53 protein-coding genes and 1 tRNA gene (1 of these 54 cut by a window edge) are annotated in these 55,693 nt (G+C 71.0%); 25 read left to right on the plus strand and 29 right to left on the minus strand.

All coding sequences use genetic code 11. The features are described 5' to 3' along the window. Both ACIRD7_RS10005 and ACIRD7_RS10010 read right to left on the minus strand, forming a co-directional pair. Positions 1-230, minus strand: partial view of a glycosyltransferase family 39 protein gene (locus ACIRD7_RS10005; RefSeq protein WP_403451942.1) — the 5' end (the start) only. 1,294 nt of this gene lie to the left of the window's left edge; 230 of the gene's 1,524 nt are visible here — the first part of the coding sequence; the start codon lies at positions 228-230; the stop codon falls past the left edge of the window. Beyond that, positions 217-1,539 carry a glycosyltransferase family 39 protein gene (locus ACIRD7_RS10010; protein ID WP_403451944.1) on the minus strand — a complete coding sequence of 441 codons (1,323 nt, stop codon included), beginning with the start codon at positions 1,537-1,539 and terminating at the stop codon, positions 217-219. Before ACIRD7_RS10010 ends, ACIRD7_RS10005 begins: the two co-directional genes overlap by 14 nt. A 327-nt stretch (positions 1,540-1,866) precedes the next feature. Here ACIRD7_RS10010 and ACIRD7_RS10015 point away from each other — a divergent pair, with 327 nt between their 5' ends. The 3 genes from ACIRD7_RS10015 to ACIRD7_RS10025 all read left to right on the plus strand — a co-directional run bounded on the left by ACIRD7_RS10015 (position 1,867) and on the right by ACIRD7_RS10025 (position 5,119). Next, positions 1,867-3,498 (plus strand): helix-turn-helix domain-containing protein, encoded by a 1,632-nt coding sequence (locus ACIRD7_RS10015; RefSeq protein ID WP_403451946.1) that lies wholly within the window; start codon positions 1,867-1,869, stop codon positions 3,496-3,498. 262 nt (positions 3,499-3,760) lie between these two features. Further along, complete coding sequence (locus tag ACIRD7_RS10020; protein ID WP_403451948.1) at positions 3,761-4,141, plus strand: peptidase inhibitor family I36 protein; 381 nt, start codon at positions 3,761-3,763, stop codon at positions 4,139-4,141. Positions 4,142-4,222: 81 nt separating this feature from the next. After that, a complete protein-coding gene (locus ACIRD7_RS10025) occupies positions 4,223-5,119 on the plus strand; it encodes a hypothetical protein (RefSeq protein ID WP_403451949.1) in 897 nt (298 codons plus the stop codon). Here ACIRD7_RS10025 and ACIRD7_RS10030 read toward each other — a convergent pair. Then, complete coding sequence (locus tag ACIRD7_RS10030) at positions 5,103-7,160, minus strand: phosphatase PAP2 family protein (protein ID WP_403453052.1); 2,058 nt, start codon at positions 7,158-7,160, stop codon at positions 5,103-5,105. The two genes, ACIRD7_RS10025 and ACIRD7_RS10030, sit on opposite strands and share 17 nt — an antisense overlap. Before the next feature lie 297 nt (positions 7,161-7,457). Here ACIRD7_RS10030 and ACIRD7_RS10035 point away from each other — a divergent pair, with 297 nt between their 5' ends. Beyond that, positions 7,458-7,967, plus strand: coding sequence for a DUF2330 domain-containing protein (locus ACIRD7_RS10035; RefSeq protein ID WP_403453053.1), 510 nt, complete (start codon positions 7,458-7,460; stop codon positions 7,965-7,967). Positions 7,968-8,012: 45 nt separating this feature from the next. Further along, positions 8,013-8,684, plus strand: a complete 672-nt coding sequence (locus tag ACIRD7_RS10040) for an O-methyltransferase (protein ID WP_403451951.1) — start codon at positions 8,013-8,015, stop codon at positions 8,682-8,684. Between the two features lie 10 nt (positions 8,685-8,694). Here ACIRD7_RS10040 and ACIRD7_RS10045 read toward each other — a convergent pair whose 3' ends face one another. Beyond that, complete coding sequence (locus ACIRD7_RS10045) at positions 8,695-9,087, minus strand: hypothetical protein (RefSeq protein WP_403451953.1); 393 nt, start codon at positions 9,085-9,087, stop codon at positions 8,695-8,697. Positions 9,088-9,186: 99 nt separating this feature from the next. On the opposite strand from ACIRD7_RS10045, the gene ACIRD7_RS10050 reads away from it, so the two are divergent. Next, entirely contained in the window at positions 9,187-9,627 is a 441-nt protein-coding gene (locus tag ACIRD7_RS10050; RefSeq protein ID WP_403451955.1) for a DUF1992 domain-containing protein, read from the plus strand. Here the strand turns inward: ACIRD7_RS10050 and ACIRD7_RS10055 are convergent. Then, the gene (locus ACIRD7_RS10055; protein ID WP_403451957.1) at positions 9,616-9,912 is read right to left on the minus strand and encodes a hypothetical protein; all 297 of its coding nucleotides are present in this window, start codon (positions 9,910-9,912) and stop codon (positions 9,616-9,618) included. The two genes, ACIRD7_RS10050 and ACIRD7_RS10055, sit on opposite strands and share 12 nt — an antisense overlap. A 5-nt stretch (positions 9,913-9,917) precedes the next feature. After that, positions 9,918-10,484, minus strand: a complete 567-nt coding sequence (locus tag ACIRD7_RS10060) for a hypothetical protein (protein WP_403451959.1) — start codon at positions 10,482-10,484, stop codon at positions 9,918-9,920. Positions 10,485-10,581: 97 nt separating this feature from the next. Between ACIRD7_RS10060 and ACIRD7_RS10065 the strand changes: the two genes are divergently transcribed. Beyond that, positions 10,582-11,073, plus strand: a complete 492-nt coding sequence (locus ACIRD7_RS10065; RefSeq protein WP_403451961.1) for a GNAT family N-acetyltransferase — start codon at positions 10,582-10,584, stop codon at positions 11,071-11,073. Between the two features lie 215 nt (positions 11,074-11,288). Here ACIRD7_RS10065 and ACIRD7_RS10070 read toward each other — a convergent pair whose 3' ends face one another. After that, complete coding sequence (locus tag ACIRD7_RS10070; protein ID WP_403451963.1) at positions 11,289-13,343, minus strand: DHA2 family efflux MFS transporter permease subunit; 2,055 nt, start codon at positions 13,341-13,343, stop codon at positions 11,289-11,291. A 155-nt stretch (positions 13,344-13,498) separates the two neighbouring features. Between ACIRD7_RS10070 and ACIRD7_RS10075 the strand changes: the two genes are divergently transcribed. Beyond that, a complete protein-coding gene (locus tag ACIRD7_RS10075; RefSeq protein WP_403451965.1) occupies positions 13,499-14,488 on the plus strand; it encodes a peptidoglycan-binding protein in 990 nt (329 codons plus the stop codon). A gap of 179 nt (positions 14,489-14,667) precedes the next feature. On the opposite strand, the gene ACIRD7_RS10080 is transcribed toward ACIRD7_RS10075, so the two are convergent. After that, positions 14,668-15,342, minus strand: coding sequence for an HAD family hydrolase (locus tag ACIRD7_RS10080; RefSeq protein WP_403451967.1), 675 nt, complete (start codon positions 15,340-15,342; stop codon positions 14,668-14,670). A 186-nt stretch (positions 15,343-15,528) separates the two neighbouring features. After that, positions 15,529-16,110 carry a TMEM165/GDT1 family protein gene (locus ACIRD7_RS10085; protein ID WP_403451969.1) on the minus strand — a complete coding sequence of 194 codons (582 nt, stop codon included), beginning with the start codon at positions 16,108-16,110 and terminating at the stop codon, positions 15,529-15,531. A gap of 378 nt (positions 16,111-16,488) precedes the next feature. On the opposite strand from ACIRD7_RS10085, the gene ACIRD7_RS10090 reads away from it, so the two are divergent. The 5 genes from ACIRD7_RS10090 (at position 16,489) to ACIRD7_RS10110 (ending at position 22,483) form a co-directional block, all read left to right on the plus strand. Next, on the plus strand, positions 16,489-17,133 hold the full coding sequence (locus ACIRD7_RS10090) for an HNH endonuclease family protein (protein ID WP_403451971.1): 645 nt from the start codon (positions 16,489-16,491) through the stop codon (positions 17,131-17,133). A gap of 109 nt (positions 17,134-17,242) precedes the next feature. After that, on the plus strand, positions 17,243-18,883 hold the full coding sequence (locus ACIRD7_RS10095; RefSeq protein WP_403451972.1) for an alkaline phosphatase D family protein: 1,641 nt from the start codon (positions 17,243-17,245) through the stop codon (positions 18,881-18,883). A 261-nt stretch (positions 18,884-19,144) separates the two neighbouring features. After that, positions 19,145-21,073: an FAD/NAD(P)-binding protein gene (locus ACIRD7_RS10100; protein WP_403451974.1), complete on the plus strand. Its 1,929-nt coding sequence runs from the start codon at positions 19,145-19,147 to the stop codon at positions 21,071-21,073. 92 nt (positions 21,074-21,165) lie between these two features. After that, positions 21,166-21,603, plus strand: a complete 438-nt coding sequence (locus tag ACIRD7_RS10105) for a DoxX family protein (protein ID WP_403451976.1) — start codon at positions 21,166-21,168, stop codon at positions 21,601-21,603. 259 nt (positions 21,604-21,862) lie between these two features. After that, positions 21,863-22,483 carry a DedA family protein gene (locus tag ACIRD7_RS10110; RefSeq protein ID WP_403451978.1) on the plus strand — a complete coding sequence of 207 codons (621 nt, stop codon included), beginning with the start codon at positions 21,863-21,865 and terminating at the stop codon, positions 22,481-22,483. A gap of 39 nt (positions 22,484-22,522) precedes the next feature. Here the strand turns inward: ACIRD7_RS10110 and ACIRD7_RS10115 are convergent, their stop codons facing one another. After that, a complete protein-coding gene (locus ACIRD7_RS10115) occupies positions 22,523-22,762 on the minus strand; it encodes a DUF2277 domain-containing protein (protein WP_403451980.1) in 240 nt (79 codons plus the stop codon). A 100-nt stretch (positions 22,763-22,862) separates the two neighbouring features. Here ACIRD7_RS10115 and ACIRD7_RS10120 point away from each other — a divergent pair, with 100 nt between their 5' ends. Further along, entirely contained in the window at positions 22,863-23,768 is a 906-nt protein-coding gene (locus ACIRD7_RS10120) for a ketopantoate reductase family protein (RefSeq protein WP_403451982.1), read from the plus strand. Between the two features lie 86 nt (positions 23,769-23,854). Here the strand turns inward: ACIRD7_RS10120 and ACIRD7_RS10125 are convergent, their stop codons facing one another. Together ACIRD7_RS10125 and ACIRD7_RS10130 are read right to left on the minus strand one after the other, a co-directional pair. Continuing rightward, on the minus strand, positions 23,855-24,091 hold the full coding sequence (locus ACIRD7_RS10125) for a hypothetical protein (protein WP_403451984.1): 237 nt from the start codon (positions 24,089-24,091) through the stop codon (positions 23,855-23,857). Positions 24,092-24,129: 38 nt separating this feature from the next. Continuing rightward, positions 24,130-24,588 (minus strand): hypothetical protein, encoded by a 459-nt coding sequence (locus tag ACIRD7_RS10130; protein ID WP_403451985.1) that lies wholly within the window; start codon positions 24,586-24,588, stop codon positions 24,130-24,132. Positions 24,589-24,881: 293 nt separating this feature from the next. Here ACIRD7_RS10130 and ACIRD7_RS10135 point away from each other — a divergent pair, with 293 nt between their 5' ends. After that, complete coding sequence (locus ACIRD7_RS10135) at positions 24,882-25,841, plus strand: alpha/beta hydrolase (protein ID WP_403451987.1); 960 nt, start codon at positions 24,882-24,884, stop codon at positions 25,839-25,841. 76 nt (positions 25,842-25,917) lie between these two features. Next, positions 25,918-26,256 carry a hypothetical protein gene (locus ACIRD7_RS10140; RefSeq protein ID WP_403451989.1) on the plus strand — a complete coding sequence of 113 codons (339 nt, stop codon included), beginning with the start codon at positions 25,918-25,920 and terminating at the stop codon, positions 26,254-26,256. 45 nt (positions 26,257-26,301) lie between these two features. On the opposite strand, the gene ACIRD7_RS10145 is transcribed toward ACIRD7_RS10140, so the two are convergent. Next, positions 26,302-26,373: transfer RNA gene (locus ACIRD7_RS10145), tRNA-Val, on the minus strand. 222 nt (positions 26,374-26,595) lie between these two features. Between ACIRD7_RS10145 and ACIRD7_RS10150 the strand changes: the two genes are divergently transcribed. Together ACIRD7_RS10150 and ACIRD7_RS10155 are read left to right on the plus strand one after the other, a co-directional pair. Then, positions 26,596-27,387: a DUF4097 family beta strand repeat-containing protein gene (locus tag ACIRD7_RS10150; RefSeq protein ID WP_403451991.1), complete on the plus strand. Its 792-nt coding sequence runs from the start codon at positions 26,596-26,598 to the stop codon at positions 27,385-27,387. Between the two features lie 75 nt (positions 27,388-27,462). Then, complete coding sequence (locus ACIRD7_RS10155; RefSeq protein ID WP_403451993.1) at positions 27,463-28,881, plus strand: hypothetical protein; 1,419 nt, start codon at positions 27,463-27,465, stop codon at positions 28,879-28,881. Between the two features lie 26 nt (positions 28,882-28,907). Here the strand turns inward: ACIRD7_RS10155 and ACIRD7_RS10160 are convergent, their stop codons facing one another. From ACIRD7_RS10160 to ACIRD7_RS10170, 3 genes are all read right to left on the minus strand, one after another. Next, the gene (locus tag ACIRD7_RS10160; protein ID WP_403451995.1) at positions 28,908-30,074 is read right to left on the minus strand and encodes an amidase domain-containing protein; all 1,167 of its coding nucleotides are present in this window, start codon (positions 30,072-30,074) and stop codon (positions 28,908-28,910) included. Positions 30,075-30,169: 95 nt separating this feature from the next. Beyond that, on the minus strand, positions 30,170-31,453 hold the full coding sequence (locus ACIRD7_RS10165) for a hypothetical protein (protein ID WP_403451996.1): 1,284 nt from the start codon (positions 31,451-31,453) through the stop codon (positions 30,170-30,172). Between the two features lie 51 nt (positions 31,454-31,504). Continuing rightward, positions 31,505-33,622 carry a transglycosylase domain-containing protein gene (locus ACIRD7_RS10170; protein ID WP_403453054.1) on the minus strand — a complete coding sequence of 706 codons (2,118 nt, stop codon included), beginning with the start codon at positions 33,620-33,622 and terminating at the stop codon, positions 31,505-31,507. 251 nt (positions 33,623-33,873) lie between these two features. On the opposite strand from ACIRD7_RS10170, the gene ACIRD7_RS10175 reads away from it, so the two are divergent. Further along, positions 33,874-34,095: a zinc ribbon domain-containing protein gene (locus ACIRD7_RS10175; protein WP_403451998.1), complete on the plus strand. Its 222-nt coding sequence runs from the start codon at positions 33,874-33,876 to the stop codon at positions 34,093-34,095. A gap of 61 nt (positions 34,096-34,156) precedes the next feature. Here the strand turns inward: ACIRD7_RS10175 and ACIRD7_RS10180 are convergent, their stop codons facing one another. The 3 genes from ACIRD7_RS10180 to ACIRD7_RS10190 are packed head-to-tail and all read right to left on the minus strand — an operon-like array spanning position 34,157 to position 38,807. Next, positions 34,157-34,975, minus strand: coding sequence for an HAD family hydrolase (locus ACIRD7_RS10180; RefSeq protein ID WP_403452000.1), 819 nt, complete (start codon positions 34,973-34,975; stop codon positions 34,157-34,159). Next, on the minus strand, positions 34,975-37,584 hold the full coding sequence (locus tag ACIRD7_RS10185; protein ID WP_403452001.1) for a phosphoribosyltransferase: 2,610 nt from the start codon (positions 37,582-37,584) through the stop codon (positions 34,975-34,977). The genes ACIRD7_RS10180 and ACIRD7_RS10185 overlap by 1 nt, the downstream gene beginning before the upstream one ends. 56 nt (positions 37,585-37,640) lie before the next feature. Beyond that, positions 37,641-38,807 carry an HpcH/HpaI aldolase/citrate lyase family protein gene (locus ACIRD7_RS10190; RefSeq protein ID WP_403452003.1) on the minus strand — a complete coding sequence of 389 codons (1,167 nt, stop codon included), beginning with the start codon at positions 38,805-38,807 and terminating at the stop codon, positions 37,641-37,643. Positions 38,808-38,993: 186 nt separating this feature from the next. On the opposite strand from ACIRD7_RS10190, the gene ACIRD7_RS10195 reads away from it, so the two are divergent. Next, positions 38,994-39,794, plus strand: a complete 801-nt coding sequence (locus tag ACIRD7_RS10195; protein ID WP_403452005.1) for a TerD family protein — start codon at positions 38,994-38,996, stop codon at positions 39,792-39,794. A 34-nt stretch (positions 39,795-39,828) separates the two neighbouring features. Here ACIRD7_RS10195 and ACIRD7_RS10200 read toward each other — a convergent pair whose 3' ends face one another. The 6 genes from ACIRD7_RS10200 to ACIRD7_RS10225 all read right to left on the minus strand — a co-directional run bounded on the left by ACIRD7_RS10200 (position 39,829) and on the right by ACIRD7_RS10225 (position 44,367). Next, positions 39,829-40,566 (minus strand): Tellurium resistance, encoded by a 738-nt coding sequence (locus ACIRD7_RS10200; RefSeq protein WP_403452007.1) that lies wholly within the window; start codon positions 40,564-40,566, stop codon positions 39,829-39,831. A 102-nt stretch (positions 40,567-40,668) separates the two neighbouring features. Next, on the minus strand, positions 40,669-41,817 hold the full coding sequence (locus tag ACIRD7_RS10205; protein ID WP_403452009.1) for a DUF475 domain-containing protein: 1,149 nt from the start codon (positions 41,815-41,817) through the stop codon (positions 40,669-40,671). 126 nt (positions 41,818-41,943) lie between these two features. Continuing rightward, entirely contained in the window at positions 41,944-42,519 is a 576-nt protein-coding gene (locus ACIRD7_RS10210) for a TerD family protein (protein WP_403452011.1), read from the minus strand. Between the two features lie 120 nt (positions 42,520-42,639). Next, positions 42,640-43,215, minus strand: coding sequence for a TerD family protein (locus tag ACIRD7_RS10215; protein WP_030054588.1), 576 nt, complete (start codon positions 43,213-43,215; stop codon positions 42,640-42,642). 138 nt (positions 43,216-43,353) lie between these two features. Beyond that, positions 43,354-43,812 carry a peroxiredoxin gene (locus tag ACIRD7_RS10220; protein WP_403452012.1) on the minus strand — a complete coding sequence of 153 codons (459 nt, stop codon included), beginning with the start codon at positions 43,810-43,812 and terminating at the stop codon, positions 43,354-43,356. A 117-nt stretch (positions 43,813-43,929) separates the two neighbouring features. Then, positions 43,930-44,367, minus strand: coding sequence for a DUF3052 domain-containing protein (locus ACIRD7_RS10225; protein WP_403452013.1), 438 nt, complete (start codon positions 44,365-44,367; stop codon positions 43,930-43,932). A gap of 353 nt (positions 44,368-44,720) precedes the next feature. On the opposite strand from ACIRD7_RS10225, the gene aceE reads away from it, so the two are divergent. Both aceE and ACIRD7_RS10235 read left to right on the plus strand, forming a co-directional pair. After that, a complete protein-coding gene (gene aceE, locus ACIRD7_RS10230) occupies positions 44,721-47,468 on the plus strand; it encodes a pyruvate dehydrogenase (acetyl-transferring), homodimeric type (protein WP_403452015.1) in 2,748 nt (915 codons plus the stop codon). Between the two features lie 87 nt (positions 47,469-47,555). Beyond that, a complete protein-coding gene (locus ACIRD7_RS10235; RefSeq protein ID WP_403452017.1) occupies positions 47,556-48,323 on the plus strand; it encodes a potassium channel family protein in 768 nt (255 codons plus the stop codon). A gap of 492 nt (positions 48,324-48,815) precedes the next feature. On the opposite strand, the gene ACIRD7_RS10240 is transcribed toward ACIRD7_RS10235, so the two are convergent. Together ACIRD7_RS10240 and ACIRD7_RS10245 are read right to left on the minus strand one after the other, a co-directional pair. Beyond that, entirely contained in the window at positions 48,816-49,121 is a 306-nt protein-coding gene (locus ACIRD7_RS10240; RefSeq protein WP_403452019.1) for a small hydrophobic protein, read from the minus strand. A gap of 303 nt (positions 49,122-49,424) precedes the next feature. Beyond that, complete coding sequence (locus tag ACIRD7_RS10245) at positions 49,425-51,044, minus strand: MFS transporter (protein WP_403452020.1); 1,620 nt, start codon at positions 51,042-51,044, stop codon at positions 49,425-49,427. Positions 51,045-51,110: 66 nt separating this feature from the next. Between ACIRD7_RS10245 and ACIRD7_RS10250 the strand changes: the two genes are divergently transcribed. The 3 genes from ACIRD7_RS10250 (at position 51,111) to ACIRD7_RS10260 (ending at position 53,966) form a co-directional block, all read left to right on the plus strand. Next, on the plus strand, positions 51,111-51,737 hold the full coding sequence (locus ACIRD7_RS10250; RefSeq protein WP_403452022.1) for a TetR family transcriptional regulator: 627 nt from the start codon (positions 51,111-51,113) through the stop codon (positions 51,735-51,737). Between the two features lie 93 nt (positions 51,738-51,830). Next, on the plus strand, positions 51,831-53,048 hold the full coding sequence (locus ACIRD7_RS10255; RefSeq protein WP_403452024.1) for an alpha/beta hydrolase: 1,218 nt from the start codon (positions 51,831-51,833) through the stop codon (positions 53,046-53,048). Between the two features lie 57 nt (positions 53,049-53,105). Then, positions 53,106-53,966, plus strand: coding sequence for a DUF4429 domain-containing protein (locus ACIRD7_RS10260; RefSeq protein ID WP_403453055.1), 861 nt, complete (start codon positions 53,106-53,108; stop codon positions 53,964-53,966). A 161-nt stretch (positions 53,967-54,127) separates the two neighbouring features. Here ACIRD7_RS10260 and ACIRD7_RS10265 read toward each other — a convergent pair whose 3' ends face one another. Together ACIRD7_RS10265 and ACIRD7_RS10270 are read right to left on the minus strand one after the other, a co-directional pair. Further along, positions 54,128-55,141, minus strand: coding sequence for an aldo/keto reductase (locus ACIRD7_RS10265; protein ID WP_403452026.1), 1,014 nt, complete (start codon positions 55,139-55,141; stop codon positions 54,128-54,130). Beyond that, complete coding sequence (locus ACIRD7_RS10270) at positions 55,138-55,611, minus strand: MerR family transcriptional regulator (protein WP_403452027.1); 474 nt, start codon at positions 55,609-55,611, stop codon at positions 55,138-55,140. The genes ACIRD7_RS10265 and ACIRD7_RS10270 overlap by 4 nt, the downstream gene beginning before the upstream one ends. Between the last annotated feature and the right edge of the window lie 82 nt (positions 55,612-55,693).

Genomic DNA, 55,693 nt, shown 5'->3' on the forward strand with positions numbered 1-55,693 from the left:
TCCCACAGGGCGAACACGGCGTGCATGAGGAGGTAGTACAGGCCGTGCACGGCGTCGATGTGGCCCAGCAGGTCCCACAGTTCACCGACGGAGCGATGGGCGACCTGGTAGGTGACCGACTCGTCGCGCCACATGCTGTCGCGCCGGTCGATCCCCCACAGGCCCAGAGCCGACGCGACCGCGGCCGGCACGGCCACCGGCGCCGGGCGTCCTCGGTCAGCAGTGGTCACCGCGCTCGTACACCTCGATCCGGGCGGTCCCGACGTCCGTGCGGGCGCACCGCGTGAAGTGAGCGCGCAGCGCCGCCTCCTTCGCCGCCTCCCGGTCGCTCGCCTCGTGGCGTTCGCGTGCGGGCTCGCGCACCACGACGACCCGGGAGGCGAGCGAGATCCGGCCGGGGAGGTCCGCAGGGGGCAACTCGGTGCCGTAGAGGGTGTGGGAGGTGTGCGGCGAGGCGGCCAGCGCCAGGTCGCGGACGCCGTAGGAGCCCGGCTCCCGCTGAAGCGTCCACACACGACGGCTGCCCGGCACGAAGAGCACGCCGTCGCCGGGCTCGGTCGTGTCCCGGATCGCGCGTGCCACGGCGGTGACGTCGTCGGTGCGGCTCTGCGGACCACGCAGGTGCGTCCCCACGGGTACGAGGGCGATCAGCGCGGCCCCCGCCGCCGTCAGCACGAGGAGGGCACGCGGCCGGGCGGACCGCCACAGGGCGTCGAGCGCGGCGCCCGCGAGGAGCGCGAGACCGGCCTGTGCGTACAGCACGTACCGGTCGACGTAGAGCGGTTTGATCACCGAGGCCAGCAGGAGCACCGCCGGGGGCAGCACGAGCAGCGGCAGCGCCGCCAGGGCGAGTCCCGTCCTCGCGCGGGCGGGCAGCGCACGCCGGTGAACCGCCACGCAGAGCAGCCCGATGGCCGTGGTCACCAGGAATCCCGTCACGTCGGAGCCCGCGGACACCTCGATCCAGGCGACCTGGCCGGACTGACGCAGGCTCAGCAGCACCAGGGGGGCGACCGCCGCCGTCGCGCAGCCGCCAGCGACCGCCCACGCCACCAGGACCGCCCGGCCGGGGCGTGCGGCGAGCAGGGCGACACCGTGCGCGAGGAGCGCCGGCAGCGCGAACTCGTGCAACAGCCCGGCCAGCGCCGCCAGCACGGCGTACCCGACCCACCAGGCGCGACGCCGCCTCCGGTCGGCGCACGCCCGCAGCAACACCCACGTCTGGCCCACGACCAGTGCGGTCACCAGGGCATACGACCGGCCCTCCTGGGCGTAGCGCTGGACGGCCGGCAGCAGGGTGAACACGACGCCCGCGGCCAGTCCGGCCCGGGGCCCGGCGAGCCGACGTCCCAGCGCGGCGACCCCGGCCGCCGCCACGGCCATGGCCAGCACGGAGGGCAGGCGCAGCGCGACCAGGCCGCCTTCCCAGAGGCGGAACACGCCGTGCATCAGCAGGTAGTACAGGCCGTGCACCGCGTCGGCGTGGCCGAGCGTCGCCCACAGCTCGGGCAGGTCGCGGTGGGCCATGTCGTGGGTCACGGCCTCGTCCTGCCACAGGGACCCCTGACGGCGGATGCCCCACAGGCCGGTCGCGAGCGCCAGGAGCGGGGGCAGCAGAACGGAGATGTGGTGTGCTCGCCGGGGCGCGGAAGAGGCCGGGCGGACGGTGGCGGGGCGGCCGCCTCGGTGGGCCAGGGGCGGGCGCAGCTGTGAGGTGGCGATGACGGACTCGGCTTTCGTCGTGTGGTCGGCTCGTCAACCGACCTCATCAGCGCGCGCGTTGATGGGCAGTCCCCCGATGGATCACCTATCAATTCGGCGACCGGCTAGCGTGACGTGCGGGTTCACCGACGAAGGGGAGAGAGCGTGGGACGCCGCGAGAGGGAGTTGGACCCGGAGGCGGGGCCGGTCCAGCGCCTCGCACACGAGTTGCGTCAGTTGCGCGAGAAGGCGGGCAGTCCGTCGTACCGGGAACTCTCCCGGCGCGCCGGCTACTCCGCGCCGACCCTCTCCGAGGCGGCGGCCGGCCGGCGACTGCCCTCGCTGGCGGTGACGCTGGCCTACGCCCGCGCATGCGGCGCGGACCAGGCCGAGTGGGAGGCCCGCTGGCGGGCCGTGTCGGCCGGGGTGGAGGAAGAGGCGGCGGCCGACGACGGGCCCGCGCCCTATCGCGGCCTGACCCGGTACGGCGCCGACGACCGGGACCTGTTCTTCGGCCGGGAGCCGGAAGTCGAGCGGCTGTTGCGGCTGACGGCCGAGCACCGCTTCGCCGCCCTGGTCGGCGCCTCGGGCAGCGGGAAGTCCTCGCTGCTGCGCGCGGGGCTGGTGCCGGCGCTGCGGGACGGCGACGCGGCGGGCTTCCGGCCGAGCGCCGTGCGGATCTGCACGCCGGGGCCCGAACCGGTGCGCGAGCGGCGTGCCCTGCTCGCTCCGGCCGACGGCGCGGAGGCGGAGGGGGACACGGTGCTGCTGGTCGACCAGTTCGAGGAGCTCTTCACGCTGTGTCAGGATCCCTCGCAGCGCCGGGAGTTCATCGACATGCTGCTGACGGCCCGCGCCGCGGACAGCCGGCTGCGCGTCCTCATCGCCGTACGGGCCGACTTCTTCGGGCACTGCGCGGACCACCAGGGTCTCGCGGAGGCCGTCAACGACGCGCATCTATTGATCTCCGGGATGTCCGTCGATCGCCTGCGCGAGGCGATCGTCCGGCCCGCGGGCGCCGCCGGGCTGCTCGTGGAGCGCACGGTGACGGACCGCATCCTCGCCGAGGTGGCGGACGAGCCCGGCGGGCTGCCGCTGATGTCGCACACGCTGCTGGAGCTGTGGCGGCGGCGCAGGGCCAAGCGTCTGACGCTCGCCGCGTACGAAACCATCGGCGGGGTGCGGGGCGCCGTCGCGCACACGGCGGAGGAGGTCTTCGAGCGGCTGGATCCGGCGGAGGCGGCCTCGGCGCGGGCCACGCTGCTGCGGCTGATCTCGCCCGGCGAGGGCGGTCCGGACACGCGACGCCCCGTCCCCCGGTCCGAACTCCAGGCCACGGGCGCGGCCGCCCTGGTGCTGGAGCGGCTGGTCGCGGCCCGGCTGGTGACGGTCGACGGGGACAGCGTGGAGCTCGCGCACGAGGCGCTGATCACCGCCTGGCCGCGGCTTCGCCAGTGGGTGGAGGACGAGCGCGAGAGGCTGCGGCTGCACCGGCGGCTGACCGAGGCGGCGACGGTGTGGGAGGGGCTGGACCAGGACCCGGGGGCTCTGTACCGGGGGATGCTGCTGCGGGCCGCGCGTGAGGAGTTCATGGCGGACGCCGAGGGGCCGGCGCCCGAACTGAACGAACTCGAGGGCGCGTTCCTCTCGGCGAGCGTCGCGGAGGACGAGCGGGTCGCACGCGAGGCGGCACGCTCGGCCCGGCGTGTGGAGGTGCTGATGACGCTGCTGGTCGTGGTGGTCACCAGCGCCCTGACCTCGTGGGTGGTGTGGTTCCTGACCCGCGAGCACCCCTGACGAGCCCCGGCCACGGCCGACCAGGACCGGGACATCGGCCGTGCTTTTCGGCCAACCATGAAACGGAGTAGGCGAATCCGCCGTTCGACACCTCTCCAAACACTCACGTAACGCGTCCCCTTTTCCTTCCGTCTCCACGGCTGCCGCAACCGCCCGCGATTCCATATCCGGCCAACGCGCGAATCATTCATTGACGAGATCATGCGGACCACGTTGGATTAACCGCGTCAGGAAGCAGCCCCGCCGAAACGGAGAGAAATAAATGCGCCGCAGAATTGCCGCCGCCATAGGATCCGCCGTGCTCATCGGTGCCACCTCGATCGGCTTCGCCCAGTCCGCCACCGCCGCCGAGGTCGGAACTCAGGTCTCCTACTTCTGGCTGTTCCAGCACGACGACTACGCCGGCAGCAGCAAGAACTTCACGGGCGACGACCGCGACCTGAGCAACACGTTCTGGAACGGCACGTCGAGCAAGGTCGACAACGGCGCCAGCTCGATGAAGAACCACACCAGCCGCGATGTGGCCCTGTTCCAGAACGTCGGCTGCTCGGGCGACAACTACATCGCCCTGGCCAACTCCGTCGACGCCGACTTCAGCAACAACGAGTTCGACAACAAGGCCAGCTGCGTCGACTTCCGCTAGTCACCTCCAAGGCGGTGCCGGTGCCTTCCGGCACCGCCTTTCCCCTGTTCAAGGACGTTTCCCCCAGCACGGAGGCCCCGCGTGACACCGCATCGCGCCGCATCCACGAGACTGGCGACGGCGGCCCTCTCGGCCCTGCTCGTGACCACGGGGTGCGTGGCCGACAGGCCGGCCGGCAGCGGGCCCACCGCCCCGAAACCGACCGCCGAGGTCCTGTCCCTCGTGCTGCCCTTCGACGCGTACGAGCTCTCCCACGAAGAGTCCTTCACGGTGGCGAAAGCACGTGATCTGCTGATCCGGTCCTGTATGCGCCGACGCGGCCACGACTGGAAAACCCTCGATTATCCCGCACACGTCGACGACCTGAAGAACCGCCGCCGATACGGGGTCATAGAATCAGAAGTCGCCCGGATCTTCGGTTATCACGCGACACCGGAAATCCTTTCCGCGGCCAACGACGTCACAGAGCGCCGAAAAGAGCGCGACGAACAACTGGGACCCGACGCCGTAAAAGCGGCGTACAACGAGAAGAACGGCTGCGGATACCAGGCGAACGACTTTCTCCAGCGTGACGGGGCGAACGCCGATTACGACGACTTCAACAAACTGAGCTCCGGTCTACTGGACCGCGCCAAGAAGCAACCGGAGGTCGTCGCAGCACTGCGCGGCTGGGAGTCCTGCATGCGGAAGAAGGGGTACACCTACCGAACCCCCGACGAGGCCATCGCCGACCCCCGCTGGTGGACCGAGAAGTCCGCCGCGGAGACCGCGGACCAGGCGTCCAGGAAGGAGGAAATCGCCACCGCCGTGGCGGATGTCCGGTGCAAGCAGCGGACCCGCCTCGTGAAGGTGCTCTACGCCACCGAGTCCCGCCTTCAGCGCCAGGCCGTGGCACACCGGCACACCTACTTCGAGCAGCTCGCCTCCGCGAAGGCCAAGAACCTCAGGCACGCGCGGGACGTCATCGACGGCCGCTGACGGCGGAGGCACCCTCGGACCGCGCGGTCGCCTCCGGAGCGGCGGACGCCGCCCTGCCCCCGGCCGCCCGCGGCCCCCGCAGCAGATAGGCCATCCCGAAGCCCGCGCCCACGATCAGCGCGCCGCCCACCGCGTCCAGCACCCAGTGGTTGCCGGTGACGACGATCGCCGTGACCGTGAGCAGCGGGTGCAGCAGGCCGAGGGCCTTCATCCACCACCTGGGCGCCAGGACGAGGACGACGAGGCCGCACCACAGGGACCAGCCGAAGTGCAGGGACGGCATCGCCGCGTACTGGTTGGTGAGCTCGGTGAGGGTGCCGTAGTCGGGCTCGGAGAAGTCCTGCGGGCCGTGGACCGTGTCGATGAAGCCGAGGCCGGGCATCAGGCGGGGCGGGGCGAGCGGGTAGAGCCAGAAGCCGAGCAGGGCGAGGACGGTGGCGAAGCCGATCGCGGTGCGGGCCCAGCGGTAGTCGGCGGGGCGGCGCCAGTACAGCACGGCGAGGATCGCGAGCGGGACGCCGAAGTGGAACGACTCGTAGTAGAAGTCGAAGAAGCCGCGCAGCCAGTCGAGCCGCACGACGGCGTGGTTGGCCCACCGCTCGATGTCGATGTTCAGGACGCGCTCGACGGAGTGGATCTCCTCGCCGTGCTCCTCGGCGGTGCCCCGGCCGGCCGAGTTGGAGCCGCCGGCCGCGGCGAGGCGGATCCGGGCGTAGGCGTAGTAGGTGATCCGGATCAGCAGCAGTTCGAAGACCAGGTTGGGGCGGCTGATGACCCGGCGCAGGAGCGGCACGAACGGCAGGTGCCGGAACCGGGGCGGGACCTTCTCGGCGTACTCGCTCGGGATCGGCGTCTGCCAGTAGGGCGAGGTACGGGACAGGAACGGCACGACGGTGGCCGTGGCGACGGCGGCCAGCAGCACCAGGTCGGCCCGCAGCGGCTGCAGGAGCACCTTGTCCGGCACCATCGTGCTCGCGGGCAGCGTCATCACCAGCACGATCGCGACCGGCCACACATACCGGTCGCAGGACCGCCGGCCGACCTGCCCGACGGCCGCGAGCAGCACCCACAGCAGCTGGTGCTGCCAGGCCGTGGGGGACACGACGATCGCCGCGCAGCCGGTGATCGCGACGGCGAGCAGGAGCTGCCCGTCGTGGGCGAGGCGCACGGCCCGGCGCAGCGCGAGGACGGCGACGGCGGCGCCGAGCAGCAGGAAGACGGCGATCTCCAGCGGACCGGTCAGCCCGAGCCGCAGCAGGGCGCCGTGCAGCGACTGGTTGGCGAGGCCGTCGGCGCGTCCGCCGAGCCCGACGCCGGCCAGGTGGTGCACCCAGTAGGTGTACGAGTCGCTCGGCATCGCCACCCAGGCGACCGCCGCGCACGCGCCGAACGCGGCCCCGGCGGACAGGGCCGCCCGCCTGCGGCCGGTGAACCACAGCAGCGGGGCGAACAGCAGCAGGGTCGGCTGGAAGGCCGCCGCGAGGCCGATGAGCACCCCGCCGGTGCGCTCGCCGCGCACGGCGAAGCAGCCGAGCAGCACGAGCAGGACCGGGATGATGCTGGTCTGGCCGAGGTGGAGGGCGTTGCGTACCGGCAGCGACAGCATGAGCAGGCTGATCGCGACGGGCGCGGCGAGCAGCGAGGTGCGCCGGCCGAGGGGTTGCGGCAGGGCGCGGGCGGCGACCAGGCCGAGGGCGACGACGAGCAGCAGGGTGCCGAAGGTCCAGCCCCAGCCGAGGGCCTGTTCGGCGGCCCGGGTCAGCGGCTTGAGGACGAGTCCGCCGAACGGCGTACCGGTGAACTGCGTGGAGTCGTACAGCGAGCCGTTCACATGCAGGACGCCGTCCGGCCCGACCCAGGTCTCCAGATCCGTCAGCCGCTCCCCGCGCGGGGTACCGAGGACGACGGCCACCTGCCGGACGGCGAGGATCGCGACGATCAGCCACAGGCCGAGCCGAGCCACGCGTACGCGTGCCTGGACCGCTCCGAGGGCCGTAGCTCCGAGCACTCCAACCGGTCGTCCACCGCGTTCGGCATTCATCACGCCTCGCCGGCCTCCCGCACCGCTCGTCCCACAGGTTGCACGTGTCAGGAATCTCCTCGACCCCTATGCGGCGCGCACCCCTTGGGGAGAGAGGTGAGCAACCCCCGCATCACCTGACATCCGCTCTCCTGTCGCCCGGTTGACGATAGTCGGGCGGCGGTCAGCCTGCCTCCGCTGGAGCGCGGCATCAACCACATCGCGGCGTCCCGGCCCCCGGAGCCGGACCATTGGCCGTACCTTCTGAGGCCCCGGAGACGATGGGGTGACTCACGATGGCCGGCTTACCTGGACCCGCTGCACCTGACCTTCCGCGCGGACGAGCCGGTCTACCCGATGCGCCTGTCACGCCTGGCCGGCACGCCCCAGTCCGTGGGCCTGTACGTCCGCGCGGCACACCGCATGGAACCGGTGTCCCGGATCGGCGGCGAACGCCCCCGTGTCACCTACGCCGGACGGGTGACGGCGAGGACCGGCCCGCCGGCCGAACTGGCGGACGGCACACCGTTCCTCACCGCTGTCGGCCAGGAGCTCCCGTACCCCGGCCGCAGCTCCGCCGACCACGTCCTGCGTCGCACTCGGGCCGACGACACCTTCCGGCGGGTGATCGACGAGGACCGGCTGCGCACGGTGGCGTCGGCGAAGTCGATCAGCGCCGCCCCGGTGCGGGCCGAGGTGCTTCGCGACGGCGGCGGCGCGCACCGCACGCCGCGCCCTCCGACACGCCCTCGCCATCGCCAGGGAACGGCTGAATCCACCATGCTGGAAATCCGGGCAGGGATCGGACAGCGCGACTACGCTCCTTAGAGCATCTAGTTAGCGCTTCTAACTAACCCTCTGGAGGGCAAGGCGATGAGCGAGTCTCAGCTCTGGGACGACGTCGACGAGTACTTCTCCGCCCACCTCTCACCCGACGACGAGACCCTGCGGGCGGCCCTGCGGGACGGCGAGGCGGCCGGTCTGCCGGACATCGGCGTCACCGCGCCCCAGGGCAAGCTCCTGCAGCTTCTCGCCGAGATCCAGGGCGCCCGCAACATCCTGGAGATCGGCACCCTCGCCGGCTACAGCACCATCTGGCTGGCCCGCGCGCTGCCCGCCGACGGCCGGCTGATCTCGCTGGAGTACAGCGCCAAGAACGCCGAGGTCGCCACCCGCAACATCGCGCGGGCGGGCCTGGACCGGATCGTCGAGGTACGGATCGGCCCGGCCCTGGAGTCGCTGCCCAAGCTGGCCGACGAGAACCCGGCCCCCTTCGACCTGGTCTTCATCGACGCCGACAAGGCCAACAACCCGCACTACGTCGAGTGGGCCCTGAGGCTCACGCGGACGGGCAGCCTGATCGTCGTCGACAACGTGGTGCGCGGCGGCCGGGTCGTCGACGCGGAGAGCGACGCACCGGACGTACGGGGCACCCGCGCCGCGATCGAACTGATCGGCAACCACCCGAGGTTGACCGGCACGGCCGTCCAGACGGTGGGCAGCAAGGGGTACGACGGTTTCGCGCTGGCCCGCGTGGTGGCGTAGCCGGGGCGGCTCACGCCTCGTGGTAGAAGCCGACGTTGACACTGCGGGGGGCGGTGCGGTCGTGGATCACGATCTCGCCGCTGCCGCCCCTCGGCAGCGGCACGGTGCCGCCGTATCCGATCGGCTGGGCGTACTCCCCCACGGTGAGCCGCACCTCGGAGGACGGGTCGGCCTGCGACCCGCGCAGCCAGGTCACCTGCCACCCACCATCCGGACCACACAGGAACTCCAGGTGGACCCGCGAGACGAACAGCCAGTCGTCCGGCGTCGACAGCCGGCACACGGCCTTGTCACGGCCCACCCGCAGCACGGCGCCCGGCTCGCTCGGTGCGTCGGCCATGAGCATGCCGGCCGTGGCACCCTCGTCCGCCGCGGACACGGCGGCCATGGTGAGTTCGAGCACGAGCGCCCCTCCAGAAAACGTCCTTGTACAGCAGCCGTTTTGGCCACCGACGCCGCATGATAAATCGCCCGGCACCGCCGCGTCCGGCACAATGAACTCATGACCGAGCGAAAGCCCCCCGGCGTCCCGTTCGAGTCCTGGGTCGACAAGCAGATTCACGACGCGCAGAAGCGCGGCGACTTCGACAGACTGCCCGGCGCGGGCGAACCGCTGCCGAACGACCTGGAAGCCCCGTACGACGAACTGTGGTGGGTCAAACGCAAAATGGCCCGCGAGGGCCTGTCGGTCCTGCCCGCGGGCCTGGCCCTGCGCAAAGAAGCGGAGGACGCGCTGACGGCGGCCTACGCGGCCCCCTCCGAACGGGCCGCCCGGAAGATCATCACGGACGTCAACGCCAAGATCCGCGACATGCTCCTGAAGCCGCCGCCCGGCCCTCCCCTGGGCCGCAAGCCCTACGACGTGGAAGAGGTCGTCAGGGAGTGGCGCAGGCGCCGGGAGGGACGCCGGGCGGCGAACGAGTCGGGTGTGTCAGATGCGTAGGAGCCGTTCCGCGAGCTCGCGGTAGTCCCGCAGGGCGAGCCGGAGTTGCTCGGTGTCGGTGTCGGCGCTCGCGTCGGAGTCCTGCCAGGACATGCGCAGGGTGCGACGCCGCTGGGCCATGGCGTCGGTGAACCGCCCCACGATGTCCTCGACCGCGTGATCGGCCTCCTCGACGGCGGCCCGCGGCTGGTCCACGAAACGGGACACAGCCTGCTGCAACTGCAGCTCCAGCCTGTCGCGCTCGTCGTGCGCGAACAGCGGGGTCTCCTTGGTGACATCCGTCATCGGTGTCAACTCCTCACCGTAGGCCGCCTGCCGGACACCGCGACCAGTTCCTCGAACAGGGCGCGGCCCTCGATCATCGCCTCGCGCATCTCCTCGGTGTCGGCGCCGTGCCCGGGTGCGTGGGCGACGCGATGGATGTGCCGGTAGCCCTGCACATGACCGGCGTGGTGCACGGACAGCGCCGCCAGCTGCTCCTCGTACTCCGCCCCGTCCGGGAACCCGCGGGCCCGCGCCAGGTCGGCGAGCAGCCGGTCGGCCTCCCCGACGGCCTCGCGGGGCGCGTCGACGAAGTGCTCCTGGGCCGCCGCCCACCGGGCCTCGAACCGCTCGGCCTCGGTCGGCTCCAGGGCCCGCTCACGCAGTCCGCCGTGCCGCTCCACCCGCTGGGCGAGCTCACGCTCGGCGGCCTTGGCGTCCCCGTCGTGCCGGGCCACGGCCCGCTCGTACTCGGGCCCGAAGCGCCGCTTCAGCCCCCGGCTGCCCCGCGCACCCCGAGCGCGCAGAGCCATAGCGGCCACGCCAAGCACGACGACCGCCGCAACCACAATCAAAACGATCACACCTATGGACATAAGCGACGGGTAGCCCGCGGAACCCACCTCAAACGGCCGCCGCCCCGCCCCAAATCCACTTGCGCCCCCGCCGCAGGCCGGGCCAAGAATGACGCCCATGACCTGGACCGTCGCCCCGGAACCCCCCGACTCCCCCGCAGCCACAGCACTCTGGCGGTCGTACTACACGGAGGTAAGCGACCGTTACTACCTCCTCCACGAGGGACGTCGCACCGATCCGGGCGAACTGGAACGCGAGATAGCCACCCCCACCTGGGACGAACTCCGCCCCCCGAACGGCACGTTGCTGATCGCCCGGTACGCGAACAAGCCGGCCGGCACGGCGGGCATCCACCTCCTGGACGCCCAGACAGCGGAACTGAAGCGGGTCTTCATCCAAGAGAAGCTGCGCGGCAAGGGAGGCGGCCAACTCCTGGTGAGAACCGCCGAGAACACAGCACGCGCCCTGGGCGCCACCCGCATCCTCCTGGACACCCGCCACGACCTGATGGAGGCCCGAGCCCTGTACACACACCTCGGCTACGAGGAAACGCCACCCCACAACGACGACGTGTACGCGGAGCACTGGTTCAGCAAGGTTCTGCGCTGACCCGGGTGGCGTAGGACGACGCGGCACCCGCGTACGGCGGGAAGGGGACGTGCCGGGGGGTGTCCGCCCGCAGTGGCCGGCGTCAAGAAAGCGCACCCCCTGCCCAACCCCAACCGCCGGTCCGAGGACGGACACCCCCCGGCACGGCCCCGACCCACAACGCACCCGCAAGCGCTACAGGCACCCCCACCAAACGCGCAGATGCGCCGCAGGCATCAAGGCGCCCGCCCCGGCTGCTCCCGCTCGGACCCACACAGCTCCTCGTTCAGCTCCTTCACCAACTGCACCAGATCAGTAGGCCGATCCGGCCCCCACCAGTCCCCCAGCAACTCCGCCAACGACTCCTCCCGCACCCGCGCCAACCGCTCCGCGGCCTCCCGCCCCTTCTCGGTCAGCATCAGATCCAGCCCCTCCCGCACAGCGAACCGCCGCCCCTCCACCTCCCGAGCGGCGTCGAGGATCACCGGCAGCGGCACCGAACTCCGCTCGGCGAGCACCCCCGGCTCCACCCACCCGTACCTCTTGATCCGCAACAGCAGCCAACTCGCCGCCGGCGCCAGGTCGTACCCCGCCCGCTCGGTGATCGTCCGGTACACCTCCCGCCGCCCCTCCCGCGTCCCGAGCACCGACAGCGCCCGGCACACCTCGTCGTACGACGACCGCTGCACCGGATTGCTGGCCAGCGTCTCGGTGACATCGGGCGCCGTGACGGACCCCCGCAGCTTGTCCTCCCGCAGGAACCAGGCCAGCACGAACCCCACCAGGGCGACGGGCGCGGCATACAGGAACACGTCCGTGATCGAGGACGCGTACGCCTCCAGCGCCTCCGGCCGCAGCCCCGCCGGCAGTTCCGCGATGTCCCGCGGGTCCGCCTCCAGCCCCTCCAACGAGACCCCGTCCGGCAACCGGACCCCCCGAAACGCGTCCACCAGCTTGTCGTCCAGCCGAGCCGCGAAGACCGTGCCGAAGATCGCGACCCCGAACGAGGCCCCGATCGACCGGAAGAAGGTCGCACCGGACGTCGCGACGCCCAGATCCTCGTACGACACGGCGTTCTGCACGATCAGCACCAGCACCTGCATGACAAGACCGAGCCCCAGCCCGAACACGAAGAAGAACAGGCTCATCTCCCAGGTGGAGCTGTCCACGTCGAGCCGGTGCAGCAACAGCAGCCCCAGCGTGGTCACCGCGGTCCCGGCGACGGGAAACACCTTCCACCGCCCGGTTCTGCTCACGATCTGCCCGGACCCGGTCGACGACAGCAGCATGCCCACCACCATCGGCAGCATGTGCACCCCGGACAGGGTCGGACTGACCCCCTGCACGACCTGGAGAAACGTCGGCAGATACGTCATCGCCCCGAACATGGCGAACCCGACGATGAAACTGATGACCGCGGACAGGCTGAAGGTCCGCACCCGGAACAGCTTCAACGGCAGAACGGGCTCGGCGGCGGTCCGTTCCACGACCACGAAGACGACGGTGAGCACCGCCCCGAGCAGCACCAGCCCGACGACCTCCACCGACCCCCAGCCCCACGTCGTACCCCCGAGGGACGCCACCAGCACCAGGCAGGTGGCCACCGACGCGATGAGGAACGTGCCGGGATAGTCGATGACATGCCGCGTCGACCGGCGCGGGATCCGCAGCACGGTGGCGATGACGGCCAGCGCGACCACCCCGACCGGCAGGTTGATGTAGAACACCCACCGCCAGCTCAGATGCTCCGTGAACACCCCGCCCAGCAGCGGCCCCAGCACGCTGCTCGCCCCGAAAACCGCCCCGAACAGCCCTTGGTACCGTCCCCGCTCCCGGGGCGGCACGATGTCCCCCACGATCGCCATGGACAGCACGATCAGCCCGCCGCCCCCGACGCCCTGAACGGCCCGGAAGGCGATGAGCTGAGCCATGTCCTGCGCCATGCCGCACAGCGCGGACCCGACGAGGAAGATCACGATCGCGATCTGGAAGAGCCGCTTTCGCCCGTACTGGTCACCGAGCTTGCCCCACAGCGGAGTAGCGGCCGTGGACGCCAGCAGATACGCGGTCACGACCCAGGACAGATGCTCCAGCCCGCCGAGGTCGCTGACGATCGTGGGCAGCGCGGTGGACACGATCGTCTGATCGAGAGCGGCGAGCAGCATCCCGAGGAGCAGCGCGCCGATGGAGACGAGGACGTCGCCGGACACGTTCTCGTGTGCCCCGGCTCGCCGCTGCGGAGGCTGCGCGTCACGCACATTTCCCGTCATACCGTGCGCGTCCCCGGCCATGAAGACCTCCCGAAGGTCTCGTTACCCCCTCCATCGTGATCGCTATGTCGGGTTATGGCCTGTCGAGTCCCTTTGGAAGGGGCCCTTCCGGGGGTTGGGGAGAGGACGTGACGAACGTCTGCATAATCTGGGGAGTTCGCAAGGGAGGGACGAACGTGACAGAGCCGAGGGGACGCCTCTGCCCGGAGTGCAAGGCACCGAGGGCTGCCGACAACACCCCGTCGTGCGGCTGCGGCCCCCGGGTGTCCGAGGCCCTGAGAGACGCCCGTACGGCGGAGGCGGCCGCGGCGGAGGACTTCGATCCGCTGCGCATACGGCCATACGTGGAGCTGGAGAGCGACAACCCGGCCGCAACGATGCAGCTACGCCCGATCCCGCCGCAGCTCCCGACACCGGCACCGGCATCGACGCCGGCACCGAACGCACAGGACCTGAGCCTGTTCGAGGCGAGCCCGGCACCGGACGACGAGGACCATCTGCGCGAGCCGCGCCACGGCGCCGAGGACCTGGACGGCGGCGACAGACCCGCCCGCCACCGCCGCACCCTCCTGCTCGGCGTGGGCGGAGCCGTCGTCGCGGTGATCGCGGCGGCGGGCCTGGCGAGCGGACTGTTCACCTACGAGGCGCCGACCCGCGAGAAGGCGCTGCCGGACGACGTACGGGCGAGCGTCCCGGCCCCGCAGACGACGGAAGGGTCGGAGCCGGCCGCTCCGACCGGGACCACGACCCGGTCGACGCCGCCCTCGGCCTCCGCGTCCCCCACCCAGAGCCCGACCTCCTCCCCGTCGCCGTCCCCGTCCCGGTCGACGACGTCCCCGTCCCCGTCCGCGACCGGGTCGACGGAGCCGACGAGCACCGCCTCGGCGTCGGAGCCGGCCGGCTCCCAGGCGGAGGACTCCGCCGCGGCAAGGGAGACGACGCCGCCGACCCTGAGCCGGGGCGACCGGGGTCCCGAGGTCACGGAGCTGGAACTCCGGCTGACCCAACTCGGCCTGTACACGAGGCAGGCGAAGGGGGTCTACAACGAGGCTGTCGAGGACGCGGTGTCCCGGTATCAGTGGGCACGGGGGGTGCGGCCTGAGGAGTACGGCGTGTACGACCTGGAGACCAGGGAGAGGCTGGAGTCGGAGACGACGGAGCCGTGAGGTTCGCCTGAGGGGGTGGGGGGCCGGGTTCGATGGCGCGTGCGGGTAGTCCTGGGTTGCTCGCGCAGTTCCCCGCGCCCCTTGGTTGGCCGCACCGCAGCCCACTCAGGGGCGCGGGGAACTGCGCGACCGGCCACGACACCACCCGCGGCCGCCGACGAACCGAACCCCCACCCCCCTCAGGCGACAACCACCCGAATCCCGCCCCCCACAACCTCCACCCGCACCTGCCGCAAATCCGCCACCGTCACATCCGCCCCATGGAACCCGGCCCGAGGCCCAACCCCCACCACCCGCATCCCCGCGGAGCGCCCCGCCTCGATCCCGGCCGCCGAGTCCTCGAAGACCACGCAGTCCGCCGGCGCGACCCCCAGCTCGGCGGCCCCCTTCAGGAAGCCCTCCGGGTCGGGCTTGCTCGCGCCCACCGACTCAGCCGTCACCCGCACCTCCGGCAGCGCCAGCCCGGCGGCACGCATCCGCGCCGTGGACAGCGCGACGTCGGCCGACGTCACCAGCGCGTGCGGCAGCCCCCGCAGCGAGGCCAGGAACTCCGGCGCCCCGGGAATGGGGACGACGCCCTCCACATCCGCGGTCTCCTCGGCGAGCATGCGCGCGTTGTCCGCATGGTTCTGCTCCATCGGCCGGTCGGGCAGCAGCAGCGCCATCGAGGCGTATCCCTGCCGTCCGTGCACGACCTGCATGACCTCGTCCCCGTCCAGCCCGTGCCGTTCGGCCCAGCGGCGCCAGATCCGCTCCACCACGGCGTCGGAGTTCACGAGCGTGCCGTCCATGTCGAGCAGGAGGGCGCGGGCGGTGAGCACGGTGGGGACGGAGGGCACGGTCGCGGCCGTCATCGGCAACTCCAAGGCGCGGTGAGAAAGACACGGCGAGAAAGGCACGGCGAAAAGGGCTGACCCCCGAGACAAAGCGGGCCCGCCCGCCGGTCAGGGAAAACGGGCGGAGCCACTTTGTTCCTCCACGGTACAAAAGAGGTCGGGTTCGCGCCAGCCGCTTCGGAAAGGGTTCACCGACCGTTCAGCTCACCCGGCCACGGCCTCCCAGAGGCTCCACAGTCCGAGCCCCAGCATCAGCATCGCCGCGACCTTGGTGATCAGCGCCAGCGGAATCCGCTTCATCAGGGCCTTCCCGCCGACGATGCCGAGCCCGGCGACCGCCCACAGCGCGAGGACCGCGCCGAGTCCGACGGAGAGCGGGTCGTCGTAACGCGCCGCGAGGTTCGCCGTCATGATCTGCGTCAGGTCCCCGAACTCGGCGACCAGGATGAGCATGAACCCGGCCCCGGCCACCTTCCAGAAGGACTGGTTCTCCGGCTTGCGGATCTCCTCCTCGTCCTCGCCCTTCTTCATGAGCAGCACGGCGGCGCCCCCGAGGAAGAGCACACCGGTGAGCGCGTGGAGGATCTGCTGCGGCAGCAGCGTCAGCACACTGCCGGCCGCGACGGCCAGCGCGACATGCAGCGCGAAGGCGGCGGCGACGCCGGCGAAGACGTAGGACGCGCGATAGCGGGTGCCGAGGACGAGGCCGGCGAGGGCGGTCTTGTCCGGCAGTTCGGCGAGGAAGACGACGCCGAACACGACGGCCGTCACGGTGAAGCTGATCAAGGTTCCTCAATCGGTCGGGGCTGCCCCACCGAGAGTGCTGTACATCACACGAAGACACCTCGGCAGGGCAGCACACAGTCAGTGCACTGCTTGCCGAAGGTCTCGCTGGCCGACCCCGTGACCGAGGTCCGCCTCCGGGCGCCGGCTCAGACGAGCTGAGCAGTATGTCGACGGTCCGGCGAAGAGCTACTCCCCTTCTGCGCGCCCCATCCTACGCGAGCCCGCCCACCGGCTCACGGAAAGAAAGTCCCGTCCTCAACCTTGTCGTGTCATGCACGCGTCACTAACTTCTCACCGAACACACATCTCCCGGCAATACGGCGCCGCGAGCATGTCGTCGCTCGCACGCCAACACCCCCACCCCTCAAGGGAGTTCGCATGTCGAAGTTCTACGCGCGTCGACGGGTCAGCATACTCGCGGCCCTCAGCGGCCTCATAGCCTCCGTCGCCCTCTTCAACGCTCCGACCGCCTCCGCCGCGCTCCCGACCCCCGTCAGCGCCGCCACCGCCCGCACCTACCTCGCCTCGCTCACCGTGGCCTCCGAGGACCGCACCGGCTACGACCGCGACCTCTTCCCCCACTGGATCACCCAGTCCGGCGCCTGCAACACCCGCGAGGTCGTCCTCAAGCGCGACGGCACGAACGTCGTCCAGGACTCCTCCTGCGCCGCCGTCAGCGGCAGCTGGTACTCCGTCTACGACGGCGCCACCTGGACCGTCGCCTCCGACCTCGACATCGACCACCTCGTCCCGCTGGCCGAGGCCTGGGACTCCGGCGCCGACAGCTGGACCACCTCGCGCCGCCAGTCCTTCGCCAACGACCTGACCCGCCCGCAGCTGATCGCCGTCACGGACAACGTGAACCAGGCCAAGGGCGACCAGGACCCGGCCACCTGGATGCCGTCGCGCACGACGTACCGCTGCACCTACGTACGCGCCTGGGTCCAGGTGAAGTACTACTACGGCCTCTCGGTCGACTCGGCGGAGAAGTCCGCCCTGACGAACTACCTCGCGAGCTGCTGACGACCGCCTGAGGCGGCACCGCCGGAGTTCGGCAAACCGTGATCTGCGGAACCTCCCCGTTCTCCTCCGTCGTTCCGTACCGTACGGGGCGACGGAGGAGGGCGATGACGTGGCGGAACTGCGCCTGGGTCCACTGCTGAGGTACGTCGACGACTCGTCCGCGACCGTGTGGGTCGAGGCGAGCCGGCCGTGCGCCGCCGAGGTGCGCGGCGCGGACGGTTCCGGCGGCGAGGCCCGTACCTTCCAGGTCGCCGGGCACCACTACGCCCTGGTGCCGGTGACCGGTCTCACCCCGGGCACGACCACGCCGTACGAGGTCCTCCTCGACGGCACGCGGGTGTGGCCGCTCCCCGACGACCGCTTCCCTCCCTCGGTGATCCGCACCCGCGCCGAGAACGACCCCGTCCGCCTCGCCTTCGGCTCCTGCCGCTGGGCCGCGCCGCCCGCCGACGAGGCGGACCCGGTGGGGCCGGACGCCCTGGACACGCTGGCCGCCCGGATCGCGGGTGACCCCGGCGCCGAGCGCCCCGACGTGCTGGTGCTGCTGGGCGACCAGGTGTACGCCGACGAGACCTCCAAGGCGACCCGGCGCTGGCTGGCCGCCCGGCGCGATCTGAGCGAGCCGCCGGGCAACGAGGTCGCGGACTACGAGGAGTACACCCGCCTCTACTACGAGTCCTGGCTCGACCCCGAGGTGCGCTGGCTGCTGTCCACCGTCCCCAGCTGCATGATCTTCGACGACCACGACGTCATCGACGACTGGAACACCTCCGCCGCCTGGCTCGCCGACATGCGGGCCACGCCCTGGTGGCGCGAACGGCTGCTGAGCGGGCTGATGTCGTACTGGGTCCATCAGCACCTGGGAAACCTCTCCCCCGCCGAGCTGGCCGCCGACCCGCTCTACGCCGCCGTGCGCGACACCCCCGACGGCACCGACGAACTGCGCTCCTTCGCGTGCCGGGCGGACGCCGACCCGGCCTCGGTCCGCTGGAGCTACCGGCGCGACTTCGGCCGCGTACGGCTGCTGATGGTGGACACGAGAGCGGCCCGCGTCCTCGACGAGGAGGCGCGCGCCATGCTCCACCCGGGCGAGGCGCGATGGCTGCGCGAGCAGGCGCTGGAGGGGCGCGGCTCCTACGACCACCTCCTGATCGGCACCTCCCTGCCCTGGCTGCTGCCGCACCTGGTGCACGACGCCGAGGCGTGGAACGCCGCGCTGTGCCGGGGCGAGCGCGGGGAGCGCTGGGCGCGGTTCGGGGAGGATCTGCGGCGCCGGGCCGATCTGGAGCACTGGGCGGCGTTCCCGCCGTCCTTCGACGCGCTCGCGGCCCTGATCGCCGAGGCCGGATCGGGGGAGGGGGCGCCGGCGACGGTGTGCGTGCTGTCGGGGGACGTGCATCACGCCTACGTGGCCGAGCCGACCTGGCCGGACGGCACGGGGCCCGACGCCCGGGTCCTCCAGCTGACCTGTTCGCCCGTCCACAACGCCATCCACATGGCGATCCGGCTCGGCTTCCGGTTCGGCTGGAGCGGAGCGGGCCGCTGGCTGGGCCGCCGGTTCGCCGGGCACGGGGCCTGTCCGCAGCCGCCGGTCGACTGGCGCCGGACGGGCGGCCCGTGGTTCGGCAACCAGCTCATGACCCTGACCCTGCGCGGCCGCTCGGCACGACTGCGGCTGGAGCAGGCGCGGGAGCAGAGCGGGGGCGCCGCGCGGCTGCGGACGGTGGCGGAGTCGCAACTCACGCGGTGAGGGCCGGGTGTGCGGTTCGTCGGTGGCTGCGGGTCGTGCAGGGCTGGTCGCGCAGTTCCCCGCGCCCCTTCAGGTGGGCTGAGCCGCAGCCAGCCCAGGGGCGCGGGTAACGGCGCGAACGGCCCCCACCGGCCCGCGGCCGGCAACGAACCCGACCCCGCTGCTCCGCCCACCCCACTCCCGACGGCATGATGAGCCGGACCGTCCGCTTCCGCCGGACGGTTTACTCCAATGCGCCCCACACGCCCGGGAGTCACCCCTTTGAGGACCGCATCGCCCTCCGCACCGACCCAGGACTCCCGCGCGGTCTCCGTCGCCCTGGTCGGCGCGGGCCCCCGTGGCACCAGCGTCCTGGAACGCCTCTGTGCCTCCGCGCCCGAACTGCTCCCGCCCGGGACACGCCTCACCGTTCATGTGGTCGATCCGGCGCCGCCCGGCCCCGGGCGCGTATGGCGCACCTCGCAGGCGGCCGAGCTGTTGATGAACACGGTGTCCTCGCAGGTCACCCTGTTCACCGACGACAGCGTGGACTGCTCGGGCCCGATCCGGCCCGGCCCCAGCCTCTACGACTGGGCGGCGGGCGCGCTGGGCCCGGACGAGTACCCCACCCGCGCCCACTACGGCCGGTATCTGGAGTGGGTGTTCGCGCAGGTCGTGCGCGAGGCGCCGGCGGCGGTACACGTCAAGACGCATGCCGCCCGCGCCGTACGGCTGGACGACGCGCCCGACGGCCGCCAGGTCCTCACCCTCGACGACGGCCGCGTCCTGCCCGCCCTGGACGCCGTGGTGCTGGCACAGGGCCATCTGCCGACGGCCGCCGACACGGCACAGCGCCACACCGCCGCGTACGCCGAGCGGCACGGCCTGCGGTACATCGCCCCCGCCAATCCGGCCGACGTCGACCTGTCCTCCATATCCCCCGGTGAACCGGTTCTGCTGCGCGGCCTGGGGCTCAACTTCTTCGACCACATGGCCCTGTTCACGACCGGCCGCGGCGGAGCCTTCGCACGGGACACCGACGGGCGGCTCGGCTACCTGCCCTCGGGCAACGAGCCACGCCTGTACGCCGGTTCGCGGCGCGGCATCCCGTACCAGGCGCGCGGCGACAACGCGAAGGGCCCGTACGGCCGCCATCTCCCGCTCGTGCTGACGCCGGAGGTGATCGCCGGTTTCCGCAAGCGCGCGGACTCCGGTGAGGCGCCGGACTTCCTCGCGGAGATATGGCCGCTGGTGGCGAAGGAGGTGGAGACGGTGTACTGCGCGGCGCTGCTGCCGGCCGAGCGGCGGCCGGAGTTCACCGAGCGCTTCCTGGCCGTCCCGCACCGCGCCCCTCAAGAGGCCCGCCTGCTCGACGAGTTCGGGATTCCGGAGAGCGAGCGCTGGAGCTGGGACCGGACCTCCCGGCCGTACACGGGGCGCACCTTCGCCGATCCGGGGCAGTGGCGCGCGTGGCTGCTGGCGTATCTGCGCGAGGACGCCGCGCAGGCCGCCCGGGGCAATGTGCACGGCCCGCTGAAGTCGGCCCTCGACGTGCTGCGCGACCTGCGCAACGAACTGCGCCTGATCGTCGACCACGGCGGCCTCACCGGCACCTCCCGCCGGGACCACCTGGACCGCTGGTACACCCCGCTCAACGCCTTCCTGTCCATCGGCCCGCCCCGGCGCCGTGTCGAGGAGCTGGTGGCGCTGATGGAGGCGGGTGTGGTGGAGGTGCTCGGGCCGCGACTGGAGGTACGGGAGGAGGCGGGGGCGTGGGTCGCGCGCTCCCCCGAGGTGCCGGGCTCGGCGGTCCGGGCGACGACGCTCGTCGAAGCCCGCCTGCCCGAGGCCGAGTTGCGTCGCACGGGGGACGAACTGCTCGCCCGGCTGCTGAAGACGGGGCAGTGCAGGCCGCACACCGTCGACGGGTACGAGACCGGAGGGCTGGACGTGACCCAGCGGCCCTACCGGCTGATCGACCGTCAGGGGCGGCCGCACGACCGGCGGTTCGCGTTCGGGGTGCCCACGGAGGGCGTGCACTGGGTGACGGCGGCGGGGGCTCGGCCTGGTGTGGATTCGGTCACTCTTTCGGACGCGGACGCGGTGGCCAGAGCGGCACTGAGTGCCGCCTTTTCCGGGGCGGAAGGGGATGCGCAAGGGGTTGCCGAGGCGGAAGTGTGGCCAAATGTTGAACTTGCAAGCATCGATTAGGCCTGCCTAACGTGGGGCCTCCTCCGTTCACTTACCGTCCCCAGGCCGGTGCTCACCGGCACCGGCCGCCCCAGACCGAGGGAGTCCCCCACATGACCGGTCGCCTCAACAGCGCCCAGCCGTATGCCATCGGCCTGTTCCGCATCGTCGTCGGCCTGCTCTTCGCCTGCCACGGCGCCAACTCGCTCTTCGGCACGTTCGGCGGCGAGACCCCGGACGTCGGCACCTGGCCGGGCTGGTACGCCGCGGTGATCGAACTCGCCGGCGGCAGCCTGGTCCTGCTCGGCCTCGGCACCCGCGGCGCCGCGTTCATATCCTCCGGCGCCATGGCGTACGCGTACTTCAAGGTCCACCAGCCCCAGGCGCTGTTCCCCATCGAGAACAGCGGCGAGGGTGCCGCCATGTACTGCTGGGCCATGTTCCTGCTGATCTTCACCGGCTCCGGCGCGTTCGGCGTGGACCGCCTGTTCGCCAAGCGCTCCGGTGCGCAGGGCAGGGCGGCGACCGACCAGACGCCGGTCGCGGCCTGAGGGCCGAGACCCCCGGCCCGGTACGACGGCGCCCGTGACCGCGCGGCTCACGCGGTGCGGGCGCCGTTCCGGCTTCTCCCGCTCCCTCCCCGACCCGGCGGCGTCAGCCGGGTGAAACATGTGTGCCGAACACACGAGCCCCCCGTGAACCTCCTGTCACACCCCCCGCGTACGCTGTATGGCTGTCATAGGCCGCCCCTGCCGCTCCCCCACGACATCGCGGCACGGTCTGGCCACGGGGGTAAAACGGGGAGTTGTCGTGCTCGAGGGAATCGAGGACGTGGGTTCGCTGACAGCGGGTCCATGGATCTACGTGGTGATCGCGCTGTCGGTCCTGCTGGATGTGTTCCTGCCGGTGCTGCCCAGCGGCGTCCTGGTGATCACGGCCGCCACGGCGGCGGCCGCGGGTTCGGGTGCCGCGACCGGAGAGGTGCCCGGCGAGGTCCCGGACATCCTGGCGCTGACGCTGTGCGCCGCGACGGCCTCCGTCCTCGGTGACCTGGTCGCCTATCGCCTCGCCTGGCGCGGCGGCGCCCGGCTGGACCGCGCGATCGCCCGCTCCCGCCGCCTGACCTCGGCGCAGGAACGTCTCGGCGCGGCCCTCGCCCGGGGCGGCGGCGCCCTGGTGGTTCTGGCCCGCTTCGCCCCCGCCGGCCGCTCGGTGGTCTCGCTGGGCGCCGGCGCCACCCACCGCAGCGCCCGCGACTTCCTCCCCTGGTCCGCCCTGGCCGGCCTCGCCTGGGCCGTCTACAGCGTGGCCCTCGGCTATTTCGGCGCCCAGTGGCTCGGGGCGACCTGGCTGGCGACGGGGGTCTCGGTGGCCGCGCTCTTCGCGGCGGGCGCCGTGGCGACGTACGTGGTGCGGCGGCAGCCGGCGTAGCGGCCTGCCCCTGCGCCTGCGCCCGCCCGCAGGCTCCCGCTACCCGGCCCTGCGTGCCGCCGCGGCGGCGGCCCCTCGCACCTCCAGCCCGTCGAGCAGCTCGGCGGTGGCCTCGGCGATCGCGTCCACGGCGCGGTCGAAGACCTCCCTGTTGTGCGCGGCCGGGGCCCGGAAGCCGGAGACCTTGCGCACGTACTGGAGGGCGGCGGCCCTGATGTCGTCCTCCGTCGCCTCCTCGGGGAGTACGGGCGGACGGAGTGTCTTGATACTGCGGCACATGCCCACCAGTGTCCCTCGGGCACGCCCTGTTCTGCCATGATCACGTCGAGGCGGCCACCGCCGCGAGGGCGGGGCCGACCGACAGGGAGGGACGAACCGTATGACGGCGAACGACGAACTGACAGTGGCGGTCCTCGGTCCGGGCGGCATCGGCGGCCTGCTCGCGGCCCTGCTGTCCCGGTCCGGCCACCGGGTCATCTGCCTGGCCGGCGACGACACGGCGAAGACCCTGCGGACGACCGGGATCCGGGTCCGCAGCGGCCTGTTCGGGGACTTCACGGCCCCCGTCGAGGCGGACACCGAGCTCCGCGAGCCGGTCGACGCCTGCCTCGTCGCGGTGAAGGCCACCGCCCTGGAGGCGGCCCTGACCCGCGTCCCGCCCACCGCGCTGGGCGACGCCTTGGTCGTACCGTTCCTGAACGGTGTGGAGCACCCGGCGGCGCTGCGCGCCCGGTACCGCGAGGACCGGGTCGCCCCGGCCGTCATCCGTGTCGAGTCGACCCGGGTCGCCCCGGGGGAGATCGAGCACACCAGCCCGTTCGCCGAGATCGACCTCACCGGCGACCCGGTCCCCCGAGCCCGGCTGGACGCCCTCGCGCGGGCCCTCGACAGCGCGGGCCCGGCCACCCAGGTCCGCACCGACGAGACGGCGACCCTGTGGGCGAAGATGTCGTTCCTGGCCCCCTTCGCCCTGCTCACCACCCGCTACGCCCTGCCCCTCGGCGACGTACGCACCCACCACCGCGAGGAGTTGACGACCCTCGTCGAGGAGACGGCGGCCGTCAGCCGCGCCTGCGGCGGCCCCGCCGACCCGGCCCAGGCCCTCGCCCGCTACGACGCCTTTCCGCCGGGCACGAAGTCCTCGATGCAGCGCGACGCGGAGGCGGACCGCCCGCTCGAACTGGACGCCATCGGCGGCGCGTTGCTGCGGGCGGCGGAGCGGCACGGGGTGGCGGTGCCGGTGGCGAGCCGCCTGGTGGCCGAGTTGAGGGACGCGGGCCACTAGGGCCAGGCCTGCCTGAAGCACTCCTGGGGCCAATCGGACGATCGGCCCCAGGAGTTGAGGAGCGGAGCGGTCGGGCGGACCGGCGGTCAGCGCGGCGTCGTCAGGCCGTCCACCAGCATGATCAGGGCCGATTTCGGGACCGTCCCGTTCGACCCGGTGTCCGGCTGCCTCCAGGTCGGGCCGATGTCGGTGGAGTTCGAGCCCTTGGTGTCGTTGACTCCCTGGAAGATGCCGAAGTCGATGGGGCCGTCGTCCGCCGAGGCGGGGACGGTGGCCATGAGGAGCGCGGCGCCGGCGAGTGCGGCAGCGGTGATGATCTTCATGCCTGACTCAACGAGCAGTGCGCACCCAGGATGCTCCGCTATGCCGCCTTATGCCCCTTTGGTCCACGGCAGCCGGTCAACCCCTCGGCGATGAGGGCGACGCCGGCACCCAGCAGCCAGACGTCCTTGGCCAGCGTGATTCCCTGCTCAGTGGGGCGCAGACTGCCTTCCCGGCGCATGCCCGGCGTGCGCAGGTAGAGCCCGAGGGTGCCGCAGGAGAACGCGGTGAGCGCGGTCCCGGCGACGGCGGCGGGGACGACCGGCACGAGCAGCGCGGCGGCTACGGCGAGTTCCGCGACGGAGAGCCGCCGGGTGAACTCCCGTGCGTCGAGCCTGCCCACGACGGGATACGTGGCGGCGGTGAGCTGATGAAGCCCCTCGGCGGTGGCCTGGTCGGCGTCGCGTTTCGACAGTCCGGAGTCGAGGAAGAACGCGCCGACGGTGAGCCTGAGCGGCAGTTGCCGCGCCGCGGAACGCCATGCCGATACGGACACCATGCCGGACCTCCTGCCCCTCACCCCCACCTCCCACCATCCCACCGGCCAGAACCCTGTCAAACCGGACAGGGATGCTGCCGGTGGTCCGGTCAACCCGAAGTGGAAGCACACCATTTGCGGGTGTTAGATAGAAATCGTCACGAACGTGGGGACGTGCCGCGACGACGGGGAGCCACGGGGCCGCGATGACCAGGTCAACCGGAAGGTCCTGTGCGTGACGAGCCGGCGCCGGCGATACACCGTGCGCTCATGGCCAAGTCCATGCCCGAACCCTTCGCGTGAGGAGCGCTGCCATGCCTGCCACCAGCCCGGTCGTCCTCGAGCCCGCGGCACAGGGCGTCGCCGACGGATTCTCGCAACCGCCGTTCCTGTACGAGATGGCGCCGGCCGACGCCCGCAAGGTCCTCGCGGACGCACAGGCCGCCCCGATCGACAAGCTCCCGGTCGACGAGGAGTGGATCACAGTTCCCGCCCAGGTGGGGGACGTGCGGGTACGCATCGTCAAGCCGCGGGGCGCCACCGGCATGCTGCCGGTCATCGTGTACATGCACGGCGGCGGCTGGATCCTCGGCAACGCCGAGACCCACGACCGGCTGGTGCGCGAACTCGCCGTCGGCGCCCACGCGGCGCTCGCGTTCGTCGAGTACACGAACTCACCGGAGGCCCACTACCCGACCGCGATCGAGCAGGGCTACGCCACCGCCCAGTGGATCACCCGGAACGGGGCCTCCAAGGGCCTCGACGCAGGCCGTATGGCGGTGGCCGGTGAATCGGTGGGCGGCAACATGACGGCCGCGCTGACGCTGATGGCCAAGGAACGCGGCGACGTCACCTTCGTGCAGCAGTCGATGTACTACCCGGTCACGGACGCGGCGATGGACACCGAGTCCTACGAGAGGTTCGCCGACGGGTACTACCTCTCCCGCACGGAGATGGAGTGGTTCTGGGACGCCTACACCACCGACCCGGCACAGCGCGCGGAGATCACGGCGTCGCCGAACCGGGCGAGCACCGAGCAGGTCGCCGGACTGCCCCCCGCCTACCTGTGCGTCGACGAGGCCGACGTGCTGCGCGACGAGGGCGAGGCCTACGCCGCCAAGCTCCGCTCGGCCGGGGTCCCGGTGACCACCGTGCGCTACGACGGCACCATTCACGACTTCATGCTGCTCAACGCGCTCAGCGAGACCCGCGCCACGCGCGCCGCCATCGGCCAGGCCACCTCTTTCCTGCGCGCCGGGCTGGGAACCGACTGAGGCGCTCGGCCACCCGTTCGCATGAACCCCCCAAAGACGCTCGCAACCCAAAATCGAACAGGCGTAGCATTGCCGTGTGGCTACGCCCTATGACTTTCCGAGTGACCTGCTCGCCGGTCAGGAGGAGCTGCATCAGGTCCGGGCCGAGCTGTCGGCCCTGCTGAAGCGGCTTCCCTGGTCGGTCGTGCCCCTTGAGGGCTTCAGCGATGACAACGGCTGGCGCAAGGTCGAGCGCCCGGCCTCGCCCGGCTGGACCGAGGACGAGCAGGCCGAGGTGGAGAAGCTCCGGCAGCGCGAGCACGAGCTCGCGGTGTTCGTCAGCGGCCACCGCTTCTGGTCGGAGATCGCCGCGGCGGAACGCATGGACGCCCGCATGAAGCTGAAGCACGCCCACGGGACGCAAGAGCACAACTGAGACGCCGAAGGGCCCCGCCGTGTACGGCGGGGCCCTCTGCTGCGGTGGGCGCGGACGGTTTCGAACCGCCGACATCCTGCTTGTAAGGCAGGCGCTCTACCCCTGAGCTACGCACCCCAGAACGAGTCGACAGCCTACCTTGCCAGGGGCCATGTCCCGCAAACCCGTTTGGCCGGGACGGGGGAAGGCCCTGGGGTTATCCCCACCACGGATCCGGGAGCGGCCCGGATCCCGCGGTGCGCCCGGGGTCCGTACGGTCGAAGCACCGTCGCACCCCGGGCCGAAGAGGCCGGCCCGGGGAAGTCCCGGAAGTCCCGGAAGTCCCAGGGGGAGATCGTCATGGCCCGTGCCCGCGCCCGTGCTCGTACCGTGCCCGTCCGCGCCGCCGCCGTCGCCGGAGCCGTCGTGGTGCTCGTCGGAGGGCTCGCCGCCTGCGGGGCCTCCGCCGGGGACGACAAGGAGCCCGAGCACCGGTCGTTCGCCCTTCAGGGGCGGACCCTGACCGTCGACTCCGACGACTCCGCGCTGGAGATCGTCGCCGCCGACGCGCACGAGGCGGGCGCGGTGGAGGTCACCCGGTGGTTCCAGGGGACCGTCGCGATCGGGTCGGATCCGAAGGTGACCTGGTCGATGAAGGACGACCGGTTGGTGCTGCGGCAGAAGTGCTCGGGCATGATCGCCGACTGCTCGTCCAAGCACCGCATCGAGGTCCCGCGCGGAGTCACCGTGAACGTCGAGGACGGGGACGGCAGCGTGCGGGCGCGCGGGTTCGAGGACCCCTTGAGCATTCACACCGGGGACGGCTCCGTGCGGGTCACCGACTCCAGCGGGCCCCTGGACCTGCGGACGGGGGACGGCTCCGTGCGGGTCTCCGGGGTCTCCTCGCGCCAGGTGAAGGCGCAGACGGGCGACGGCTCGATCCGGCTCGAACTGGGCACCGTGCCGGACCGCGTGGACACCCGCACCGGCGACGGCTCGGTGACGGTCGAGCTGCCGCGCGCGAGCTACCGCGTGACGACCGAGACCGGCGACGGCTCGGTGGACGTGTCCGTGCCCCGGGACGAGCGCAGCTCCCATGTCGTCACCGCCCGCACCGGCGACGGAAAAGTCACGGTCCGAACCGCGAACTAACCGGCCCGTGTGTTCGTCCTAAACCGGTGGGAGAATGACAACCGGGCAGGGTGAATGACAGCACGGGAGAGGGATGTGACGGCGACACCTCCACAGCCGCACTCGCCGTCAGCGCCGCGGGCGCGGACCCATCCCGCGCGGGAGGCCGCGCAGCCCGGGTCCGGGAGCGCGCGCCAGGCACTGAGTGACGCCCTCGCCCTCGCCGCCCTCCCCCTGGTCGTCGCCCTCGCGCTGCCGGCCGCCTTCGCCGGCGGCGGCACCCGGCGCTGGTTCGGCGGGCGGGCCGAGAGCCAGCGGGCCGAGGCGCAGGCCGCGAAGGACGCCGCGGCGGCCGCGTTCTACGAGCTGGACACGGCCCAGCGGGATCTGCGGATCTCGATAGAGACGATCGCGGCGGTGGACGACTCCCCCGCCGCGCGCCGGGCGATCAGCGACTTCGCGGCCCTCGGGCGGCGGATCGACGAGGTCTCCCACCAGTACATCCAGGCCGTCGACGCCCATGACCTCGACCGTGACGACCTGGAGGCCTCGGTCGCCGCCCGCGCCCGTACGGAGCTGGGCAGGGCCAAGGACGACCTCGACAACGTCAGGCGCGAGCTGGACCGTTTCACGGACGGACTCGGGCCGCTGCTCGGCAAGGCCGAGACCCAGCTGGCCCGGCTCGCCCCGGCCGTGGAGCGCGCCCGGCAGGGCCTGCTCGCCGCGTCCAACGCGCTGGACGCCGTACGGGAGTCGGGGCTGCGGGCGGACGACCTCGCGGCGCGGCTCGCGGCGCTCGGGCCGGAGCTGACCAAGCTGAACCAGGGCGCGGGGCAGCATGGCGTGCCGCAGACCCTGGAGCGGGCGGAGCGGGTCGCGCGGGAGGCCGAGTCGGTCCGGGTGGAGGCCGAGCGGCTGCCGGAGAAGGCAGCGGAGATCGACCACCGGCTGGTCTCGCTGCGGACCCGCGCCCAGGCGCTCACCACCCGCGCCGGGCAGGTCGAGCCGGTGCTGAGCGAGCTGCGGCGGCGGTTCACGGCGGCCTGCTGGCAGGACCTCCAGGGCGTCCCGGACGGCGCCGCGGAGAACGTACGGCAGGCCGAGCTGAAGCTGACGGAGGCCCGGGCCGCGCGCGACGAGCAGCGCTGGCCGGACGCCACCGCCCTGCTGTCGACGGTCCGGGCGCTGCTGAACAGCACGGACGAGTCGGTGTCCGCGGCCGGCGACCGGCTGCGCCGGCTGAACGCCGTGCAGAAGGACCCGCAGCAGGAGATCGACCGGACGCGCTTCGCGATCCGGGACGCCCAGCGGCTGGCCATGGCGGGGCGGAACACCCCCGACCCGCGCCACGCGCGCCCGCTGGACGACTCCGTCGCCCGGCTGGAGCGGGCGATCGGCACGCTGGAGGGCCGGCACCCGGACTACTGGCACTTCCTGACCGAGACGGAGGCGGTACGGCAGACGGTGGCCGGGGTCGTCGCCCGGATCCGCGAGGAGCGCGGGGCCGGTCACTGAGCCGCACCGCCTCGGTCCCGGGGTGATCAGGTGCGGTAGGCGTAGTACGCGGCGTTCGGGTCCGACGCGATGATGCTCGCCAGCGAACGCCGGTAGGTGTTCGAGGAGTGGTACGTCAGATACGGCACGCCCTGCGGGCTGCGGTACGTGACGATCATCGTGTGGTCCTTGGACCCGTCCTTGTCGAAGTCCATCTGGAGCACGTCACCGACGTCCATCTGGTAGACGTTGGCGAGGCTGGTGGTCCGCTTGGAGTTCTGGGCGAACCACGACCACTCGTTGACGCCGACGAACGAGTGCGACTGGATCTCGGCGTTGCCGAACCACCTGGTGTAGTCGTACACATAGCCGGGCACGTGCTTCCAGCCGCCGGCCTTCAGGGACTGGCTGACGAAGTTGGTGCAGTCGCCGCCGGCGCCGTGCCCGTTGAAGTCCGGGTAGTCCTTGTTGTAGTTCCTCCAGTACTTCTCCGCGTAGGCGGCCATGGCCTTGTAGTCCAGGGCGGTGCCGGTGAGGGTCTTGGGTTTGGCCGGGGCGGGGTAGGTGGTCGCGGCGCGCGGGGCGGACGGCATGGTGTCGTTCACGGCGGGCGCCCTCACCGACGGCTTGGCGAGCGTGTTCACCGCGATGCCCTGGTCGGTGTCGCGGATCCCGGTCAGCTGCCAGTCGCCGTGGCGGTCGGCGGTGAAGGTGAGCTCGTGGCGGGCCTGGAACCCGGTGGTTCGCGGCTCGTCGCCGCGGACCTTGTCGTAGGTCAGGGTCGTGGTCTCGGTGACCTCGGCCTTGGCCGTACGGCCCGTCACGCGCGTGGCGTCCAGGGTAACGGCGGTGTTCGCCGCGCGGTACTTCTCGCCGAGCCGCGCGAGAAGGTCCCCCCGCCGGTTGAGGGCGCTCAGGGCGGTGTCCTCGCCGCGGGCGAGCCGGGCGGACAGCCGGACGTCGCCGGAGAAGCCCGCGGTCTGCGGCTTGCGGCTCTGCCCGCCGTCGACGAGGGCCTGGGTGCGGTCGGTGAAGACCGCGTCCGCCAGCCGCTGGAAGGTGGCCCTGGTGCGGGCGTCCACCGCCGGGTCGTCGGTGACGGCCGCGCCGGCGCTCCACTGGGGCAGCAGCGCCGCTCCGGCGGCGATCGAGACGGCGGCCGCCCCGACTATGGTGACGCGTGCGCGCGAACGGGGCAGTTTTGTTGATCTCACGGGGATTCTCCTCGCCCGGGGTGGTCGAACCCGGGCAAGGAATCTTTACACCATCTCCTCAATTGCGAGGCACCCGGGGGTAATTGAGCGGCCGACTACTTCACCACCGTCGACCAGTCCGGCGACTGCGCCGGGTCCAGGCCGCGCAGATTCCGCAGGGTCTCCGGCTTCTGTACGTCCATCCAGTCGGCGAGCTCCCGGAAGGACACGCACTTGACGTCCTTCTTCGTGCACACGCCCTTGATGACCTCGTCGACGGCCTTCATGTAGATGCCGCCGTTCCACTCCTCGAAGTGGTTGCCGATGAAGAGCGGGGCCCGGCTGCCGTAGTAGACCCGGTTGAAGCCCGCCATGTAGGTGGCGAGCGTCTCCCGCTGCCACTCGGCGTGCCGGGCCGGGTCGCCGTCGGTCTCGCCGTCCGACTGGTTGTAGAGGAAGTTGAAGTCCATGGACAGGCCCTGGAAGTCGCCCCCCTCGTACGGGAGCATCTGGAGCGGGAAGTCCCAGATGCCGTTCTTCTTCGTGGGCCATATCTGGAAGTCGCCGGTGGAGCTGGCGTCGTAGCGCCAGCCGTAGCTCTTGGCGGCCTTCAGCAGGTTCGCCTGGCCCTCCAGACAGGGCGCGCGACCGCCGGTGACCTCCTTGCGGAAGTCGAACGGCAGCGGCTTGAGGTCGGTGTAGCCGGTGTTGGTCCTCCAGCGCTCCACGAAGTCGTAGAACTGGTCGATCTCGCTCTTCCACTCCGCCACGCTCCAGTCGTCGCCGCCCTTGGCGCCGCAGAAGTGTCCGTTGAAGTGGGTGCCGATCTCGTTGCCGTCCTTCCACGCCTCGCCGAGCTGCTCCACCGTGCCGCGGATGTGTTCGTCGGTGGGGAAGCTGATCGCCGCGGAGCCCTTGGCGTGCTGGGGCGGGGTGTAGAGGTCCTTCTTGTCCTTGGGCAGCAGGTAGATGCCGGTGAGGAAGAAGGTCATGTGGGCGCCGTACTTCTTCGCCATCTCCCGGTAGTGCGAGAAGAGTTCGTCGTCGCCCTGGAGCGCGCCGTCCCAGGAGAAGACCACGAACTGGGGCGGCTTCTCACCGGGCTTGAGGGGCACGGGCTTCAACTGCCCCGGCTGCGGGCCGGTGTAGGAGGTGGAGCCGTCACCGAGGACCTTCGTCCTGCCGTCCCAGGTGGGTTCGCCGCGCGGCTCGGCGGAGGGCCGCCTGCCGCTGTCTCCGGTGGCGGAGGACGCGGTGGGGGTGCTGTGCGTGCGGTTCAGGACGAGATAGCCGCCGACGAGGGAGGCGACGACGAGGAGGGCCGCGAGGGTCAGCATTCCCGGGGGCGGGTTGCGGCGGGGTTCGCGGGGGCGGCGGCGACGGCCGGACGGTGACATCATGCGCGGCTCATTCTGCGAGGGGGTGGGGGGTGGGGGTGTCCGGTCGCCGGGTCAGCCGAGACCCAGGGCACCGGACCAGATGTCGTAGGGAACGCTGTCGGCGGGGGTGCCGGCGAGGCCCTTCAGCGGCAGTGGTTCGAGGCTCTTGGTGAGGTCGATGCGGTAGGCCACGACGGCCGTCGACACGGCGGAGGCGGTGCCGACGTACCAGGCCGCGGTGTCGTCCTGGGTGGTGCCCGCCTTGCCCGTGGCGCGCGGGGCCGAGGCCGCGGTGGCCGGCCGGGCGAAGGCGAAGGCGTCCCGCAGCGCGGACTGGACCTGCTCGGCCACCTTCGCCGCCACCGCCCGGCGGGAGGCGGGCTTCGCCAGCTTCACCCGGGAGCCGTTGCGGGTGATCCGGGACACCGAGTACGGCTCCACGTGCGTGCCCGCGGCGGCGAACGTGGCGTACCCGCTCGCCATGCGGATCGCGCTCGGCGTGGCGCTGCCCAGGGACAGCGCCGGCACCTGCGGACCGAAGCTGGAGGCGAGCAGCCCGGCCGCCTCGGCGGTCCGGCGCACCTTGTCCAGGCCGGTGTCCATGCCGAGCTGCATGAACGGCGTGTTCACCGACAGGGCGAGCGCCTTGTGCAGGCTGATCCGCCCGTAGTCCTGACCGCCGTCGTTGCGGGCGACCACCTGCTTGCCGCCGCGGTCCCAGTACGGCCCCTCCGGCGTCATCACCGGCACGCCGTCGTCGCCGTCGTACAGCGTCTGCGGGGTGACCTCGGTGGCGGCGCCGTCCCGGGTCTTGCGGACGCCGTTCTGCAGCGCCGAGGCGTAGACGAAGGGCAGGAAGGCCGAACCGGCGCGCACGGTGGTCGCGTTGGACTCGTTGTAGCCCTGCTCACGGTGGTCGGGGCCGCCGTAGACGGCGAGTATCCGTCCGTCCGCGGCCACCGAGGCGGCGCCGTAGTGCGCGGTCCGCGCCGCGCCCGGATGCTCCTTGCCCGCCTGCTTGCGGGCCTTGGTCACGGCGTCGGTGAGCGCGGTCTCCCGCTTCCGGTCGAAGGTCGTGTAGATCTGGTAGCCGCCGAGGTCGAACTGCTTGTCCGTCAGGTGCGCGGCCTTCTTGGCGTACTGCGCGGCCAGTTCGACCAGGTAGTCGCTCTGCTTGCCGGTGTCGTAGCCCCGGGCCTGCTTCAACGGCTCGGGGAACTGCCGGTACTTGGCACGCTCGGACGCCGGCAGCCGGCCGATGTCGACCATGCGGTCGAGGATCCAGGACCAGCGCTCCACCGCCCGCGCGTGGTTGGCCTTGCTCAGCGCGGGGTCGTAGAGGGCGGCACCCTTGAGGAGGGAGGCGAGGACGGCGGCCTCGCTGACGTTCAGCTCGCCGACGTCCTTGCCGTAGTAGGCCTGGGCGGCCCGCTGCATGCCGTAGGTGCCGCGGCCGAACCAGCTGGTGTTGAGGTAGCCCTCCAGGATGTCGTTCTTGCTCATCCGGTTGTCGAGCTTCAGGGCGAGCATGGCCTCGGTGAACTTGCGGCCCACCGAGCGGTCCTGGTTCAGGTAGACGTTCTTGACGTACTGCTGGGTGATCGTGGAGCCGCCCTGGGTGTCGCCCTCGCCGAAGGTGCGCCAGACGGCCCGCGTGATACCGCTGAGCGAGATGCCCGGGTCGCTGTAGAAGCTGGCGTTCTCCGCGGCGAGCACCGCCCAGCGGACGTCCTCGGGTATGTCCTTCAGCGGCATGTCCTGCCGCCGCACCCAGCCGGTACGGGCCATGGGCGTGCCGTCGGACCAGAAGTAGACGTTGTCCTGCTGGGTCGCGTACGAGTTGAGGTTCTTCGGGATGTCGGTGGCGGCGTAGGCCACGGTCAGGGCCGCGGTGGTCACGCCGAGGAAGGTCAGCGCGGCACCGAGCCACTGCCGCCACGAGGGCATCCAGCGGCGCCAGCCGGTGCGGCCCGGCCGTGGGTAGCGGGGCCGCAGGCGGCGCAGGTGCGGTGCCCAGAGGGCGACGGCCGCCCTGAGGCGGGACAGGGCGGAGGGCCGGGTGGCCTTCCGGCGATGTCCCGGGGTGCGGGACTGCCTGGTGTCGCGTTCGCCTGTGCGGGATAACTCCGCACCGACCGTCCGCAGTTGCACGGTCTCGTCCGGCGGGAGCACGGGGACCTTGAGTTGCATGGTCTCGTCCGGCTCCTGCCCAGCCCTGGTCACGGCTGCGCCCCTCCCCGCATTCGGTCGTGCCCGCGCGGAAGGGCATGGCCGCCGCGGTCAACGGCAGCGCGCCCCCTGTTCCCCCGGCCTTACGGCTCCGAGCGGCGATCGAAAAATAGCAGTGACCTTTTCAAATTCTCCACACCGGTACCGGACAGCGTCGATCACAAACGGCGGCAGAGGGGTGCGTATCCGGTCACGCCGATTAGTCTGTGACCATGCCTCGCTACGAATACCGGTGCCGCAGCTGCGGCGACACGTTCGAACTGAGTCGGCCCATGGCGGAGTCGTCCGCGCCGGCCGCGTGCCCTGTGGGGCATGACGACACGGTGAAGCTGCTGTCGACGGTTGCTGTGGGCGGCACGGCCAGCGCCCCCGCGGCGGCGCCCAAGGCAAGCGGCGGGGGCGGTGGGTGTTGTGGTGGGGGCTGTTGCGGCTAGGTAGCTCGGTGCGTTGTTCGCTGCGGGTGTGTGCAGGCTGATCGCGCAGTTCCCCGCGCCTTTATAGGGGCGCTTCCGTGCGGGTTGCCTTCAAGAACTCCCTAAGGATCCGCTCCCCTGCCAGCACCCCCCGCTCCGGCAGCGCGCTGATCGCCGGGGCGGTGAATTCGGTGTCCGCCAGCTCGCCGTGCCCCGGACGCCAGCCCCGGTCGGCGGCCAGCAGCAGGTCGGCGTCGAGGAGGGAGTCGCCGGCGGCCAGCGTCAGATCCGCCCCCGTGCGGCGGGCGACCTCGTGCACGGCGGCGCTCTTGGTCAGCGGCTTCGGGACGGCGTAGAGCTTGCGGCCCTGCAGCGACACCGTCCAGCCGCGGTTCTCCGCCCACACCGCGAGCTCCTTCACCCACTCCTCGGGCAGCAGCTCGCGCTCGACGACCAGATAGGCGAAGAGGTCCTCGGCGATCCGGTGCTTGCGCACCCACGCCGGGGACGCCGTCGCCATCAGGTGATCCTGCACCTCCGCGAGCGGCGCGCACTGCTCGGCCAGCCGGGCGGCGACCCGCGCGCTCCAGTCCGGGTCGGAGACGCCGTCGACGAGGATGTGGCCGCCGTTGGCGCAGATCGCGTACTCCGGGGTGGGGCCCGGCAGGTTGATGCGCTGGTACTGCTTGCGGGTCCGGGTCGTGGTCGGCACGAAGACGGCCGCGTCGCCGAGGTCGGTCAGCAGCTGGGCCGCCGTCTCGGTCATGTACGACAGCGGTCTGCTCTCGTGCACCTCCACGCACAGCAGCCTCGGCGCCCGCGCGTCCGGCATGGTCAGCGCGAGGGCCGCCGCGGAGTAGATCAGCGTGCGGTCGAGGTCGCTCGCCACCAGCACCGGCATCAGAGGTTCACCGCCCGGCCGTCGGCACCCGTCGCGCCCCGCGTGTACTTGGGGTGGATCAACCCCACGCAGGTGTACGGCAGTTCGGCCACTTCCTCCACCGGTACTCCCCTTTGTTCGGCCAGCAATCGTACGTGGTCCAGGTCGGCGCCGGCTCCGGCCCGCGCCAGGATCTTCCAGGGCACCCGGCGCAGCAGCACCCGGGTGGTCTCGCCGACGCCCGGCTTGACGAGGTTCACGTCGTGGATGCCGTACTCCTCGCTGATGCGCTCGACGGCCGCCCAGCCCTCCCAGGTCGGCTCGCGGTCACCGGACAGCAGCTCCTTGGCGGTCGCGTCGACGGCGTCCACGACCTCCGGGAAGCGGGCGGAGACGGCGTCGAGGAAGGCCACGGAGACATCGGCGCCGGCGAGCTCGCGGTAGAACTTCGCCCCGTGGTAGTCGTGCGGGCCGACCAGGTCGGAGCGCAGGACGGTGCGGGAGATCAGGCCGGAGACCGTGGAGTTCAGGCACGCGGACGGGATCAGGTAGTCCTCGCGGGTGCCGTACGTCCGCACGCAGGAGCCCGGGTCGGCCAGTACGGCGATCTCCGGGTCGAAGCCGGTGACGCCGTCGGAGACCTCGAACTCACGTATCGCCGCGGTCAGTTCGCGGGTGATGGCGCCCTTGCCGGTCCAGCCGTCGACGAAGACGACGTCCCTCGGGTCGTGGTGCCGGGCCAGCCAGCGCAGGGCGTTGGCGTCGATGCCGCGGCCGCGCACGATGGAGACGGCGTAGTGGGGCAGTTCGAGCCCGTGCCGGAACTGGGCCCAGCGGCGCATCAGGACGCCCACGGGCGTGCCCGCGCGGGCCAGGGAGACGAGCACCGGGCGGGGCGAGCGCTCGGCGAGGACGAGCTCGGTGACCGCGCCGACCGCCTGCGCGAGCCGGGACGCCGACTCCTCCAGCGCGGTGTGGAACAGCTCCTGGTACTGCTCGCTCGGCTGGTACTCCACCGGCAGCGACTCCGCGTAGTGCGCGCCACCGCTCTGGATGGCCTCCTCGCGCTCCTCGGTCGGCGCCTCCAGCGTCACGTCCGAGAGGTCCTGCAGCAGCCAGCCGACCTCTTCGGGGGCGTACGAGGAGAAGGCGGGGCCGCGGAGGGGCTCGGGCAGCATCGGGGGCCTTTCGGGAAGGGCCAGGGGCCCGGGGACGTACGACGGCACGACCGCGAGCAGAACATGCGGGGTGTGGGCGGCGAGCCGCGCCAGCAGTCCGTCGGGGGCGTGCAGTTCGGGGGTGTCGGCGGCCGAGTCGACGACGGCTACGACGGCGTCGAAGCCGGCGCCGGCGACGTTGTACGCGTAGCGCTCGCCGGGGCCGTCGGCCGGGTCGTCGTGGGCCGGGAAGGCGAGGCGGGTGCGTATGGCGTAGCCGGGGTCGTCGACGGCGAGGACGGGCGAGCGGGTGGTGGTCGAGTAGCGGACCTCGACGCCTTCGGCGACCTGCTCCAGCTCGCGGGCGAGGCGGAGGGGGGCGTACATCAGCTCTTCGAAGCCGAGTACGAGGACGCTTCGCGTGTGGGTGGGGAGCGCCTCTGCGAGGCGGGCCGTCATGGCGGGTAGGGCGTTTTCGAGACGGGTCCGGTGGGCGGGGGTGAAGCCATGGCGACCACCGTCGGGCAGACCGTGGGGCCAGTGCAGGTCCAGGCGGGTGATGTGGGGATGGGTGCGGTCGTCCGGGTGCGGGCCGGTGGGGGCTGGGCGCCCAGTTCCCCGCGCCCCTGGGTGGGTGGGTCGACCGTCGGTCTCGAAGCTCACGGCACCGCCATCGCCCTCAAGGGGCGCGGGGAACTGCGCGACCGGCCCCGGCGGCGCCGCAGACGACGAAGAACCCTCCGCGGCACTCTCCGCCTCGTGCCGCGCCACCAGCTCCTGCCCCTTCTCCAGCACCCCCTCCGGCAGCTGTACCGACCCGGAAGCCGCCGCCACCAGGTCCACCCGGGCGCCTATCTCCCGCGCGAACTCCTCCAGCCGTCCGGCGTCCTTCGCCGAGCGCATGTCGACCAGCGCCACCACGACATACCGCCGTCGCGGGTAGCGCTCATGAAGATCCCGGACGGTGTTCAGCACCGTGTTCCCCGTCGAGAACTCGTCGTCGACCAGGACCAGCGGACCGTCGCCGACCAGCAGCGAGGGGTCCTCCGGAAGCAGCAGATGGGAGGTGGCGTGGGAGTGGGACTCCTCGAAGCCGCCCGCGGGGGCGACGCCGGGGACCGGGCGGCGGGTCGAGTGCAGATACGGGGCGAGCCCGACGCCGTCGGCGACCGAGTGGCCGAGCCCGGTCGCCGTCTCCGCGTAGCCGAGGACGACGGCCCTGGCGGCCTCGGCGGCGCCCAGCAGGTCCCGCACCCGGCGGCCGAGGGCGAATCCGGCGCCGTAGACCACGGACGGTGACTGGGGTACGTGCTTGCCGAGCACGTTGGAGACCAGCAGATGCGCCCGCTTCGGGTTGCGCCGCAAGGCGAGCCCCAGCATCGTCATGAGCTCGTCGTCGCCCGCGAGCCGGACCCCGAGCCGCTCGGCGACCCAGCTGCCGGACCAGACCCCGTCGTTCACTGCCTTGTTCATGCGTCCCTTGTATTCAGCAGCCGGTCGGCTGGATGCGGAAGGCCGGTCGGGCCGGTTCAGGCCGGGATCCCGGCGGCGAGCAGCTCCACGAAGCCGATGTCCTCGTTGGCCACCCCGAACACCTCGGCCCGCAGCATGACCCGCTCGGCCCAGGCTCGGTGCGGCTTCACCTCATTCATCTTGTTCGTGTACTGCGACCTGAGTACACCCCCACCGCAGCGCTCCGGCTTCAGGATGTCCTGGGCGTCACTGAACTCCTCGTGGCTGACCACGGAGAGTGCGTGCACCGGCAGAACGTGGGAGGGGTGAATGCAGGTCTTGCCGAGCAGGCCGTTGGCGTGGTCCAGCGTGATCTCGCGCAGGAGGCCGTCCATGGAGTGCTCGATCAGGGCCTCGCGCAGCGCCTCGGCCTGGCCCTCGAGGAAGGGGCTGCGCCGCAGCTGGGGCTTGAACATACGTTCCTGCACCCGGAAGTACTCCCACACCGGCCCGGTCACCGTGAACCCGGTGCCGTCGGCCCGGCCCAGCATGTTCACCACGTCGGCGATCACGGAGGCGACGATCTGGACGTCGTACGCCGTCATGTCGGGGGCCCGGCGCAGCCCGTACGACGAGCAGAAGTCGGTGACGCCGAGCCGCAGCGCGAGCACCCGCTCGCGGTACTTGTCGACGGCGCGGGAGATGCCCTCCAGGGTCTCCACGCGGGACTCCCGGTAGAGCAGCTCGGGCGATTCCAGCACGGGCATGGCGAAGAGCCGGCGCTCGCTGTGCGTCTCGGCGGTCGCGAGGGCCTCCAGGAAGGGCATGCCGCGTTCCTCGGTGAACTTCGGCAGCACGAATCCGGACAGCAGCCGGACCGCGGGGCCGAGCCGCCCCACCAGGTCGGGGATCTGCTCGGGCGTGCGGACCCGGATGAAGAGCAGCGGCAGATCCGCCACGGGTCGTGCGGCGAGGTCGGTGAACTGCCGGACGAGGTTCTCCTCGCCCTCCAGGACGTCCTCGTCGCCGATCGAGTCCTCCAGGCACAGCACCATCGAGACCACGCCGCGTCCGGCCTGCTTGACGATGTCGTCGGCGAGCTGCGGCCGGGTGGCCGGGCTGTACAGCGTGGCGCCCAGGGCGGCCGAGAGCAGCCGGGCCGGGGAGTCGGCGGTGAACGCGCAGGGCTCCTGGTGGAAGAGGCGCTGCCGCACCTGCGGGGCGATGTGCCCGAAATGACGCATAGAGCTCCCCCGTGGTGACTCTGTGGCCCCTGTGACCGGTTCACAGGTGGCCGGTAATAGTACGTAGATACCCATGTCAGGGGTTCCCGCAGGGCATGAATTTCTGGTAACGCGGACAAACACGACCGCGCACGACATACATACCCCGCGTTGTCGTGACCAGGACGGAGAGGGCAGGATTGCCGCATGACGCACGCGATGTTGAAGGGGTCGAACGTCCCGCTCGAAGCCACGACGGTGCGCGCCGTGCTGCGCTGGACGCCCGGACAGGGGGTCCCGGACGTCGATGCCTCGGCTCTGCTCCTCGGCCCCGACGGTCGTGTGCGCTCCGACGAGGACTTCGTCTTCTACAACCAGCCCCGGCACCCCTCCGGGAAGGTCTGGCGACTCGGCAAGAAGCGGCTCACCGAGGGCCTTACCGACACGATCCAGACAGATCTGGCCGGTGTCGAGTCCGGCGTCGGTCAGATTCTCGTAGTCGCTTCGGCGGACGGCGTCGCCTTCGACCGCGTACGGGACCTGCGCATCCTGCTGTACGACGCCGCGGCCGCCGACGGTGATCCGCTGGCGTACTTCGACATCAAGCCGGAGACGGGCGAGGAGACGGCCCTGATCTGCGGCGAGCTGTACCGCCGCGGCGAGGGCTGGAAGTTCCGCGCCCTGGGCGAGGGCTACTCGGACGGCCTGCGCGGCCTGGCCACGGACTTCGGCATCTCGGTGGACGAGTCGGAGGCGGCCCAGGAGCCGGCGCCGGAGGTCTCCCAGCCGCTGCCGCCGGAGCAGCCGACGACGACGGTCCCGCCCCAGCCGGCCTACGGCTATCCCCAGCAGCCCCCGGCGACGCAGCCGGCGTACGGCTACCCCCAGCCGACCGGCCAGCCGGCCATGGCCCAGTCGGGCTACGGCTACCCGCCCCCGGTGACGGCCCCGGGCCCGGGCCCGGAGTTCCGCCTGCCGCCGCAGGGCCCGCAGTTCATCGGACGGTGAGGACGCCACCCTCCGGGGGCGCGGCCGGCCCGCCTCAGCGGTCGGCCTTCGACTTGTATCCGCGCCCCCACTGCAGTCCCCACCCGAACAACCGGTCCAGCTCGGCCTGGAACCCGTAGACGAACTTCACCTCACGCCGCACCCAGAGTTCGCCCTTGATGTTCTCGATCATCACCACCGCGCAGGACCGGGCCTGCGGATGCCGTTCGTCGAGGCCTATCTCGATCCGCGGCCCATTGCTCGGATACAGCGTGACGATCGCATGGGTACGGTCGAACGCCGGCGTCTGGTCGTAGATGTACACGAAGACCAGCAGCCGCTTGATGTTCTCCCGATGATCAAGGTTGACGTACATCGTCTCGCCGGACGCCGACCCGAACCGGTCGTCTCCGCTGAGCTTGACGTACGGCGGTGCGTTGACGTCCCCGAGGAACCCGCCCAGCGGCTGGACGACGCCCTTCGTGCCGTCGGTCAGCTCGTACAGCGCCCCGAGGTCGAGGTCGACGTTGACCATGCTCTGGCTGTGCCCGAGCACCTCCGGCGGCTTGAGCGCCTTGAACGGATGCCGCAGCAGGCTTTCCCGCTGCGGGCCCCCGATGTCGGACGTCCGCATCCGCCAGGTCAGGTTGATCCGGAGATGCCCGGTCGCCGCCCCCTGTTTGGTGAGCGAGACCCGATCGTGCCGCTTCGTCAGCTCGATCGAGTTCGATGACGCGCTGCCCGAGTCGAAATCGACCGCCCGGCCACGCCAGAGCCCGTCCAAGAAGCCCATTCCGCCCCCACGTCCCACTAAGCCCCGCGTCCACTGGAAATACCGACGGGGCGGCCGGACGTCCGGCCGCCCCGTCGAGAGCGTTCCTCAACCGCGGGGGTGTCACACCCCGGACGAGACCTCAGTCTTCTCGTCCGAGCCCTCCGCGTTTCCCTCCGCCGCCGCCAGCGCGCGGTTGCGGCGCACCGAGGACCAGAAGGACCAGGCGATCAGGATCACGCCGACCGAGCCGGTGATGAACTCGTTGATCTCGTACTGGATGGTGACCAGCAGGATCGCGGCGAGGGCGCCGATCGCGTAGTGCGCGCCGTGCTCCAGGTAGACGTAGTCGTCGAGGGTGCCCTGGCGGACCAGGTACACGGTCAGCGACCGGACGTACATCGCTCCGATACCGAGGCCCAGCGCCATCAGGACGATGTCGTTGGTGATGGCGAAGGCGCCGATCACACCGTCGAAGGAGAAGGACGCGTCCAGGACCTCCAGGTAGAGGAACATGAAGAACGCGGCCTTGCCGGCCAGGGCGACCGCCGAGCGGGGCTTGCCGGTGCGCTCGGCTTCCTCCTCCGCCTCGTGCTCGCGCTCCTCCTCCTCTTCGAGCTTGTCCTCGAAGTAGCCGGAGAGGCCGCCCACGATCAGGTACGTGATCAGACCGCCGATACCGGAGAGCAGGACCGTCTCGGCCTTGTCGACGTGCGTGCCGCCGTGCTGGTGGGCGTTGGCCGCGAAGGTCAGGGAGGAGATCAGCAGGACGATCAGCGCGATGCAGACCGACAGCATGTCGACCTTGCCCAGCTTGGCCAGCGGGCGCTCCAGCCAGCCCAGCCACTTGATGTCCCGGTCCTCGAAGATGAAGTCCAGGAAGATCATCAGCAGGAACATGCCACCGAACGCGGCGATCGCCGGGTGGGCGTCCGTCACCAGCTGCTGATACTGGTCCTTGTCGCTGAGCGCGAGGTCTACCGCCTCGATCGGGTTCAGCGAGGCGGTGACCGCGACGATGACGACGGGGAAGACCAGTCGCATACCGAAGACGGCGATCAAGATGCCGATGGTGAGGAAGATCTTCTGCCAGAAGGCATTCATCTTCTTCAGGATCCCGGCGTTGACCACCGCGTTGTCGAACGACAGCGAGATCTCGAGGACGGAGAGGATCGCCACGATGCCGAGCGCGGTCCACCCCCCGAAGAGGACCGCTGCAACCAGGCCGAGCGCGGTGACCGCGAACGACCAGCCGAAGGTTTTCAGAACCACTGGCTACCCAATCCTGTGTGTACGGGGCTCCCGAGCGCCGCACTCGGCTTTACGAAGACTTTGAAACCGAAGTCTAGTCGGCCGCCCTTCGGTCCCCACCGGGGCCCGGGTTTTGCTCATATCGCGTTATGAGACGTCGACCCCGAAGTCGAGTGCGATGCCCCGGAGTCCGGACGCGTACCCCTGTCCGACCGCCCGGAACTTCCACTCCCCCTGGTAGCGATAGACCTCGCCGAAGATCATGGCCGTCTCGGTGGAGGCGTCCTCGCTCAGGTCGTAGCGGGCGAGCTCCTGGCCGTCGGCCTGGTTGACCACCCGGATGAAGGCGTTGCTGACCTGGCCGAAGGTCTGGCCGCGTTCGTCGGCCATGTGGATGGAGACCGGGAAGACGATCTTGTCGCACTGGGCCGGCACCTTGGAGAGGTCGATCAGGAGCGACTCGTCGTCGCCGTCGCCCTCGCCGGTGAGGTTGTCGCCGGTGTGCTCCACCGAGCCGTCCGGGCTCTTGAGCTGGTTGTAGAAGACGAACCACTCATCGCCCAGTACCCGACCCCCGCTGCACACCAGGGCGCTGGCGTCGAGGTCGAAGGGGGCTCCGGTGGTGGAGCGCGCGTCCCAGCCGAGCCCGACCATCACCTGGGTGAGGTTGGGTGCGGCCTTGGACAGGGAGACGTTTCCTCCCTTGGCGAGCGTGACGCCCATGATGCTGGTCCTCCCCGCGTGATGCTTCTTTGGTTGTCCTGCGCATCCGGCGCCGCACCCAAACGGTACGGCGCCGGACTCAGCCGGTGGTGTCCTGAACGGTCACCTCCGCTGTCGAACTCAGACGTTCACACCGAAGTCCTGCGCGATGCCGCGCAGGCCCGACGCGTAGCCCTGGCCGATGGCACGGAACTTCCACTCCGCGCCGTGCCGGTACAGCTCGCCGAAGACCATGGCGGTCTCGGTGGACGCGTCCTCCGAGAGGTCGTAACGCGCGATCTCGGCGCCGCCGGCCTGGTTCACGACGCGGATGAACGCGTTGCGCACCTGGCCGAAGGACTGCTGGCGGTTCTCGGCGTCGTAGATCGAGACCGGGAAGACGATCTTCTCGACGTCGGCCGGGACGCCCGCGAGGTTGACCTTGATCTGCTCGTCGTCGCCCTCGCCCTCACCGGTGAGGTTGTCACCGGTGTGCTCGACGGAGCCGTCGGAGCTCTTGAGGTTGTTGAAGAAGACGAAGTTCGCGTCGCTGCCGACCTTGCCCTCCGGGTTCAGCAGCAGCGCGCTGGCGTCCAGGTCGAAGTCGGTGCCGGTCGTGGTGCGGACGTCCCACCCCAGACCGACGATGACCGCAGTGAGGCCCGGGGCCTCCTTGCTCAGTGATACGTTGCCGCCCTTGCTGAGGCTGACTCCCACGAGTCCTCCATTGGTTTCCAGGGGCGGGGAGCCCCGCCGTACGTTTGATATCGGATCAACGAGTCGATCCTAGTGACGGGTTCCCGTGGCTTGCAGGCCTTGGTGCCGAAGAATGACAGGTGTCGGTCACCGGCGGGATCAGAGGGTGTCGAGCGCCTTCACGTACTCGCTGAGGTCGCGCGCGTCGGGAAGGGCGTTGACGACCGTCCAGCGGACGACGCCCTCCTTGTCGATGACGAAGGTGCCGCGCACCGCGCAGCCCTTGTCCTCGGCGAAGACCCCGTAGGCCCGGCTGACCTCGCCGTGCGGCCAGAAGTCGCTGAGCAGCGGGTACTCCAGGCCCTCCTGCTCGGCGAAGACGCGCAGGGTGTGGATGGAGTCGTTGGAGACGGCGAGCACCTGGGTGTCACGGTCGGAGAACTGCGGCAGGTTGTCGCGCACCTCGCACAGCTCGCCGGTGCACACGCCGGTGAAGGCGAAGGGGTAGAAGAGCAGGACGACGTTCTGGGAGCCGCGGAATTCGGACAGCCGCACGGTCCTGCCGTGGTTGTCCTTGAGCTCGAAGTCGGGGGCCTTGTCGCCGACCTGGATCGTCATCGCGGTTGGTGTCCCTTCATGGGGCTGTTCGGGTGGGACCCACCCTATGCAGCGGCCGCCGGGACCCGCGCGGGAGCCGGGCTGGGCGCGAAGGCCCAGCCCGGCATCGTCAAGCTGTCACTTCTTGGCCTTGGCGGCCTTCGGCGTCACCAGCCGGCTGCCGCTCCAGTCCTTGCCGACGCTGACGCTCTTGGACGCCGACAGACCCGCCGTGGTCGCGGCTTCAGAGATGTCGCTGGGCTCCACATAGCCGTCCCGGCCGGTCTTCGGCGTGAGGAGCAGGATCGAGCCGCCTTCTTCGATGTACGTGGTGGCGTCCACCAGCACATCTGTCAGGTCGCCGTCCTCGTCGCGGAACCACAGCACCACGGCATCGGCGACGTCGTCGTAGTCCTCGTCCACGAGTTCGCTGCCGACGACTTCCTCAATGGCCTCGCGGAGCTCCTGGTCTACGTCCTCGTCGTAGCCGATCTCCTGGACCACCTGCCCGGGCTGGAACCCCAGCCTTGCGGCAGGGTTCGTCCGCTCCTCCGCGTGGTCCGCGGTCGCGCTCACGGGTTGCCTCCTGATCATGTCTTGGGAATAACTCAGCCACGCGCGTGCGCGAAGCATTGGCCGTAGTCCACACGGGCGGGACGGATCGCGCAAGTACCCGGCCGTTCAGACCGCCGAAACGGTGACGTTCCTGAACGTGTCACCGCAACTCCAGGCACACACCCATGGTCTCAAGGTGACGCGCACCACACCAATCTGCCCCCTTTGCGTGTTTGGGAACCATCTGCGGGCACTCCACCGTTGACCAGACGCCTGTTACCTCGCAGTAGAGATGACGTTTGGCCCCCTGAGGTACACGATGGGGAGCGGTGCAGACACTCAGAAACACGGCCCTCTGACAGGTAAGGAACAGCGTGGCTTCCGGATCCGATCGCAACCCGATCATCATTGGCGGCCTTCCGAGTCAGGTTCCTGACTTCGATCCCGAGGAAACCCAGGAGTGGCTCGACTCCCTCGACGCCGCCGTGGACGAGCGCGGCCGGGAGCGGGCCCGCTATCTGATGCTGCGGCTGATCGAGCGGGCGCGCGAGAAGCGCGTCGCCGTGCCCGAGATGCGCAGCACGGACTACGTCAACACGATCGCGACCAAGGACGAGCCGTTCTTCCCGGGCAACGAGGAGATCGAGCGCAAGATCCTCAACGCCACCCGGTGGAACGCCGCGGTGATGGTGTCCCGGGCCCAGCGCCCCGGCATCGGCGTCGGCGGTCACATCGCCACGTTCGCCTCCTCCGCCTCGCTCTACGACGTGGGCTTCAACCACTTCTTCCGGGGCAAGGACGAGGGCGACGGCGGCGACCAGGTCTTCTTCCAGGGTCACGCCTCCCCCGGCATCTACGCGCGCGCGTTCCTGCTGGACCGCCTGAGCGAGCAGAACCTGGACGCGTTCCGCCAGGAGAGGTCGAAGGCGCCGTACGGCCTGTCGAGCTACCCGCACCCGCGGCTGATGCCGGACTTCTGGGAGTTCCCGACCGTGTCGATGGGCCTCGGCCCGATCGGCGCGATCTTCCAGGCGCGGATGAACCGCTACATGGAGGCGCGCGGCATCGCCGACACCTCCAAGTCGCAGGTCTGGGCGTTCCTGGGCGACGGCGAGATGGACGAGCCGGAGTCGCTCGGCCAGCTGTCCATCGCCGCCCGTGAGGGCCTGGACAACCTCACCTTCGTGGTCAACTGCAACCTCCAGCGCCTCGACGGCCCGGTGCGGGGCAACGGCAAGGTCATCCAGGAGCTGGAGTCGATCTTCCGCGGCGCCGGCTGGAACGTGATCAAGCTGATCTGGGACCGCAGCTGGGACCCGCTGCTCGCGCAGGACCGCGACGGCATCCTGGTCAACCGGATGAACACCACGCCGGACGGCCAGTTCCAGACGTACGCCACCGAGACCGGCGCCTACATCCGCGACCACTTCTTCGGTGACGACCAGCGGCTGCGCGCGATGGTCGAGGGCATGACCGACGACCAGATCCTGCACCTGGGCCGCGGTGGTCACGACCACAAGAAGATCTTCGCGGCGTTCTCGGCGGCCAAGGCGCACAAGGGCCAGCCGACGGTGATCCTCGCCAAGACGATCAAGGGCTGGACGCTCGGTCCGAACTTCGAGGGCCGCAACGCCACGCACCAGATGAAGAAGCTGACGGTCGACGACCTCAAGCGCTTCCGCGACCGGCTGCACCTGCCGATCGCCGACAAGGACCTGGAGAGCGGGGTCCCGCCGTACTACCACCCGGGGCGCGACTCCGAGGAGATCCAGTACATGCACGACCGCCGCCGGGGGCTCGGCGGTTACGTCCCGACGCGTGTCGTGCGCTCCAAGCCGCTGGCGCTGCCGGACGACAAGACGTACGCGACCGTGAAGAAGGGCTCGGGTCAGCAGTCCATCGCGACGACCATGGCCTTTGTCCGGCTCCTCAAGGACCTCATGCGGGACAAGGAGATCGGCCGCCGGTTCGTGCTGATCGCGCCGGACGAGTACCGCACGTTCGGTATGGACTCCTTCTTCCCGAGCGCGAAGATCTACAACCCGCTCGGCCAGCAGTACGAGGCGGTGGACCGCGATCTGCTGCTCGCCTACAAGGAGTCCCCGCAGGGCCAGATGCTGCACGACGGCATCTCGGAGGCGGGCTGCACGGCCTCGCTGATCGCGGCGGGTTCTGCCTACGCCACGCACGGCGAACCGCTGATCCCGGTGTACGTCTTCTACTCGATGTTCGGTTTCCAGCGCACCGGTGACCAGTTCTGGCAGATGTCGGACCAGCTGGCGCGCGGTTTCGTGCTGGGCGCGACCGCCGGCCGTACGACGCTGACCGGTGAGGGCCTCCAGCACGCCGACGGCCACTCGCAGCTGCTCGCCTCGACGAACCCGGGCTGTGTCGCCTACGACCCGGCCTACTCGTACGAGATCGCGCACATCGTGCAGGACGGTCTGCGCCGGATGTACGGCGGCGACGCGGAGCACCCGCACGGCGAGGACGTCTTCTACTACCTCACCGTCTACAACGAGCCGATCCAGCACCCGGCCGAGCCCGAGAACGTCGACGTCGAGGGCATCCTGAAGGGTGTCTACCGGCTGAGCGAGGGCGCCTCGGGGTCGATCCCGGCGCAGATCGTGGCCTCGGGTGTCGCCGTCCCGTGGGCGGTCGAGGCGCAGAAGATCCTCGCCGAGGAGTGGAACGTCAAGGCGGACGTCTGGTCGGCGACCTCCTGGAACGAACTGCGGCGCGACGCCGTGGAGTGCGAGGAGCACAACCTGCTGCACCCCGAGGAGGAGCAGCGGGTGCCGTACGTGACGCGCAAGCTCAGCGGGGCCGAGGGGCCGTTCGTGGCCGTCTCCGACTGGATGCGGTCGGTGCCGGACCAGATCGCGCGCTGGGTGCCGGGGACGTACCAGTCGCTGGGCGCGGACGGCTTCGGCTTCGCGGACACCCGTGGCGCGGCCCGCCGGCACTTCCACATCGACGCGCAGTCGATCGTGGTGGCCGTGCTGACCGAGCTGGCCAAGGAGGGGAAGGTGGACCGGTCGGTGCTCAAGCAGGCGATCGACCGCTACCAGCTGCTCGATGTGTCGGCGGCGGATCCGGGCGCCGCGGGCGGCGACGCGTAGCGCCGGCCGTCAACCGCCTGATGGGGTGGTGTGCCCGTGGGTGACCTGCGGGCTACACCACCCCTTCACATTTCCTACGATGCGCCCATGAAGCAAGCGGTGGCGCAAGTACGTTGGGAGCGGCTCACCCAGCGGCCCCTGTTCGGTCTGGCCGTGGTGTTCGCCGTGGCCTATGCGGTGCCGATCGTTAGGCCCGACGCGAGCCGCGCGGTCGTGGACGTGTGCCTCGCGGTGGAGTGGGTGGTGTGGGGGGCGTTCGCGCTGGACTACATCGTCCGGCTGGCGCTCGCCGAGCGGCGCCTGGACTTCGTGCGGTCGCACTGGCTGGACCTTTGTGCGGTGCTGCTGCCGCTGATACAGCCGCTACGGCTGCTGCGGCTGGTGTCGACGCTGCTGCTGGTGGGCCAGCGGGCGCGGATGGCGTCCCAGATCCGGCTCACCACGTATGTCGCCGGGGCCGTGGTGGGGCTGATGATGTTCGGCTCGCTGGCGGTGCTGTCCGTCGAGCGGGACTCGCCGAACGGGAACATCAAGACGCTGGGTGACGCGGTGTGGTGGTCGTTCACGACGATGACGACGGTGGGGTACGGGGACCACGCGCCGACCACGGGGGTGGGCCGGATGCTCGCCGTGGGGCTGATGCTCTCCGGGATCGCCCTGCTGGGTGTGGTCACCGCGAACATCGCCGCGTGGTTCATATCCCGCTTCGAGATGGACGACGTGGAGGAGCGCCGGCAGACGGAGGCGATACGGGTCCTCACGGAGGAGGTACGGGCGCTTCGGGCCGAGGTCGCGGCGTTGTCGGAGGCGTCGGCGCCGGTGCAGGTACAGGTGGGCGATGAGAAGGCCGGCTAGGAAGGCGCCCGGGTGAAGGCTGGGCGGGTGGGCCACGCATCCCGGCGCTGACGGGTCACCGCCCGCGCCCACCCGTGCCGCCCCAGCGGCACGACTGCCCGCGGCTTGGCGAGGGGCGCGCGGACGCCCTCAGGGGCGCGGGGAACTGCGCGAGCGGCCACACGCAACCCGCGGCCGCCGACCGGGCTCATGCCCGAGTGGGCCCCCTAGATGACGGCGCGCCCGCGCCCCCCAAGGGGCGCGGGGAACTGCGCGACCAGCCACAAACCACCCGCAGCCGCCGTCACGGCCAAGCCCACCGGGCACATAGGCGCCAAAACAGCCCGCTCCCCGCCGGCGCCGTCTCAACGGCCTGCCGAACGGACCGGGTTGATGACGGCCCGCCCGCGCCCCAGGGGCGCGGGGAACTGCGCGACCGGCCACACACAACCCGCGGCCGCCGACGAACGCCCGGCCCCGAGCTCTTCCGCGCTGCACCCGAGCCCTTCCGCGCTACAGCAGACCCGCGCCCGGCGTAGTCATCCCCGCCAGCCAGACAATGGCCAGCAGCGTGTCGATCGCGCCCAGCACCACCGCCACCAACGCCGGGACGGGACGGGCTCCTGACCAGGTGCGGCCCATGGAGAGCCAGCCGCAGACGATCGCCACCGGGCCGAGGATGATGCCCAGTACGAAGAATCCGGCGACCGCACAGATGGCTCCGATGATCCCCAGTGTCGCGCGATCCGGCCCGCTCCGTGACCAGGTGCGGCCACGTGAACGGGGGTGCCTGCGCGTGCCGTGTCCGAAGCCCGCCATCGTCAACTCCCTGTGTCGGCGTTCGACTTGGCGAGTAACCAACGGCCCGCTGTTCATGCCCCCGTCCGGGCCGTGGGCGCGCTGACCCCCTCCGCCAGCGCGCCGCAGGCCCGGACTTGACCCACTGTGACCTGCGGCGCATACACGACGGGAGGGATCCCCGGCGCTGTCACCCTGATAGGGGAACCCGCCCGCAGACCCCTCCCGCGAACCTCGAACCTCGAACCGGAGCGTCAGACCCGGCGCAGTAGATCCGACGCGTCACATCCGACGCGTCAAATCCGGCGCGTCACATCCCGCGCATCAGATGTGCGCCGCCCCCGCCCCTGCCTCCGCGTTCTCCCCGCGCTTGGTGAGGAACGCGACCGCGACGGCCACGACCGCCACCCCCGCGGCGACGAGGGACGCGAGGCTCATGCCGGAGATGAACGTGTCGTGCGCCACGTCCGTGATCTTCGTGACGATGGCGTCCGGCGCGCCCGGAGCGACCGGGGCCACACCCACCTGGACCGCCTCGGAGGCCTGCGCCTCCTGGGCCGGGGTGAGCGCCGGGAGCCCGGCGTCCGCCCAGTTGCCGGCGAGGTCGCTGTCGACCTTGGAGGCCATGACGGCGCCCAGGACGGCCGTACCGAGACTGCCGCCGATCTGCATCGCGGCCTGCTGGAGCCCGCCGGCCACACCGGACAGCTCCATCGGGGCGTTGCCGACGATGACCTCGGTCGCGCCCACCATGACCGGCGCGAGGCCGAGGCCGAGCAGGGCGAACCAGACGGACATGATCGCGCTGCCCGTGTCCGTGTCCAGCGTGGACATGCCGTACATGGCGATCGCGGTGAGCGCCATGCCGCCGGCCAGCGGGACACGCGGACCGAACTTGGTGATCATCGCGCCCGCGAGCGGGGAGCCGACGATCATCATGCCGGTGAGCGGCAGCAGGTGCAGGCCCGCGTCGATCGGGCTCATGCCGTGGACGTTCTGCAGGTAGAACGTCACGAAGAACAGGCCGCCCATGAACGCGATGGCCATCAGGACCATCAGGACGACACCCGCGGAGAGCGCGACCGAACGGAACAGGCCCAGCGGGATCAGGGGTTCCTTGACCCGCTTCTCCCAGAAGGCGAAGAGCGCGAAGCCGATCACCGAGGCGGCTATGAACGTCCACGTCCGGCCGGCGCCCCAGCCCCACTCGGGAGCCTTGATCAGCGCCCAGACCAGGCAGAACATCGCGGCCGACAGCAGGGCGATGCCCAGGAGGTCGAAGGACCGCGGGGCGTTCTCGGCGCGGTGGTCGAGCAGGATCATGACGCCTAGGACGACGGCGACGATGCCGACCGGCACGTTGATGAAGAACACCGACTGCCAGTTGACGTGCTCGACGAGCACGCCGCCGAGGATCGGGCCGCCGGCGGTCGAGGCGCCGATGACCATACCCCAGATGCCGATGGCCATGTTGAGCTTCTCGGCCGGGAAGGTCGCGCGCAGCAGACCGAGCGCGGCCGGCATGAGCAGCGCGCCGAACAGACCCTGGAAGACGCGGAACGTGACGACCGCGGCGATGCTGCTGGACAGCCCGATGGCACCGGAGGCGGCGGCGAAGCCGATCACGCCGATCAGGAAGGTCTGGCGGTGCCCGAAGCGGTCACCGAGCTTGCCGGCGGTGATCAGGGACACCGCGAGGGCGAGGAAGTAGCCGTTGGTGATCCACTGCACCTCGGCGAAGGTGGCGCCGAGGTCCTTCTGGATGGCCGGGTTGGCGATGGCCACGATGGTGCCGTCGAGGGCCACCATCATGACCCCGACCGCGACGGTGATGAGGGTGAACCAAGGGTGGCCGCGCAGCCCCTTGGCCGGTGTCGCGTCGGACGGGACTACTGGCGCGCCGCCCCCCGAGCCCGTCTTGTCGATGGTGGTCTGACTAGTCATGTGTTCGAGGCTAATGACAGCCGCTGACAATTGACAAACCAATTCACAAGTCGGTAACTGACACCTATGGAAACACTGCGCGAACGCAAGAAGCAGCGCACCCGGGACGCGCTGCTGCGGACCGCGCTGGAGCTCTTCACCAGCCAGGGATACGAGCACACGACCGTCGACGACATCGCCGCGGCCGTCGACGTCTCGCAGCGCACCTTCTTCCGCTACTTCGCCGGCAAGGAGGAGGCCGCCCTCGCGCTCCAGGACATGACGGTGGCGCACTTCCTGGACGCGGTGCGCGCCCGCCCGCCCCACGAGCCCCCCATGGAGGCGCTGCGCCAAGCGGTCCTGGAGGGCTGGGACACGCTCCAGGACGTGATCGAGGCCGTGGCGCCGGTCGAGCTGTATCTGCGCATGTACCGGGTGGTCGAGTCGACGCCCGTGCTGCTCGCCGCCCATCTGCGCAAGTCCGTGGAGATCGAGGAGGCCATCGCGGGTATCCTCGCCGAGCGTGAGGGCGTCGATGTCGACGCCGATCCCCGACCGCGGCTCGCGGTGGCCGTGTTCGGCGGGGTGATGCGGCTGACGGAGCGTCAGTGGAGCGCCGGCGAGGACTTCAGCCTCGACGCCATGCGGGCACTGACCGTCTCGCATCTCGAACAGGTGGGCCCCGCACTGAGCGAGAGCTGGCGAACACGCTGAGGTCATCAGCGTGTTAGCGGCGGCGTGATCGAAACGTGATACCTGTCACTTGGTTAACGCGAGACCCTCTCGTTCTCCTAGTGTGTCCTCCCAGTGACTTCCTTCGACACCTCCCCGCAACTGAACGTGTGGCGCGCGCTGCTCGCGCTGGCCGTGGTGTTCGTGATGCTGGCGACCACCGGCTGGACCGCCCTGCGCCACCACCGCGGCGACGCACCGCTCCAGGCCTCGCTCAGCGCCTGGGAGCGCGGCAGCATCGCCGGCCGGCAGCTGCCGGACGCGGACTCGTCCCCCACGCGGCTGGCCCGGTTCTTCGCTTCCCTCAGCGATCACCAGCGCAGTGTCCTCGCGCACCGCTACCCGCTCGCCGTCGGCAACATGAACGGCGCGCCCGTCGAGCTGCGCTACCACGCCAACCGCGTCGCCCTCGACGAGGCGCGCGAGGTCGAGCGCAAGCGCATGCACGACACCGGGCTCACGCCCGACGGGCAGCGCGAGGCCGGCCGCCGGATGCATCGCTTCGAGGCGATGATGCAGTCCGGACGGCACATCCTCGCCTTCAACCCGGAAGGCTCGGGGCGGGCGGCCGAGGTGTTCGGCGATCTGGACAAGGCCGAGCGGATCTCGGTCGTCGTCCCCGGCGTCGACACCGACCTGCTCACCTTCCAGCGCACCAACCGCAGGTACTCCGCGCCGGTCGGCATGGCGCAGTCCCTGTACGAGGCCGAGCGCGCGGCCGGCCCCTCGACGCGTACGGCCGTGATCGCCTGGGCCGACTACACCTCACCCGGCGGGCTCGGCATCGAGTCGGCGACCGCGATGCGGGCCGCGGACGGGGCCGTACGACTGAACTCGCTGGTGCGCGCCCTGCCCGGCGGCGCACCGGTCTCCCTGTTCTGCCACAGCTACGGCTCGGTGCTGTGCGGCCTGGCCGCGCCCGCGCTGCCCGAGCGGGTGGCCGACATAGCGGTGGCCGGCAGTCCCGGTATGCGGGTCGCCAAGGCCTCCCAGCTGCGCACGACCGCGCATGTGTGGGCGATGCGGGACGCGGACGACTGGGTGCAGGACGTGCCGTATCTGGAGGTCGGCGGGCTCGGACACGGCGAGGACCCGGTGTCGTCGGTGTTCGGGGCGCGCGTGCTGTCGGCCCGGGAGGCGAAGGGTCACGGTGGCTATTTCGAACCGGGCACGGACAGCGTGGCGAACTTCGCCGAGATCGGAGTTGGCGCGTACCACGCGGTGCGCTGCGCGGACGATGCCGGGGCCTGTCGGGCGGGTTTGTCCGACAGTGCGTCGGCCGGACGCGCGTAGAGGCGCAGGAATTGCGGTGTGCGCGAGGTGGCGACGGAGGAGCACGTGCCGCATACGATGAGCCGCATGGGTGACGTACTGGCCGGATTTCATGCCGCCTGGGAGTTCGAGTCCGACTCCGTGCTCATCCGTTACGAACGGGGGATTCGAACACCCAAGCTCTTCCAGGCGCTCGGGGAACGCCGTGTTCCGCTTGAGGCGATCGCCGGAGTGACGCTGACGCAGGGCAAGCGCGGGACGGTCGCGCTGCGCATCGAACTGCGGCCCGGCGCCGATCCGCTGCTGGAGGCGGCGGCCGGACAGCTGAAGGAGAGCGGCGATCCGTACCGCCTGGTGCTGCCCGCGGAACGCGAGACGCTGGCCGAGTACTACGCCGACGAACTGCGGGCCCAACTGACCGACTCCGGGCCGGCCGACGCGTTCCTCGTGGGCGCGCCCGAGGTGCCGTTGGCGTTCAAGGCGTATGACGCGAAGGCGTCCTTCGACGGGAACGTCGTCCGTTTCAGGTGGTTTTGGACCGGTGCGTCCTCTGCGAAGTGGAAGGCCGGGGACCAGAGCTTCACGGTGGCCGAGCTGAGCGGGGTCGAGTGGCGGTCGCCCGAGGTGTTCGAGGGGCATCTACGACTGCTGCGGCGCGACTCCGCCGACGGGCAGCCGGCGCAGGCGGACCAGGATCCGGCGGCGGTGGTGTTCGGGCTCGGGTACGGGCCGGTGCACGAGTCGTTGCCGTTCGCGGCGGCGGTGTTGTCGGCCGTGCGGCGGAGTGGGCCGGCCGCCGCGGTGCCGGCCGGTGCGCCGAGGCGCGACCCGGCCGACATCGCGGAGCGGATCCGGCATCTGGGAGAGCTGCACGAGGCCGGGCTCGTGACGGACGAGGAGTTCTCGTCCAAGAAGGCGGAGTTGCTGGCGGAGCTTTAGCGCTCCGCGGGTGCCGGGTTCTGTGCGTCGGCGGCCGCGGGTCGGTGGGGGCTGCTCGCGCAGTTCCCCGCGCCCCTGGGGGCGTTGCAGATCCCGGGCGCCTCTGAGCACAGCGTCTCGCCGCCTCGCAAGGCCGCGTCTCTCCGCCTCGCAGGGGCGTCCTACTCCCGGCCGGCTGAAGCGAACCGCATGTCCGCGTACCTGTCGCCGGCCACCTTCGATGCGATCGGCTCCAGCAGCGCCAGCTCCTCCTCGGTCAGGACGATCCGGGTCGCCGCCGTGTTCTCCTCCACCCTGGCCGGCCTGCGCGTGCCCGGGATCGGGACGATCGGCAGGCCGTGCACCGACGCCCGCTGCTGCACCCAGGCCAGCGCGATCTGCCCGAGGGTGGCCCCGTGGCCCTCGGCCACCGTGCGGATCGGGTCCAGGAGAGCGGCGTTGGCCGCCGCGTTCTCGCCGGTGTAGCGCGGCTGTTGGCGGCGGAAGTCATCGGCCGTCAGGTCCTCGGCCTTGGCGAAGGAGCCGGTGAGGAAGCCGCGGCCCAGCGGGGAGTACGGGACGAGGGTCACGTTCAGGTCGCGGGCGGCCGGGACCACCTTCGCCTCGATGTCCCGGCTGAACAGGGACCATTCCGACTGCACGGCCGCGATCGGGTGGACGGCGTGCGCGGTGCGCAGCTCGTCCGCCGTCACCTCGCTCAGGCCCAGCTGCTTGACCTTGCCCTCACGCACCAGCTCGGCCATGACGCCGACGGTCTCCTCGATGGGGACGGCCGTGTCACGGCGGTGCATGTAGTAGAGGTCGATGACGTCGACGTCCAGGCGCTTCAGGCTCGCCTCGACGCACCGGCGGATGTAGGGCGTGTCGTTGCGGATGATCCGCTTGGTCGGGTCGTCCGGGTGAATCGCCAGGCCGAACTTGGTGGCGATGACGACCTCGTCGCGGTGGGCCCCGAGGAACGGGGAGAGGAACTTCTCGTTCTCCCCCGCGCCGTACGCGTCCGCCGTGTCGAACAGCGTGACGCCCAGCTCCAGTGCCCGCTCCAGGGTGGCCCGGGACGCGTCCGCGTCCGTGGGGCCGTACGCGAAGCTCATGCCCATGCAGCCGAGACCCTGGACGCCGACCTCGGGGCCGTGCTCGCCGAGTCGTGCGGTCGCGATCCTGCTGTCCGTCATCCGGCCTTCTCCGTCTTCTCCTGCTCGTACAGACGCCCGGCGTCCGCGTAGAAACTGATCTTCCGGTCGAGCACGGCCAGCGTGTCCTGGAGCTCGGCGATCCGCGCGAGGACGTCGCGCCGGGTCGTCTCCAGCAGCTCGAAGCGCTCGCCGAAGGTGTGGTCGCCCTCCCGCACCAGCTCGGCGTACCGGACCATGTCGGCGACCGGCATGCCGGTCAGCCGCAGCTTTCCGACGAGGTCGAGCCAGTCCAGGTCGCGGTTGCTGTAGCGGCGCTGGCCGGTGTGCGAGCGGTCGATGTGCGGCATGAGGCCGATCCGCTCGTACCAGCGCAGGGTGTGGGCCGTCAGACCGGTGAAGGCGACGACCTCGCTGATCGTGTAACTGTCCTGGCCTGCCGGGCGCCGGTGGGGGTGCGGCGGGGCGGCACAGCTGTCGGTCCTGGTACTCGTGGTCTCCATCACCGTCATGCCGACAACGCTATGGCCTTGGAGTGCGCTCCAAGCAAGCGGAAACGGTAAGAAAACCCCGCTCACTGACATGTGACAGGCC

This window comes from Streptomyces sp. NPDC093568 (genome assembly GCF_044764945.1).
GTDB lineage: Bacteria > Actinomycetota > Actinomycetes > Streptomycetales > Streptomycetaceae > Streptomyces.

What these genes read in the sequence shown, in the direction of transcription:
- ACIRD7_RS10020 (WP_403451948.1), top strand. Translation starts at nt 3,761, where the DNA reads ATGCGCCGCAGAATTGCCGCCGCCATAGGATCCGCCGTGCTCATCGGT.
- ACIRD7_RS10030 (WP_403453052.1), bottom strand. Translation starts at nt 7,160, where the DNA reads ATGAATGCCGAACGCGGTGGACGACCGGTTGGAGTGCTCGGAGCTACG.
- ACIRD7_RS10040 (WP_403451951.1), top strand. Translation starts at nt 8,013, where the DNA reads ATGAGCGAGTCTCAGCTCTGGGACGACGTCGACGAGTACTTCTCCGCC.
- ACIRD7_RS10050 (WP_403451955.1), top strand. Translation starts at nt 9,187, where the DNA reads ATGACCGAGCGAAAGCCCCCCGGCGTCCCGTTCGAGTCCTGGGTCGAC.
- ACIRD7_RS10055 (WP_403451957.1), bottom strand. Translation starts at nt 9,912, where the DNA reads ATGACGGATGTCACCAAGGAGACCCCGCTGTTCGCGCACGACGAGCGC.
- ACIRD7_RS10060 (WP_403451959.1), bottom strand. Translation starts at nt 10,484, where the DNA reads ATGTCCATAGGTGTGATCGTTTTGATTGTGGTTGCGGCGGTCGTCGTG.
- ACIRD7_RS10065 (WP_403451961.1), top strand. Translation starts at nt 10,582, where the DNA reads ATGACCTGGACCGTCGCCCCGGAACCCCCCGACTCCCCCGCAGCCACA.
- ACIRD7_RS10070 (WP_403451963.1), bottom strand. Translation starts at nt 13,343, where the DNA reads ATGGCCGGGGACGCGCACGGTATGACGGGAAATGTGCGTGACGCGCAG.
- ACIRD7_RS10080 (WP_403451967.1), bottom strand. Translation starts at nt 15,342, where the DNA reads ATGACGGCCGCGACCGTGCCCTCCGTCCCCACCGTGCTCACCGCCCGC.
- ACIRD7_RS10090 (WP_403451971.1), top strand. Translation starts at nt 16,489, where the DNA reads ATGTCGAAGTTCTACGCGCGTCGACGGGTCAGCATACTCGCGGCCCTC.
- ACIRD7_RS10105 (WP_403451976.1), top strand. Translation starts at nt 21,166, where the DNA reads ATGACCGGTCGCCTCAACAGCGCCCAGCCGTATGCCATCGGCCTGTTC.
- ACIRD7_RS10115 (WP_403451980.1), bottom strand. Translation starts at nt 22,762, where the DNA reads ATGTGCCGCAGTATCAAGACACTCCGTCCGCCCGTACTCCCCGAGGAG.
- ACIRD7_RS10120 (WP_403451982.1), top strand. Translation starts at nt 22,863, where the DNA reads ATGACGGCGAACGACGAACTGACAGTGGCGGTCCTCGGTCCGGGCGGC.
- ACIRD7_RS10125 (WP_403451984.1), bottom strand. Translation starts at nt 24,091, where the DNA reads ATGAAGATCATCACCGCTGCCGCACTCGCCGGCGCCGCGCTCCTCATG.
- ACIRD7_RS10130 (WP_403451985.1), bottom strand. Translation starts at nt 24,588, where the DNA reads ATGGTGTCCGTATCGGCATGGCGTTCCGCGGCGCGGCAACTGCCGCTC.
- ACIRD7_RS10135 (WP_403451987.1), top strand. Translation starts at nt 24,882, where the DNA reads ATGCCTGCCACCAGCCCGGTCGTCCTCGAGCCCGCGGCACAGGGCGTC.
- ACIRD7_RS10150 (WP_403451991.1), top strand. Translation starts at nt 26,596, where the DNA reads ATGGCCCGTGCCCGCGCCCGTGCTCGTACCGTGCCCGTCCGCGCCGCC.
- ACIRD7_RS10165 (WP_403451996.1), bottom strand. Translation starts at nt 31,453, where the DNA reads ATGATGTCACCGTCCGGCCGTCGCCGCCGCCCCCGCGAACCCCGCCGC.
- ACIRD7_RS10170 (WP_403453054.1), bottom strand. Translation starts at nt 33,622, where the DNA reads ATGCAACTCAAGGTCCCCGTGCTCCCGCCGGACGAGACCGTGCAACTG.
- ACIRD7_RS10175 (WP_403451998.1), top strand. Translation starts at nt 33,874, where the DNA reads ATGCCTCGCTACGAATACCGGTGCCGCAGCTGCGGCGACACGTTCGAA.
- ACIRD7_RS10180 (WP_403452000.1), bottom strand. Translation starts at nt 34,975, where the DNA reads ATGCCGGTGCTGGTGGCGAGCGACCTCGACCGCACGCTGATCTACTCC.
- ACIRD7_RS10185 (WP_403452001.1), bottom strand. Translation starts at nt 37,584, where the DNA reads ATGAACAAGGCAGTGAACGACGGGGTCTGGTCCGGCAGCTGGGTCGCC.
- ACIRD7_RS10190 (WP_403452003.1), bottom strand. Translation starts at nt 38,807, where the DNA reads ATGCGTCATTTCGGGCACATCGCCCCGCAGGTGCGGCAGCGCCTCTTC.
- ACIRD7_RS10195 (WP_403452005.1), top strand. Translation starts at nt 38,994, where the DNA reads ATGACGCACGCGATGTTGAAGGGGTCGAACGTCCCGCTCGAAGCCACG.
- ACIRD7_RS10200 (WP_403452007.1), bottom strand. Translation starts at nt 40,566, where the DNA reads ATGGGCTTCTTGGACGGGCTCTGGCGTGGCCGGGCGGTCGATTTCGAC.
- ACIRD7_RS10210 (WP_403452011.1), bottom strand. Translation starts at nt 42,519, where the DNA reads ATGGGCGTCACGCTCGCCAAGGGAGGAAACGTCTCCCTGTCCAAGGCC.
- ACIRD7_RS10220 (WP_403452012.1), bottom strand. Translation starts at nt 43,812, where the DNA reads ATGACGATCCAGGTCGGCGACAAGGCCCCCGACTTCGAGCTCAAGGAC.
- ACIRD7_RS10235 (WP_403452017.1), top strand. Translation starts at nt 47,556, where the DNA reads ATGAAGCAAGCGGTGGCGCAAGTACGTTGGGAGCGGCTCACCCAGCGG.
- ACIRD7_RS10240 (WP_403452019.1), bottom strand. Translation starts at nt 49,121, where the DNA reads ATGGCGGGCTTCGGACACGGCACGCGCAGGCACCCCCGTTCACGTGGC.
- ACIRD7_RS10245 (WP_403452020.1), bottom strand. Translation starts at nt 51,044, where the DNA reads ATGACTAGTCAGACCACCATCGACAAGACGGGCTCGGGGGGCGGCGCG.
- ACIRD7_RS10250 (WP_403452022.1), top strand. Translation starts at nt 51,111, where the DNA reads ATGGAAACACTGCGCGAACGCAAGAAGCAGCGCACCCGGGACGCGCTG.
- ACIRD7_RS10260 (WP_403453055.1), top strand. Translation starts at nt 53,106, where the DNA reads ATGAGCCGCATGGGTGACGTACTGGCCGGATTTCATGCCGCCTGGGAG.
- ACIRD7_RS10265 (WP_403452026.1), bottom strand. Translation starts at nt 55,141, where the DNA reads ATGACGGACAGCAGGATCGCGACCGCACGACTCGGCGAGCACGGCCCC.
- ACIRD7_RS10270 (WP_403452027.1), bottom strand. Translation starts at nt 55,611, where the DNA reads ATGACGGTGATGGAGACCACGAGTACCAGGACCGACAGCTGTGCCGCC.